This window comes from Streptomyces sp. AC558_RSS880, from assembly GCF_019049255.1.
Taxonomy (GTDB): domain Bacteria; phylum Actinomycetota; class Actinomycetes; order Streptomycetales; family Streptomycetaceae; genus Streptomyces.
Genome location: NZ_JAGMUJ010000053.1, coordinates 1 through 51,088 on the forward strand (window position 1 = coordinate 1; position 51,088 = coordinate 51,088).

A 51,088-nucleotide genomic window follows, 5' to 3' on the forward strand; every position below is an offset into this window, starting at 1 on the left:
CCGTCGCGTCCGGTGAGCGTTGCCGTCAGACGAGGGACTCCACGGCGGCCGTGGCGAAGGCATGGTCCTGCTCCGGGGCGCCACCGCCGACACCGATCGCGCCGATCAGCCGGCCGTCGCGCCGGACGGGTACGCCTCCGGCAATGAACAGCAGCGGCCGGTCAAGTGCGGTGGGCAGGGTGTGGAAGAGGCCTCCGGGCTGCACGGCGTCCACGAGGTCGGCGGTCGGCGCGTTCAGCTGGAGCGCGGTGTACGCCTTGCGGGTGCTGGTCTCCCCGGAGATCAGCACGGCACGGTCGTCCCGGCGGAAGGCGAGCAGATGCCCGCCCGCGTCGAGGACGGTGACGCTGACCGTGACGCCGGCCGCGTCCGCGGCCTGATACGCCGCGCTGACCAGGGCTTCGGCCTCCGCGGTGGTGAGCGGGGTGACGGCGGTGGTGGTGCTCATGAGGGGGGGTTCTCCTTGCGGTACTCGGTGATGTCGGTGGTTCCGGGTGGGGAACCGGCGGACGGAGGGACGGCCCTGGCCCCGCGTCTGCCGGTCCTGTGGGTCAGTGGGAGACGACGGTCCGCCGCTCGGTGAGCATCGGGTCGGCGAGCACGGTGCCGGGCGGGGTGTCGCGGCGCTCGAGAGCGGCCGAGACGAACGCCAGCACCAGGGCACTCGCGGCGAGAACGGCACCGACCCAGTTGGGTGCGGTGTAGCCGAGGCCGGCCCCGATCACGAGGCCGCCGAGCCAGGCGGACAGCGCGTTGCCGAGGTTGAAGGCGCCGATGTTCAGGGCCGAGGCCAGGGTGGGGGCGCCGTGCGCCTGGTCGAGGACCCGCTTCTGCAGGGGCGGCACCGTGGCGAATCCCAGGGCGCCGATGAGGGCGATGGTGACGGCGGCGGCGATCTTGTTGTGCGCGGTCAGGGTGAAGAGCGCGAGGACGACGGCGAGGGCGCCCAGGGAGAGGTACAGCATGGGCATCAGGGCACGGTCCGCGTACCTGCCGCCGATGAGGTTGCCGCCGACCATGCCGAGGCCGAAGAGGACCAGCAGCCAGGTCACGGAGCCGTCGGCGAAGCCGGCGACGCGCGTCATCATCGGCGCGATGTAGGTGATGGCCGCGAAGACGCCACCGAATCCCAGGACGGTCATCGCCATGGCGAGCAGGACCTGGACGTTCTTCAGGGCGGCCAGTTCGTGACGTAGCCGCACGCCCTCGGCCTTGGGCATGTCGGGGACGAGCCTGGCGATGCCGGCCAGGCCGACGACGCCGAGGGCGGCGACGATGCCGAAGGTGACCCGCCAGCCGATGGACTGGCCGACGAGCGTGCCCAGCGGAACGCCGACGACATTGGCGACGGTCAGTCCGGTGAACATCAGGGCGATGGCTCCGGCCTTCTTGTCCGGGGCGACCAGGTCGGCCGCGACCACCGAGCCGATACCGAAGAAGGCGCCGTGCGCCAGCGAGGCGACCACCCGCCCGGTCAGCATGAGGCCGAAGGACGGGGCCAGCGCGGAGAGCAGGTTCCCCGCGATGAACAGTCCCATCAGCAGCATCAGCATCCGCTTGCGGGAGACCCTGGTGCCGAGCACGGTCATCAGCGGGGCGCCGAACATGACGCCCAGCGCGTAGCCGGTCACCAGATAGCCGGCGGTGGGGATGGAGACACCGAAGTCACCCGCGACCTCGGGCAGCAAGCCCATGATCACGAACTCCGTGGTTCCGATCCCGAAGGCCCCGATCGCGAGGGCCAGAAGCGCGAGAGGCATGGGGGAGAGACCTTCCCAGACGATTGCAGGAGCGCTTTGCGTGCCTCGACAATAATTGCAGACGCTGGCTACTTGCAAGCGCCGTATATTGCGGCCTTGCTCTACCCTGGTGTCAGCAGCTCCTGGACGGAGGAAACGCCCATGACAGCCACGGACCCCGCGCTCACCGCCCTCGCTCAGGGCTGGTGCGCACTCTCCCTGCTGCACGGGAGGATCGAGGCCCACATCGAGCGCGTCCTTCAGGCCCGGCACGACCTGAGCGTGCGGGAGTACTCCCTGCTCGACGTACTGAGCCGGCAGCACGACGGCGACGGGGGCCATCTGCAGATGAAGCAGGTCGCCGACGCGGTCGTGCTCAGCCAGAGCGCCACCACGCGCCTGGTCACCCGTCTCGAGGACCGCGGACTGCTGGAGCGCTACCTGTGCCCCACCGACCGCCGGGGTATCTACACCAACGTCACCGAGGCCGGTCTCAAGCTGCTGGGTGAGGCACGGCCGACCAACGACACGGCCCTGCGCGAAGCCCTCGACACGGCGGCGGAGAACCCCGACCTCGCTCCCCTGGTCCGGGCCGTGGAGACACTGAAGGCGCCGGTGCCCGCGTAGGGTGCCGGCATGGAAGATCTGGAGATACGGGCCGCGGTCGCCGACGACGTTCCCGCGATCGTCGGCATGCTCGCGGACGACCCCCTGGGCGCGCAGCGCGAGTCGCCGGACGACCTCAGCCCGTACCTGTCCGCCCTGGAGCGGCTCAGCGCCGACCCGAACCAGCACCTGGTCGTCGCGGTCCGCGAAGGACGCGTCGTCGGCACGCTTCAGCTCACGGTCGTTCCCGGACTCTCCCGCCGCGGCGCCACCCGGTCGATCATCGAAGCGGTCCGCGTCCACGCGGACGAGCGCGGCAGCGGACTGGGAAGCCGGCTCGTCGAGTGGGCGATCGACGCGTCCCGCCGCGAGGGCTGCCAACTGGTCCAGCTGACCTCCGACAACACCCGGACCGCTGCCCACCGCTTCTACGAGCGACTCGGCTTCACGGCCTCCCACGTGGGCTTCAAACTGCCGCTGTGACGAAGGGGCCGGGTCCTGTTCCACGTGAAACAGGACCCGCGTCCACTCCCTGGCGGCCGGGAGCTAGCCGATACCCCGCCATCCCTCCGGATCCACGCCGCCCGGCACAGGAGCCCCCTCGTCGTACGGCTGACGCGTGAACACGAACGAGCCCAGGTCGAGATGGCTCAGCGCCCCGTCCGACCGCCGTACGGGCTTCAGGAGTTCTCCGGCGTAGTAGCCCTCCAGGCCCACCCAGGTGCCGTCCTCCGTCGGGCGGAAACGCGAGCGTCGGCCGTTGCCGGACAACGGCTCCAACGAGACGAGGCCGTCGGCCGAGAGCCGGAGCGCGAACGCGGACGTCCCCCAGTACCACTGCCCCACCAGCTCCAGTGCCGCCGGATCCGCCTCTCGCAGCGGCTGCCAGGGAGCCGGGATACGCGGTTCCGCCTCGGCGACGATCCGGACGAGGTCGGCCGCGACCGTGAACGGCGCTGGCCCGGACGTGCAGTTGGCCAGGACCACCGCGCCCACGTCGTCCGCCACGCTGATCGTGAGGCAGGCGAGGAAGCCCGGCAGCGAACCCGTGTGCCCGACGAGGGAGCGTCCGTGCTGGTGACGGATCTCCATGCCCAGGCAGTACGCGTAGCCGCTCGCCACGTCCGCCGCCTCGACCGGCGCGGCCGGTGTCCTCATCTCCCGCAACGACTCGGCGCTCAGCACCCGTTCGTCGCCCTCGACCAGGAAGGCGGCGAAGCGCGCCAGATCACCTGCGGTGGACCACAGTTGTCCGGCGGGCGCCATCACCCCGAGATCCTCCAAGGGCTCGGGCAGCATCACATCGGCCCACGGATGCACCGCCCAGCCACCCGCGTGCGGCGCTTCCGCGCGCACAGTCGTGCGACGCAGGCCCAGAGGTGCGAGTACTTCCCGCCGAAGCACCTCCTCCCACGGGGCACCGCGCAGCTTCTCGACCAGGGCGCCGAGCAACGCGTATCCGGGGTTCGAGTAGTGGAACCGCCGGCCGACGGGGTGCACCAGGGGCCGCTCGCCCAGCACGTCGGCGAGGCCTGGACGCAGGGACCCGGGGGTCCGTTCCCACCAGGGCCCGGGGGTCTCGGCGGCCAGCCCGCCGCTGTGGGCGAGCAGTTCGGCGACGGTCGCCCCGCCCACGCCCGTGTCCGGCAGGTGCTTCTCCAGCGGGTCGGCGAGATCGAGCGCTCCCTCGTCACGCAGCCGGAGCACCAGAACGGCGGTGAAGGTCTTGGTGATCGAACCGATCCGGTACTGCACGTGCTCGTCCGGAGCATGTCCTTCCACCGACGTCCGCGCTCCCGTCCACACGGCCTTCCCGCCCCGCACCACGGCCGCGACGAGTGACGGCGCGCGTCCTTCGCTCTGGGCGACGGCGATCCTGTGCAGCAGCGCCCGCCGCGTACCGGGCAGCAGTTCTTCCTGATGAGGTGTCGTCATGCCCTCAGTTCAGCAGGAACGGATCAGGTTTGTGCCATGTCCACGAAGCGCGAGTAGTGGCCCTGGAAGGCGACCGTGATCGTGGCCGTCGGACCGTTACGGTGCTTCGCCACGATCAGGTCCGCCTCACCCGCGCGCGGGGACTCCTTCTCGTAGGCGTCCTCGCGGTGCAGCAGGATGACCATGTCGGCGTCCTGCTCGATGGAACCGGACTCACGCAGGTCGGAGACCATCGGCTTCTTGTCCGTGCGCTGCTCGGGGCCACGGTTGAGCTGGGAGAGCGCGATGACCGGGATCTCCAGCTCCTTGGCGAGCAGCTTGAGGTTACGGGACATGTCCGAGACCTCCTGCTGACGGCTCTCGGACCGTTTACCGCCGGACTGCATCAGCTGGAGGTAGTCGATGACGACCAGCTTCAGGTCATTGCGCTGCTTGAGGCGACGGCACTTGGCGCGGATCTCCATCATCGACAGGTTCGGGGAGTCGTCGATGTAGAGCGGTGCCGCCGAGACGTCCGGCATCCGGCGCGCCAGGCGGGTCCAGTCCTCGTCGGTCATCGTGCCGGAGCGCATGTGGTGCAGGGCGACCCGGGCCTCGGCGGACAGCAGGCGCATCGCGATCTCGTTGCGCCCCATCTCGAGCGAGAAGATGACACTCGGCAGGTTGTTCTTGATGGAGGCGGCCCGCGCGAAGTCCAGGGCGAGCGTCGACTTGCCCATCGCGGGACGCGCGGCGATGACGATCATCTGTCCCGGGTGCAGGCCGTTGGTGAGCGAGTCGAAGTCGGTGAACCCGGTGGGCACCCCGGTCATCTCGCCGCTGCGCGATCCGATCGCCTCGATCTCGTCGAGCGCGCCCTCCATGATGTCGCCGAGCGGCAGGTAGTCCTCGCTGGTGCGCTGCTCGGTGACCGCGTAGATCTCCGCCTGCGCGCGGTTGACGATCTCGTCGACGTCGTCGTCGGCCGCGTATCCCATCTGCGTGATGCGCGTGCCGGCCTCGACCAGGCGGCGCAGCACGGCACGCTCGTGCACGATCTCCGCGTAGTAGGCCGCGTTGGCCGCCGTGGGCACCGTCTGGACGAGGTTGTGCAGATACGAGGCCCCGCCGACCTTGTTGATCTCACCGCGCTTGGTCAGCTCCGCGGCGATGGTGATGGGGTCGGCCGGCTCGCCCTTGGCGTAGACGTCGAGGATGGCCGTGTAGATGGTCTCGTGGGCCGGCTTGTAGAAGTCGTGGCCCTTGAGGACCTCGACGACGTCGGCGATGGCGTCCTTGGACAGCAGCATGCCGCCCAGCACGGACTGCTCGGCCTCGAGGTCCTGCGGCGGCACCCTTTCGAACGCGGAGCCTCCGCCGTCCCACACACCGTTGTCCCGGCCGCGGTCGTGCTGCTCGTCGCGGCCCCTGCCCCGGTCCTCGCGGCGCCGGGAAGCGGGCAGACGATCACTGGGTCCGCTCTCGGCCCACGGGTCGTCCAAGGGCTCGGAAATGCTCACCGAGCCACCTCCTCCCGTCCGCCGGAACGGACCTCGCCGTGCCTCTCTGTTCTACGGCACGGCACTGACAGATAAGAGGCCCAACTCCAGTTGTCGTGCGCCGGATTTGTGGCGTTTCTGAAACCGGTGGACGGAGCGAGCGCCGGACCACCGTAGGCCCGTCGGCACCGACAGCCAATCTGGTTATCCACAGGCCATGTGGACGACCGGCCCAATGCTGTGGAGAACTCGGCGAAACCTGTGCACGAGCCGGTGGACAGCCCTGTGAACAAGCCCGCACCTTTGACGCCGACAAGGCTTTGACCTGCGAGTTCATCGTCCACCGGCTGTGCAGAAGAAAAAGTTTCCCAGTCGGATCAAGATCGGTTCATGCGGTGTACGCAAGCCCACACCCAGAGCCACAAAGTAAGGGTCTCCAAAGCTTTGCATCTCTTACCTGTGGACGATTAGATTGGTGCACATGACACAGGCCCCCGCGCGGCCCGGAGCCGCTCGACGGCAGCATGACCGCGAGATCGTCATGCTGGCAGTCCCCGCCTTCGGCGCCCTCGTCGCCGAGCCGCTCTTCGTCATGGCGGACAGCGCCATCGTCGGCCATCTGGGCACGGCACAGCTCGCCGGTCTCGGCGTCGCCTCGGCCCTCCTGATGACCGCCGTCAGCGTCTTCGTCTTCCTGGCCTACGCCACCACGGCCGCCGTAGCCCGGCGCGTCGGAGCCGGCGACCTCCCGTCGGCCATCCGCCAGGGCATCGACGGAATCTGGCTGGCCCTGCTCCTCGGCGCCACCGTCATGGCCGTCGTCCTGCCCACGGCACCCGCCCTCGTGGACCTCTTCGGCGCCTCCGACACAGCGGCCCCCTACGCGACCACCTATCTGCGGATCTCCGCACTCGGCATACCGGCCATGCTGATCGTGCTCGCCGCGACCGGTGTCCTCCGCGGACTGCAGAACACCAGGACACCGCTCTACGTCGCCCTCGCCGGCTTCATCGCCAACGGTGTGCTCAATGTCGCGCTGGTCTACGGCGCCGGCCTCGGCATCGCGGGCTCCGCCTGGGGCACCGTCATCGCCCAGTGCGGCATGGCCGCGGTCTATCTGGCCGTGGTGCTGCGCGGGGCGCGCAGGCACGGGGCATCGCTGCGGCCGGACGCCGCGGGCATCAGGGCGTCCGCCCAAGCGGGCGTTCCGCTGCTGGTGCGCACCCTCTCACTCCGGGCGATCCTGATGATCACGACAGCCGTCGCCGCACGTCTCGGCGACTCCGACATCGCGGCCCACCAGATCATCCTCTCCCTGTGGAGCCTGCTCGCCTTCGCGCTGGACGCCATCGCCATCGCCGGGCAGGCCATCATCGGGCGTTATCTGGGTGCCGGCGACGTCCGGGGTGCCCGTGAGGCATGCCGCCGCATGGTCGAGTGGGGCATCGCGGTCGGTGTCGTCCTCGGCGTCCTGGTGGTGCTCGCCCGACCGGTCTTCCTGCCCCTGTTCACCAGTGACGCCACGGTCACGGACGCTGCCCTGCCCGCCCTGGTGCTGGTGGCGTTGTCCCAGCCGATCTGCGGCATCGTCTTCGTCCTGGACGGGGTCCTGATGGGCGCGGGCGACGGACCGTATCTGGCCTGGGCGATGCTGCTGACCCTCGCGGTGTTCACTCCCGCCGCCCTGCTGGTTCCCTCGCTCGGGGGCGGACTCACCGCGCTGTGGGCCACGATGACGCTCATGATGACCGTGCGGATGCTGACCCTGTGGCTCCGTACTCGCTCCGGCCGCTGGATCGTCACGGGTGCCGCACGCTGACCGTTTCACGTGGAACACGGCGATGGGGGCCGCACCCCGAAGGGTGCGGCCCCCATGCTCACTGCTTCAGCGAGCGCGGCACTCAGCCGGCGACGACCTCGATGCTGACCTTGGCGGCCACCTCGGGGTGCAGACGCACGGACGTCTCGTGGGCGCCCAGCGTCTTGATCGGCGAGCCCAGCTCGATGCGGCGCTTGTCGACCTCGGGACCACCGGCGGACTTGATCGCCGAAGCGATGTCGGCCGGGGTGACGGAACCGAAGAGACGACCGGCGTCGCCGGAGCGGACGGCCAGGCGGACCTTGACGCCCTCGAGCTGGGCCTTCACCTGGTTGGCCTGCTCGATGGTCTGGATCTCGTGGATCTTGCGAGCACGGCGGATCTGCTCGACGTCCTTCTCGCCACCCTTGGTCCAGCGGATCGCGAGCTTCCGCGGAACCAGGTAGTTGCGAGCGTAACCGTCCTTGACGTCGACGACGTCGCCCGCGGCACCGAGGCCGGAGACCTCGTGGGTGAGGATGATCTTCATGAGTCGGTCACCCTTCCCTTATCGCGCGGTGGAGGTGTAGGGCAGCAGCGCCATCTCACGGCTGTTCTTGACGGCCGTGGCGACGTCACGCTGGTGCTGCGTGCAGTTGCCGGTCACGCGGCGGGCACGGATCTTGCCGCGGTCGGAAATGAACTTCCGCAGCATGTTCGTGTCCTTGTAGTCCACGTACGTGACCTTGTCCTTGCAGAATGCGCAGACCTTCTTCTTAGGCTTGCGCACAGGCGGCTTCGCCATGATGTTTCTCCTGTGTGATCAAGAAGTGTGGGTACGGCCCGCCTAGAAGGGGGGCTCGTCCGAGTAGCCGCCGCCGCTGCCGCCGGAGCCACCGCCCCAGCCACCGCCGCCGCCACCCTGCTGGCCACCGGCGGGAGCGCCGGTCGCCCACGGGTCGTCGGCGGGAGCGCCGCCGCCCTGCTGGCCACCGCCGGGGCCGCCGCCCCAGCCGCCGCCACCCTGGCCGCCACCGCCGCCGTAGCCGCCGCCACCCTGGCCACCGCGACCGGTGGTCTTGGTGACCTTGGCCGTGGCGTTGCGCAGGCTGGCGCCGACTTCCTCGACGTCCAGCTCGTAGACCGTGCGCTTGACGCCCTCACGGTCCTCGTAGGACCGCTGCTTCAGCCGGCCCTGCACGATGACGCGCATGCCTCGCTGGAGCGACTCGGCGACGTTCTCCGCCGCCTGACGCCAGACCGAGCAGGTCAGGAACAGGCTCTCGCCGTCCTTCCACTCGTTCGTCTGACGGTCGAAGGTGCGGGGAGTCGACGCGACACGGAACTTCGCGACGGCCGCACCGGACGGGGTGAAGCGCAGCTCGGGGTCGTCGACAAGATTGCCGACGACCGTGATGACGGTCTCGCCTGCCATGGGGAACCTCTCGGCGGGTTTGCTGCTGGCTGCTTGTGCTGCTACTCGGGTCCCGGGACCAGCTGAGCGGAAGAGCTCAGTGGGTCTCGGGGCGGAGGACCTTGGTCCGGAGGACCGACTCGTTCAGGTTCATCTGGCGGTCGAGCTCCTTGACGACCGCAGGCTCGGCCTGCAGGTCGATGACCGAGTAGATGCCCTCGGGCTTCTTCTTGATCTCGTACGAGAGACGACGACGGCCCCAGGTGTCGACCTTCTCGACCTTTCCGCCGCCGTCACGGACGACAGAGAGGAAGTTCTCGATCAGCGGGGAGACAGCGCGCTCCTCGGTGTCGGGGTCGAGGATGACCATCACCTCGTAGTGACGCATGTGGAACCCACCTCCTTTGGACTCAGCGGCCACGGTCGTTCCGTGGCAGGAGGGTCGTGATGCGTTGCTGCAACGATGCCTGTCAGTAAAACAGCCGCCACTGACAATCGAGGCCGGGCGGCGATCTCCCAGGTCGGCCGGGACGGACCGTGGCCCTTCCTCGACTCGCCTGGCTCTGTCCGGACAGACACCGGTGCGGACGGTACAGAGTACCCGCACAGCAGCTTCCGGTTGAAATCCGGCCGCGGGGACAGTCAATCTGTACACATCGGGTGTGTACGGCGCTACGATCCGCCGCCTTTCGCAGGAGGTGCCCCATGGCACAGGCATTGCGACCCAACACCACCGGAGGCCTTTTCGCCACGGACGGCAAGTCCCACCCGCTCCAGGACACCCTCATGGCGGTGACCCTGGTGCTGGGCATCACGTCCTTCATCACGGCGATGTTCCACCATCTGCACCTGCTCAGCTCCTGGACCGGCCTGGTGGGGATCCTCATCGGCGCGTACGGCCAATGGATCTCGGTGACGACCCGCGAGCGCTTCGGCCTCGTCCTGGGCCTCGGTGCCGCGGCGGTCGGGTTCTTCCTGGGCATGGCGCACGGGGGCCTCTTCGGCGGGCTCTTCGACTGACGTCGGACACCACTCTTTTTCGAACACCACCGAACGCCCCGGCCGGCGACGGGCCGGGGCGAAGGTCCCGTGCGCCCAACCGGGGCGCCCCCGAGGCGCAGTAGGCTTCGCGCGAGAGCCGGAGCCCCTGAACCCATGGGGACACACCAGCCCGAGGAGCGCCCCGAATGAGCCTGACCCTGAGGACCATCAGCCGAGAGCAGCATCTGGCCTACATCCAGAGCCTGCCGTCGGCGAGTCACATGCAGGTCCCGGCCTGGGCCGATGTCAAGGCGGAATGGCGCTCGGAGAACCTCGGCTGGTTCGACGACCGGACCGGTGAGCTGGTCGGTGCCGGTCTCGTCCTCTACCGGCAGCTGCCCAAGATCAAGCGCTACCTCGCCTATCTGCCCGAGGGCCCGGTCATCAACTGGTTCGCGCCGAATCTTCAGGAGTGGATCGAGCCGATGCTCGCCCATCTGAAGCAGCAGGGCGCGTTCTCGGTGAAGATGGGCCCGCCGGTGATCATCCGGCGCTGGGAGGCCTCGACCATCAAGAAGGGCATCCAGGACCAGGACGTGAAGCGCCTGCGCGACCTGGAGGCCGACTTCATCGAGCCCCGCGCCTTCGAGGTCGCCGACAAGCTGCGCCGTATGGGCTGGCAGCAGGGTGAGGACGGCGGCGCCGGATTCGGAGACGTCCAGCCCCGCTACGTCTACCAGGTGCCGCTGGCCAACCGTGCCCTGGAAGAGGTCCACAAGAACTTCAACCAGCTGTGGCGCCGCAACATCAAGAAGGCGGAGAAGGCCGGCGTCGAGGTCGTCCAGGGCGGTTACAACGATCTGCCCGAGTGGCAGCGGCTGTACGAGATCACGGCCGTGCGCGACCACTTCCGGCCCCGCCCGCTGTCGTACTTCCAGCGCATGTGGACGGCCCTCAACACCGAGGACCCCAACCGCATGCGGCTGTACTTCGCCCGGCACAACGGCGTGAACCTGTCCGCGGCGACGATGCTGATCGTCGGCGGGCACGTCTGGTACTCCTACGGCGCCTCCGACAACATCGGCCGCGAGGTCCGGCCCTCGAACGCGATGCAGTGGCGGATGCTGCGCGACGCCTACGCGCTCGGCGCGACCGTCTACGACCTGCGCGGCATCTCCGACTCGCTGGACGAGACCGACCACCTCTTCGGTCTGATCCAGTTCAAGGTGGGCACCGGCGGCCAGGCCGCCGAGTACCTCGGCGAGTGGGACTTCCCGCTGAACAAGCTGCTCCACAAGGCGCTCGACATCTACATGTCGCGCCGCTGACCCCTGTTGCGCCGCTCCGACGGCTCCATAAGCTCCCATACCTCTGATACACCGCAGCCACGAGAAAGGTTCCAGGTCCGGCCATGGCGCTCACGCTCTACGTCGACACCGCGCGCTGGCGGGCGCATCACAAGCACGTGCAGGAGCAGTTCCCTGGGCTGGTCCCGGTCTGCAAGGGCAACGGCTACGGCTTCGGCCACGAGCGGCTGGCCGAGGAGGCCACCCGGCTGGGCTCGGACGTCCTCGCGGTCGGCACGACGTACGAGGCCGCCCGGATCAAGGACTGGTTCGGCGGTGACCTGCTGGTGCTGACGCCGTACCGGCGCGGCGAGGAGCCGGTGCCGCTGCCCGACCGGGTCATCCGCTCGGTGTCGTCCGTCGACGGCGTGTACGGCCTGGTCGGCGCCCGGGTGGTCATCGAGGTGATGTCCTCGATGAAGCGGCACGGCATCAGCGAGCAGGACCTGCCCCAGCTGCACTCGGCGATAGAGAACGTCCGGCTGGAGGGCTTCGCCATCCACCTGCCGCTGGACCGCACCGACGGCTCGGACGCCGTCGAGGAGGTCATCGGCTGGATGGACCGCCTGCGGGCGGCCCGTCTCCCGCTGCACACCATGTTCGTGAGCCATCTCAAGGCCGACGACCTCGCCCGGCTGCAGCAGCAGTTCCCGCAGACCCGCTTCCGCGCCCGGATCGGCACCCGGCTCTGGCTGGGGGACCACGAGGCCACCGAGTACCGGGGCGCGGTGCTGGACGTCACCCGCGTCGCCAAGGGGGACCGGTTCGGCTACCGGCAGCAGAAGGCCGCCTCCGACGGCTATCTGGTGGTCGTGGCGGGTGGTACGTCGCACGGGGTGGGCCTGGAGGCCCCCAAGGCCCTGCACGGCGTCATGCCGCGCGCCAAGGGCGTCGCCCGCGCCGGCCTCGCCACGGTCAACCGGAACCTTTCGCCGTTCGTCTGGGGCGGCAAGCAGCGCTGGTTCGCCGAACCGCCGCACATGCAGGTGTCGATCCTGTTCGTGCCCGCGGACGCGCCGGAACCGAAGGTGGGCGAGGAACTGGTGGCCCACCTCCGGCACACCACCACGCAGTTCGACCGGCTGCTCGACCGCTGACAGCGAGAAGGCCGTACACGGTTCTCCCGCGTACGGCCTTTCCTCTGCCCTGAGCGGGCGTCACCCTCTTGACTGTTCGCTCAGAGCGAACCTCCGGCGGCTTCCTTCCTGCCCCATTCGACCGGGGTCCCCTCGAAGTGGGCCGCGTGCCGCGCCGGGTGAGCCGCGGGTCCGAGCACGAACACGTCCTCCGCCCCGTCCAGCACCCCGCCCGAGGGGTCGTCGTCACCGGACCGGCGCACCGGGTCCCGCTCTGGCATCAGGATGTCGCGCAGGACCATGGCACACAGGTAGAGCGTCCCCAGCAGGTGCACGCCGATCGCCCAGTGGTAGCCGTCGGTGGGCAGTCCCTTGTGGGCGTCCCCGCTGGTCGTGTAGGCGAGGTACATCCAGATACCCAGGAAGTAGACCACCTCGCAGACCTGCCAGACGAGGAAGTCCCGCCACTTCGGCCGGGCTAGGGCCGCCAGCGGCACCAGCCACAGGACGTACTGCGGCGAGTAGACCTTGTTGGTGAGGATGAACGCCGCGACGATCAGGAAGGCGAGCTGGGCGAAACGCGGCCGGCGGGGAGCCATGAGCGCGAGCGCCGCGACACCCGCGCAGCACAGCAGCATCAGCGCCGTGGCGAGCGTGTTGACCGTGTCGGTGCTCAGCGGGTCGTCCGAGTTCTGCGCCAGGATCAGCCAGAAGGACCCGAAGTCGACGCCCCGCTCCTGGCTGAACGTGTAGAACTTCGACCAGCCGTCGAACGCGAAGAGCATCACGGGCCCGTTCACGACGAGCCAGGCGACGGCCGCGCCACCGAGGGCCGTGCCGTACTCCCGCCACCGTCCCGCGCGCCAGCACAGCACCAGCAGCGGCCCGAGCAGCAGCACGGGGTAGAGCTTGGCGGCCGTGGCGAGCCCGAGGAGGACGCCGAAGGCGAGGGAACGCCCGCGCGACCACATCAGCATCGCGGCGGCCGTCAGAGCGACCGCCAGCAGGTCCCAGTTAATGGTCGCGGTCAGCGCGAAGGCCGGTGCCAGCGCGACCAGCAGGCCGTCCCAGGGCCGCCGCCCGTGCGTACGGGTCACACAGACCGCGATGACGGACGCGCACGCCATCAACATCCCGGCGTTGACCATCCAGTACCACTGCTCCTGGTCCTGGATGCTGCCGCTGCCGGGGGTGAGCCAGGCGGCGACCTCCATGAACAGGCCGGTCAGCACCGGGTACTCGAGGTACTGCATGTCCCCGGGGAGCCTGTCGAAGTACGGCACCAGCCCGTCGGCGAAGCCGCGCCCCTGGTAGAGGTGCGGGATGTCCGAGTAGCACGCATGCGTGTACTGGGAACTGGCGCCGAAGAACCAGGCGCCGTTGTAGCAGGGCGCCTTCTGCACCAGGCCGAGGACGAACATGCCGATCGCCACGAGTGCGATCACCCGCACCGGGGTCCACCAGGAGGTCCCGGTCAGAGCGCGCCGCCCGAGCGGACCGCCGATCAGCTCGCTGCCGGCCGCGGCGACCCGGTCCTCCTCGGTCGGCCGCACCGGCTCCGGCTCCGGCTCGTGGACGCTCGCTTGCGTCGATTCTCCACTGGGCATGCCGCACATCCTGCCGCATATGGCTGGGGATACGCCGAGGGCCGCCGCACCCGGAGGTACGGCGGCCCATGTTTCACGTGAAACACCCAAGCCAGGCGATAAGCCGACTAACCGAAGAGACCGCCATCACTTCCGTTGCCGTTGCCTCTGCTGTTTCCGGTGTCGCTGCTGGTCGTGGGATCCGGCGAGCTGGTCGCACCCCCGTCGGTGCCGCCGCTGTCCGTGCCGCCCACATCGGTGCCGCCCGATTCATCGCCGTCGTCTTCGCAGTTGAAGCCGAACGGCCCACACGTGGCGGTATTGGTCGGTGACGGTGGCGTGACCTCGGTCTGCGTGGGCGACGGAGGCGCCGTCGGCGTCTCCTTCTCCTCTTCCTCGGTCTCCGTGGCGGTCGGAGTGGGAGACGGCGCTCCGATCCCGTCCGCGATCTCGCCGATCTTCTCGGCCTTGGGGAATCCGGGGTCGTCCTCGCCCTTCAGCGCGACCTTCATGTACTCGGTCCAGATCTGCGTGGGAACGTCACCACCGTGGATGGACTCATCACCCGCCGTGCCGTTCATGGAGAGCAGTTCGTGGTCCTTGGGGTCCTCGCGGAACATGGCGACCGCGGTCGCGAGCTGCTGGGTGTAGCCGACCCACCACGCGGACTTGTTCTTGTCGGTCGTACCCGTCTTGCCGGCTGCTGCACGCCCCAGCCCTTGCGCCCTGTAACCGGTACCGTTCTCGATCACGTTCTCGAGGACATTGGTGATGTTGTGCGCCACGTTCTCCGACATCGCCTGCTTGATGCGCGGCTTCTCGAAGTTGGGAAGCTCCGTCCCCTTGTGCTTGACGGCGGTCACCGAGTACGGGTCGGCCTGCTTGCCGGACGCCGCGAAGGTCGCGTAGGCGTCGGCCATGCGGATCGCGCTGGGAGTCGACGTGCCCAGGGCGAACGACGCGTTGAGGTCGGCGAAGCTGTCCTTCAGGATGCCGGACTTCTCGGCGACGTCCGCCACGTTCTTCATTCCCACGTCCATGCCGAGCTGCACGAAGGGGGTGTTGACGGACTGCTCCATCGCCTTGTGCAGGGTGATGTAACCCCACTTGTAGTCGGTCTCGTTCTCCTGGAAGAAGGGCGTGTTGTCCTTCTTGAGGACGAGGGAGCCGTCGTTGTTCCTGATCTGCAGGTGGTCGTTGCCGTTGTACTTGCTCTGCGGTGAGACGCCTTCACCATTGGTCTTGTACGTGCCGTGCTCCATCGCGGCGGCCAGCACGAACGGCTTCCACGTCGAGCCGACGGGGACACCCGAGGTGTCCGCGTTGTTGTTGAAGTGACCGTTCTCGAAGCCGGCACCACCGTAGAGAGCGACGATCGCACCGTCATTCGGCTTCACCGACGCCGCGCCGAACTGGACGTGCTGGTCCTTCTCGCGCTTCTCCGGGTCGAGCTTCTCCTTCTCGACCTTCTTCACGGCCTTGGCCAGCGCGTCGACCTTGTCCTTCTCGAAGGTCGTGTAGATCTGGTAGCCGCCCTGGTCGAACTGCGCCTCCGTGATGTCGGAGTTCTTCAGGACGTAGCGCTTCGCCGTGTCGACGAGGTAGCTGATCTGGCCGGTCATGCCCTTGACCGCCTTGCGGCCCTGGGGCTCGGGGTACTCCTTGGTCGCCTCCTGGTACTCGGCGTCCGAGAGGTGCTCGTCCGCGTGCATCTGCTCGAGGATCCAGCCCCAGCGCTCCTCGGACCGCTCACGGTTCTTCTCCGCGGTGGCGGAGGAGTCGAGGTTCGTGTTGCCCGCCGGGTCGTAGTACGTCGGCCCCTTGAGCAGGGCGGCGAGGAAGGCGCACTCGCTGGGCGTGAGATCGACCGCGTCCTTGCCGTAGTAGGTCTGGGCGGCGGCCTGGATGCCGTAGGCGCCACGTCCGTAGTACGAGGTGTTCAGGTAGCCCTGGAGGATCTCGGCCTTGGACATCTTGGTGCCCACCTTGATCGAGATGAACATCTCCTTGAACTTCCGGGAGATCGTCTGATCCTGGCTCAGGTAGGTGTTCTTCACGAACTGCTGGGTGATCGTCGAGCCACCCTGAGTGTCACCGCCCGTGGCCATGTTGCCGAGCGCCCGGGCGATACCCATGGGATCGATGCCCGAGTCGTCGTAGAAGCTCTTGTTCTCGGCCGAGATCACCGCCCACTGCATGGCCTCGGGGATGCGGTCGATCGTGACGTTCTGCCGGTTCTGGCCGCTGCCGGTGGCGACCATCTGGGTCTCGTCGGCCCAGTAGTAGACGTTGTTCTCGGACAACGCCATGGCGTTCTCCTCGCTGGGCACGCTCACCATCGCGTACCCGATCCCCGCCACGGCGACCAGGCTGCCGAAGAATGCGAGACACAGCCCGGACACGAGCTTCCAGGACGGCATCCAGCGGCGCCAGCCGTCCTTGTCCCAGCGCGGATAGTCGATGATCCGCTTCTTTCCGGGAGGGGCCGCACGCCCCCCGCCCCGGCCGGGGCCTGCGGTGCCGGCACGGCGGCCCCCGCCTCTCTGTGCCGCGCGTCGCGCCTCGGCACGGCTGCCGTACGTACGTTCCTCACCCCCCGAGCCGCGGGAGCCCGACCCATAGGAATCGGACGGAGACCCGGTGGCGCCTCGCGGTGCCGCGCGGCGGCCGGAGGACGAACCGGACTGGCCGCGTCGGGCCGCGGCACGTCCGCCTCCCTGCGGCTGCGGCGGTTTGCGACGGTGCTCGCTCATCGAACGACTACTCCTCGGGCAGGCGCACCTTTGCGCGCCTGGAAGCGGCGGCTGGTTTCCGGTCCCCCCGAAGTACGGATGCGGCGCTTCGCGCATTCACCCGTACTACACCGGGGACCAAGACGCCCCCGGGCGTCACTCGGTTCCCGGTGGTGTGCATGGCGCACAGACTACGCACCGCCAAAACCCGCCGAGCACAGAAGTTCACCTCAAATCAGGCAACTTGCTCTCGATGAATCGGTGATGTGATCCCGTTCACCTTTTTCCCCCTTGTCGCATCCGGGAGGCCGTTCTATCGTCGTGATGTATCGAGTCGATACATCAGCTCGGCATAAAGACGGCGACGAGCCGCACACGAGCCCGTCACGGCGTGACCGCGGCAGAGAGGAGGCGACGATGAGCCGGCGTTCCGGGATCCTCGAGTTCGCCGTACTCGGCCTGCTCCGCGAATCTCCGATGCACGGCTATGAGCTGCGCAAACGACTCAATACGTCACTGGGTGTGTTCCGTGCGTTCAGCTACGGGACGCTCTACCCCTGCCTCAAGACGCTGCTCGCCAACGGCTGGTTGATCGAGGAACCGGGGAACACCACCGAGGACGCCCTCGCAGCCCCGCTCGCGGGGCGCCGCGCCAAGATCGTCTACCGGTTGACGGCGGAGGGTAAGGAGCACTTCGAGCAGCTGCTCTCCCAGACGGGACCGGACGCGTACGAGGACGAGACCTTCGCCGCGCGGTTCGCCTTCTTCGGGCAGACGTCGCGCGACGTACGCATGCGCGTGCTCGAGGGCCGCCGCAGCCGGCTGGAGGAGCGCCTCGAGAAGATGCGCGCCTCCCTGGCCCGGACCCGGGAGCGCCTCGACGACTACACGCTCGAGCTCCAGCGCCACGGAATGGAGTCCGTGGAGCGCGAAGTGCGCTGGCTGAACGAGCTCATCGAGAGCGAGCGGGCCGGGCGGGACCTGAAGGGATCCGCCACCGGGGGGCCCGCTCAGCAGGACACCACATCTGGAGCGACGGGCGGCCTGCCCCGGACCGGGGACGACCCCCGGCCGGATACGCCCGACGACACCGCCACGTGAGACCCCTGAAGGGCCTCACTCGTACACACAGGGAGCAACCGGAATGGGTTCGGTTCGCGTAGCCATCGTCGGCGTGGGCAACTGCGCCGCATCGCTGGTGCAGGGCGTCGAGTACTACAAGGACGCCGACCCGGCGTCCAAGGTCCCGGGCCTGATGCACGTCCAGTTCGGCGACTATCACGTCCGTGACATCGAGTTCGTCGCCGCCTTCGACGTGGACGCCAAGAAGGTCGGCCTGGACCTCGCGGACGCCATCGGCGCCTCCGAGAACAACACCATCAAGATCTGCGACGTGCCGAACAGCGGCGTCCAGGTCCAGCGTGGCCACACCCTCGACGGTCTCGGCAAGTACTACCGGGAGACCATCGAGGAATCCGCCGAGGCCCCGGTCGACGTCGTCCAGGTCCTCAAGGACAAGCAGGTCGACGTCCTCGTCTGCTACCTGCCCGTCGGCTCCGAGGACGCGGCGAAGTTCTACGCCCAGTGCGCCATCGACGCCAAGGTCGCCTTCGTCAACGCCCTCCCGGTCTTCATCGCCGGCACCAAGGAGTGGGCGGACAAGTTCACCGAGGCGGGCGTCCCGATCGTCGGTGACGACATCAAGTCGCAGGTCGGCGCCACCATCACGCACCGCGTCATGGCGAAGCTGTTCGAGGACCGCGGTGTCGTCCTGGACCGCACGATGCAGCTGAACGTCGGCGGCAACATGGACTTCAAGAACATGCTCGAGCGCGACCGCCTCGAGTCCAAGAAGATCTCCAAGACGCAGGCCGTCACCTCGCAGATCCCCGACCGGGACCTCGGCGAGAAGAACGTCCACATCGGCCCGTCCGACTACGTCGCCTGGCTGGACGACCGCAAGTGGGCCTACGTCCGCCTCGAGGGCCGTGCCTTCGGTGACGTCCCGCTGAACCTGGAGTACAAGCTCGAGGTCTGGGACTCCCCGAACTCGGCCGGTGTCATCATCGACGCCCTGCGCGCCGCGAAGATCGCCAAGGACCGGGGCATCGGCGGCCCGATCCTCTCGGCGTCCTCGTACTTCATGAAGTCCCCGCCGGTGCAGTACTTCGACGACGAGGCCCGCGCGAACGTCGAGAAGTTCATCCAGGGCGAGGTCGAGCGCTAAGACCTCCCTCTTGTGGGCAGTTGAGGGTCTCCGGGTCGTACGACCCGGAGACCCTCTTCGTATGTGAGGCTGTGCCCCATGGCCGTCGTCCGTGACCTGCGCGTTCTGCTGTGCCTCCAGGGCTTCAGGCGCCTGCTCGCCGTCCGGCTGCTCTCCCAGGGCGCCGACGGCGTCTTCCAGGTCGCGCTCGCCGCCTACGTGGTCTTCTCCCCCGAGAAGCAGACGTCGGCCACGGCGATCGCCTCCGCGATGGCGGTCCTGCTCCTCCCGTACTCCGTGGTCGGCCCCTTCGCGGGAGTCCTCCTGGACCGCTGGCGCCGCCGCCAGGTCTTCCTCTACGGCAACCTGCTGCGCGCCCTGATGGCCTCGGTGACCGCCCTCCTGATCCTCGGCCGGGTGCCCGACTGGCTTCTCTTCGTCGCCGCCCTGTGCGTCACGGGCGTCAACCGCTTCGTCCTCGCCGGGCTGTCCGCCGCGCTGCCTCGCGTGGTGGACAGCGAGCGGCTGGTCGTCGCCAACTCCCTGTCCCCGACCGCCGGAACGCTCGCCGCGACCGCGGGCGGTGGTCTCGCCTTCGTCGTCCGCCTGGTCGTCGCCGACTCCGACGCGGCCGTGGTGCTCGTGGGCGCCGCGCTGTACCTGTGCGCGGCTGTGGCATCGCTCCGCATCGCGAAGGAACTGCTCGGTCCCGACCGCGCGTTGGTACACCCCCGGCTGGCCACGGCACTCACCGGGACCGCTCGGGACCTGGTGGCGGGCGTACGGCACCTCACCGCGCCCCGGCGCAGGGAGGCCGCCTGGGCGCTCACGGCTATGTCGCTCATGCGGTTCTGCTACGGCGCGATGCTCGTCATGCTGCTGATGCTCTGCCGGTACGCCCTGACGTCTACCACCGACGAGGGACTCGCCCTGCTGGGCCTGGCGTTGGGCGTGTCCGGCGCCGGCTTCTTCGCCGCTGCCGTCCTCACGCCCTGGGCCGCGGGACGGCTCGGTCCCGGCCGCTGGATCGTGGTGTGCGCCGCGGCGGCGGCCGTACTGGAGCCGGCGCTCGGTCTGCCCTTCGCCTCCGGCCCCTTGCTGGCCGGGGCGTTCGTCCTGGGCCTGACCACCCAGGGCGCGAAGATCGCCACGGACACCGTCGTCCAGGCCTGTGTCGACGACGACTTCCGCGGCCGGATCTTCTCCGTGTACGACGTCCTGTTCAACGTGGCCTTCGTCGGCGCCGCGGGAGTGGCTGCCCTGATGCTGCCGCCGGACGGCCGATCGGTTCCGCTGGTGGTAACGATCGCCGTTATCTACGGAGCAGTAGCTGTGGGTATGGCTCGTTTTGAGCGTCAGTAAGTGTCACATCAACGCCACAGAGCCTTATTGAGCTACGGAGTCGTCCGTGCTGGCCGGTAGCTTACGTGCGTCTTATCAACGCGTCTTTCGCGCCACGTACCCATGTTCTAGGGGGACCCCAAGTGACCACTCCGCCGCCTCAGGGCAATCCGTTCGCACAGGGCCAGCAGCAGCCCTACGGCCAGCCCCAGGGTCAGCCCCCCTTCCCGCAGCAGGCGGGTCAGCCCGGGTTCCCCCCGCCCGGTGCGCCGGTTCCCCCGCAGCAGGGGCGCAAGCTCAGCTTCAAGACGATCAAGAACATCGTCATCGTCCTGATCGTCGCCGGTGTGGCCATCGGCGGCTGGATCACCAGCCAGGACGACGCCAACACCGCCGCCGTCGGCGACTGCATGCACCGGGGCAGCACGAACGACAACAGCCCGGACCTCGAGGTCGTCGACTGCGGTGACGCGAAGGCGCAGTACACGGTGCTCGCCAAGATCGAGGGCGACTTCTCCGGTCTCACGGCTCAGAGCAAGTGCGACGCGGCGGCCAAGGACTTCGAGTACGTGTACACGGAGACCAACGGCAGCCAGAGCTTCCTCCTCTGCCTGAAGGACAAGTAGGGCAGACGATGAGGGGTGGCGTTTCACGTGAAACGCCACCCCTCACGCACATCCGCGGGGCGATGTTTCACGTGAAACATCGCCCCGTTTCACATCCTCAGGCCTGCCGACCGGCCCACCACTCCTTGAGCGCCGCCACCGCCGCGTCGTGCCCCATCGGACCGTTCTCCAGTCGGAGCTCCAGCAGGTGCTTGTACGCCTGGCCGACGGCCGGGCCCGGCTTGACGCCGAGGATCTCCATGATCTGGTTGCCGTCGAGGTCCGGGCGAATGGCGTCCAACTCCTCCTGCTCCTGAAGCTGGGCGATGCGCGCTTCCAGACCGTCGTACGCACGGGAGAGCGCGGCGGCCTTGCGCCGGTTACGCGTGGTGCAGTCCGAACGGGTCAGCTTGTGGAGCCGGCCGAGAAGCGGTCCGGCGTCACGGACATAGCGACGCACAGCGGAGTCCGTCCACTCTCCCATGCCGTAGCCGTGGAAGCGCAGATGGAGTTCGACGAGACGCGAGACGTCCTTCACCAGCTCGTTGGAGTACTTGAGCGCCGTCATGCGCTTCTTGGTCATCTTCGCTCCGACCACTTCGTGGTGGTGGAACGAGACGCGGCCGTCCTTCTCGAAACGCCGCGTGCGCGGCTTGCCGATGTCGTGCAGCAGGGCCGCAAGGCGAAGGGTCAGATCGGGGCCGTCCTCCTCCAGGGCCATCGCCTGCTCCAGGACGATCAACGTGTGGTCGTAGACGTCCTTGTGCCGGTGGTGCTCGTCCCGCTCCAGGTGCAGGGCCGGCAGCTCGGGCAGCACGTACTCGGCGATCCCGGTGTCCACGAGCAGGGAGAGCCCCTTGCGCGGGTGCGTGGAGAGGATCAGCTTGTTCAGCTCGTCCCGTACGCGCTCGGCGGAAACGATCTCGATGCGCCCGGCCATCTCCTTCATCGCCGTGACGACCTCGGGTGCCACCTCGAAGTCGAGCTGGGCGGCGAAACGGGCGGCCCGCATCATCCGCAGTGGATCGTCCGAGAAGGACTCCTCGGGCGTGCCCGGGGTGCGCAGCACCCGCGCGGCCAGGTCGGCGCGACCGCCGTGCGGATCGATGAACCGCTTCTCCGGCAGCGCGACGGCCATCGCGTTCACCGTGAAGTCACGGCGGACCAGATCTTCCTCGATCGAGTCGCCGTACGACACCTCCGGCTTGCGTGAGGTGCGGTCGTACGCTTCCGAACGATAGGTGGTCACCTCGATCTGGAAGCTCCGGTCGGCGTCTTCGACGCGGGTTTCCTTCTGTGCACCGACCGTGCCGAAGGCGATCCCGACGTCCCAGACGGCGTCCGCCCAGGGACGCATGATCTTCAGTACGTCCTGTGGGCGGGCGTCGGTCGTGAAGTCCAGATCGTTGCCGAGGCGGCCGAGCAGCGCGTCCCGCACCGAGCCGCCCACCAGGGCGAGTGAGAACCCGGCTTCCTGGAAGCGGCGGGCGAGGTCGTCGGCGACAGGGGCGACCCGCAGCAGTTCACTCACGGCGCGGTCCTGCGCCTGGCTCAGGGCACTGGTTTCTTCGTTGGCGTTCGGCACAACAGAAGAGGGTACGTGGCCCGAACCGCCGGGGGCTCCTCCATAAACGCGCGCGGACACCCTCGCCGATACACGGACAAGGCCCGCGTCTCCCGATCTTGTGGACCGGTCCGCGGCACTTCCTCCCGGCGCGCATCGTTACCATGCGTGGACGCACATTCCGACAACCACTGACGAAGACGAGGGACGGGCGAGCGCGTGGCCGAGGCGGCAGACTTCCAGGGAACCAGTCCCTCACCTGCCCGCCGCTGGCTGCGGCGTACCGGAGCCCTGCTCGCCGGAGCACCCCTGCTGACAGGGCTCGTCCAGCTGCCCGCCGCGCCCCCCGCGGACGCCGCGGGGGCGGACGCGTCACAGGCCGCCTCCGGTGCGGGCTCGGTCTCCGTCTCGGTCGACACCCTCACCCCCGGCGCCCCCGCCGAGGGCGACACCGTCACCGTGTCCGGAACGGTGACCAACAAGGGCAAGCAGACCGTCACCGACGCCCACGTGGGGCTGCATGTGGGTCCGCTGCTGAACACCCGCTCGAGTATCGACAGCGTCGCCAAGAGCAGCACCGACGTGCAGAGCGCCATCGGCCCCGAGGTCGGCGACAAGTACTCGGAGGAGTTCGCCAAACTCACTCCGGGTGTCTCGCAGCCCTTCACCATCGCGGTGCCGGTGGACAAGCTGAACCTCGGGCAGGACGGCGTCTACCAGCTGGCCGTGTCACTCTCCGGGGAGACCTCCGCCCAGTCGTGGGAGCAGACCCTCGGCGTCCAGCGCACGCTCCTGCCGTGGCAGCCCGACGAAGCCGGCACGAAGACGAAGACGACGTTCATGTGGCCGCTGATCTCCACCGTCCACATGACGGCGGAGACGGGTTCGGACGAACAGCAGACGCCGGTCTTCCACGACGACGACCTCGCCAAGGAGATCTCCCCGGGCGGCCGGCTGGACCGGATGGTGGCTCTGGGCAAGGACCTCGACGTCACCTGGGTGATCGATCCGGACCTGCTGGCGTCCGTCGAGGCGATGACCAAACGTTACGAGGTTCCCGGCGAGGGTGACGACACCGTCCTCGGCGGCCACCAGGCGGTCGCCAAGCGTTGGCTCACCGAGGTGCAGGAGGCCGTGGCGGACAAGGAGGTCGTCGCGCTGCCGTTCGGCGACCCCGACCTGGCCTCCCTCGCGCACAACGGCACGTCCGTCACCGGCTCGCTGAGCCACCTCAAGGAAGCCACCGACGTCGCCTCCAGCACCGTGGACGCGATCCTCCACGTCCAGCCCAGCACGGACTTCGCCTGGCCCGTCAACGGCGCCGTCGACCCCTCCATCGTCAAGGTCGCCACATCCGCCGGAGCCGACAAGGTGATCGCCCGCAGCGACACCTTCGAGGAGACCGACGGCCTGTCGTACACGCCCTCCGCGCCCCGGCCCATCGGCGGCGGCACCACGGCCGTCGTCGCGGACGCACGGCTGTCCACGGCGTTCCAGGGCGACATGACCAAGGCCTCCACCTCCACGCTCGCGGTGCAGCGGTTCCTGGCCCAGAGCCTGACCCTCGGCCTGCAGACGGGGCAGCAGCGCAGCGTCGTCGTCGCGCCGCAGCGCACGCCGTCCGCGAGCCAGGCCCAGACGATGGCCGAGGCGCTCACGATCCTCCAGGACGGAACCTGGTCCGAGTCGCAGGACCTCACGGCGGCCGCCGAGGCCGAACCGGACCCCGCCGCCACCACCAAGGTCCCCTCGGCCTCCGCGTACCCCTCCTCGTTGCGCAAGCACGAGCTGCCGCGTGCGACGTTCGAGCAGATCGGGAGGACGCAGGCCAAGCTCGACAAGTTCAAGGTGATCCTCTCCGACCAGTCCCGGGTGGTGACCCCGTTCGGACGTGCCCTGAACCGGTCGATGTCCGTGTCGTGGAGGGGCCGGCAGTCCGAGGCCGCGATCTACCGGAGCGGCATCGAGTCGTACCTCGACACGCTCATCGGGCAGGTCAGGCTGATCGACAAGTCGGAGACGAAACTCTCCGGCCGCAGTGCGACCATCCCCGTGACGGTCCAGAACAACCTGGTGCAGGGCGTCGAGCACCTGGTGCTGCGGCTCACCTCGACCAACCCGACCCGTCTCGAGATCGGTGGGGACTCCTACGAGGAACAGCCCGTCGCGGTCTCCGGCGGCCACAGCCAGTCGGTGAAGTTCACCACGTCCGCCAACGCCAACGGACGGGCGACGGTGGTCGCCCAGCTGTACACGCAGGACGGCCAGAGGTACGGCGAACCCGTCACGTTCGACGTGAAGGTCACCGAGATCACCGCCACGGTGATGCTGGTCATCGGCGGTGGCGTGTTGTTGCTCGTCCTCGCCGGCTTCCGGATGTACACCCAGCGCAAGCGGGCCGCGGCCCGCGAGGCGGACGAGGACGCCGACGACCCGCAGAACCCGGAAGCCGCCGGGGAGCGTCTCACCCGGGAGCCCGGCACGGACGCTCGGGCGGACGCCCCGGAGCAGCCGGGTGACCCGGCACCGGACACCGCACCGGAGAACGCCGACCCGTCCGGCACGGGTGAGAGAGTGGACCGTTGAGGATGTCGTGGCCGGTGGGCCCGGGACGATGAGGTGGGGTAACCATGAACGCGCCGTACGACGGTGACCGCGGCCATGCCGCGGGCAACTCGGGCCATCCCGAGTCGGACCCCCCGCAGGGTCCGCCGCCCGGGCACGACCAGGTGCCGCAGCCGCCCGCCGACCCGTACCTCCAGGACGCCTACGCCCAGGATCCCTACCGGGCACAGGACCTCACCGCCCAGGACCCGGTCGCCGAGGCGCTCTACGACCGCGCCGCGCACCCGCCGCCCCCTCCCGGCGCCTACCCCCCTCAGCAGCCGCTGTACGGGCAGCCGCCCCAGTCTCCGTACGCTCCCGACCCGCGGGTGTGGGCCCAGACCCCCGCGCCGGAGCCGGACGGACCGACGCAATACCTGCCGTACGGCGACGACCCGCGCACCACACAGTTCGTGGGCGTGGACGACCTGGTCGGCCAGGCCGGGGACCAGCGACATGAGCCGGACGCCTTCGCCCATCTGTTCCGCGACCAGCAGCAGAGCGGCGCCTTCCCCGACCAGCAGGGTGGCGGGTACCCCCAGCAGTACGGCGGCGGACACCCGGCCCATCCGCCGGTGAGCGGACCGCAGCCCTACGCCCCCGCACCGGTGCCGGGCCCGGCAGCCCCGACGCCCGGCCACTACGCGGGAGCCACGCCGCCTCCCGCCGCGGAGGCCCCCGTACCCGAACCGGCTCCCGCCCCCGCCCCGAAGAAGGGCGGCCGGGCCGGGGGACTGCTGAAGTCGAGCGCCGTGATGGCGGCGGGCACGATGGTGTCCCGTCTCACGGGGTTCATCCGGTCCGCGATGATCGTCTCGGCACTCGGTCTCGCCCTGCTGGGCGAGTCCTTCCAGATCGCGTACCAGCTACCGACGATGATCTACATCCTGACCGTCGGCGGCGGCCTCAACTCCGTCTTCGTGCCCCAGCTCGTGCGAGCGATGAAGGACGACGAGGACGGGGGCGAGGCCTACGCCAACCGTCTGCTGACGCTCGTGATGGTCGCCTTGGCCGCGCTCACCGCCCTCGCGTGGCTGGCCGCGCCCTTCCTGGTGCGCGCCCTGTCGGTCCCGGTCGCCGACGACCCCGCGGCCAATGACGTCGCTGTCACCTTCACCCGCTTCTTCCTGCCCTCGATCTTCTTCATGGGCATTCACGTGGTGATGGGTCAGATCCTCAACGCGCGCGGCCGGTTCGGCGCGATGATGTGGACCCCGGTCCTGAACAACATCGTCATCATCGTCACGCTCGGCACGTTCATCTGGGTCTACGGCACCGCCGCGGACTCACAGATGAAGGTCACGAACATCCCTCCGGAGGGACTGCGGCTGCTGGGTGTCGGCGTCCTGCTCGGACTCGTCGTCCAGGCCCTGGCGATGATTCCGTACCTGCGCGAGACCGGATTCCGTATCCGTCTGCGCTTCGACTGGAAGGGCCACGGGCTCGGCAAGGCAGCCATGCTCGCCAAGTGGACCATCCTGTTCGTCCTCGCCAACCAGGCGGGCGCACTGGTGGTCACCCAGTTGGCCACCGCGTCGGTCAAGGACACGAACATCGACGGCACCGGCTTCAGTGCCTACTCCAACGCCCAGCTGATCTGGGGTCTGCCCCAGGCCATCATCACCGTCTCCTTGATGGCCGCTCTCCTGCCGCGCATCTCACGCTCGGCGGCCGAGGGCGACGCCGGTGCCGTCCGGGACGACATCTCCCAGGGCCTGCGCACCACGGCCGTCGCCATCGTGCCGGTCGCCTTCGGCTTCGTCTCGCTCGGCATCCCGATGTGCACGCTGATGTTCGGTGCCTCGGGTACCGAAGCGGCCACCAACATGGGCTACATGCTGATGGCCTTCGGCCTCGGCCTGATCCCCTACTCCGTGCAGTACGTCGTCCTGCGGGCCTTCTACGCGTACGAGGACACCCGAACCCCCTTCTACAACACGGTCATCGTGGCCGCGGGCAACGCGATCGCCTCGGGCATCTGCTACTTCGTGCTCCCGGCCCGCTGGGCCGTGGTCGGCATGTCCGCCTCCTACGGCCTGGCCTACGTGATCGGTGTCGGCGTCGCCTGGCGCCGGCTGCGCAAGCGGCTGGGCGGGGACCTGGACGGCTCCAGGGTGCTGCGGACCTACGCACGGCTGTGCATCGCCTCCGTTCCCGCCGCACTGCTCAGCGGCGCGGCCTGCTACGGGATCGTGCGGACGCTCGGCCAGGGCGTCCTGGGCTCCTTCGCGGCACTGCTGGCCGGTGGGGCCGTACTGTTCGGAGTCTTCTTCGTGGCCGCCCGCCGGATGCGGATCGAGGAAGTCAACTCGCTGGTCGGTATGGTGCGCGGACGCCTTGGACGTTGAGCCAAGGGGTAGGCGCACAACCATCGTCAGCCACTGTGTGTCGTGCATAGCGGCGGACTGTGGGCACAATTGGTCTCGGCGTCGAACGGCGCGCGACGGACGCCGGCCGACGCGCATGGGATGGGGAGGCAGGGAACGACGGTGGCCGAACGGAGCACAGCTGCCGTCGACGTGGCAGACAACAGCGGTGAGCAGCCGCTGACCGCACAGGCGGACCAGTCCACGGCCGACGGGGTGGCCCAGAACCGGGAGCGGGACACGGACAACGACGAGGCACAGGAGAGCACCGGGGCCGACGGTTCCGCGATGACCTCGCCACCCGAACTGCACAGCGGTCACAAGCTCGCCAGGCGCTATCGCCTCGAGGAGTGCGTCACCCGTCTGGACGGGTTCAGCAGTTGGCGTGCCGTGGACGAGAAGCTCCGCCGTGCCGTCGGCGTGCACATCCTGCCCGCGGATCACGCGCGCGCCCGGTCGGTCCTGGCCGCGGCCCGCTCCTCCGCCCTGCTGGGCGATCCGCGCTTCGTCCAGGTCCTGGACGCCGTCGAGGAGAACGACGTCGTCTACGTCGTGCACGAGTGGCTCCCCGACGCCACCGAACTGACGACGCTCCTGGCGGCCGGCCCGCTGGAGGTGTACGACGCCTACCAGATGGTCAGTCAGGTCTCCGCCGCCATGGCCGCGGCCCACCGCGAGGGCCTCGCCCACCTGCGGCTGAACCCCAACGCGGTCCTGCGCACCTCGACCGGCCAGTGGCGCATCCGCGGCCTCGCGGTGAACGCGGCGCTGCGCGGCATCAGCTCCGACACCCCGCAGCGCACCGACACCGAGTCCATCGGCGCCCTGCTCTACGCGGCGCTCACCCAGCGCTGGCCGTACGAGAACGACGCCTATGGCATGTCCGGTCTACCGAAGGACATCGGGCTGATCCCGCCCGACCAGGTGCGCGCCGGTGTCCACCGCGGGCTGTCCGAGCTGGCCATGCGCGCGCTGGCCAACGACGGCGCCACGGCCTCGCGCCACGAGTCGGCGTGCACCACGCCCGAGGAACTGGTGAAGGCGATCGGCGAGATGCCCCGCATCCGCCCGCCGGAGCCCGCGTTCACGACCCCGCCCGAGTACCAGCGCACCACCTATCAGCAGGGCACCTACGGCCGGTCGGCACCGCACCCCGGCGTCACCCAGCCGGTGCCGGCTCCGCCTCCCCCGTTGCAGAGCCGCACGGGCAAGGCGCTGAAGTGGGCCGTCTCGGCCCTGCTGATCGCCGCGCTGGGCCTGGGCAGCTGGCAGCTCGCGGACGCGCTCCTGGAGCAGGACAAACAGTCCGACGACACCAACCAGACACAGACGACGGACGGCGACGACAAGAGCGACGACAATCCCAAGCCGGCCAAGCCGCTCGGCATCGAGGGCGCCCAGGAGTACGTGGCCGAGGGAGACGCCCAGCATCCGGAAGACGTGAACCTGACGTACGACGACAGCACATCGACGGGGTGGCGGACCAACAGCTACAGGGACGGTCCGAAAATAGTGATCAAGCCCGGAGTCGGCATCGTCTACGACCTCGGCTCCGACCAGGAGGTGTCGGCCGCGACGCTCTCCCTGCGGTACGGCGGTGATCACACCACCGTCAAGCTGTACGCCACCGACTCGCTGGACTCGTCCACACCCCTGAGCTCGATGAAGGAGCTGGGCGAGGCGACGACGAGCAGCACTTCCGCGAAGGTGACGGTCGACAAGCCGGTGAAGAGCCGCTACGTGTTGGTGTGGCTGACCGCGATGCCGTACTCCGGCCAGGATTCCGTCAACTACAGCCAGCCCGGCTACAAGCAGGCCATCACCGATATCGAAATCCTCGGCTGACAGCTCGCCGCATCCCAGGGGAGGGGGTCCGATGGCAGACGACAGCACCTACGGCAACGTCAGTGATCAGGACCTCCTCGCCCGCCATGTGGAGGGCGACCCCGAGGCCTTCGGTGAGCTCGTACGCCGGCACCGTGACCGGCTGTGGGCCGTGGCCCTCCGGACGCTCGGTGACCGCGAGGAGGCCGCTGACGCCGTCCAGGACGCCCTCGTCTCCGCCTACCGGGCCGCCCACACCTTCCGCGGCCAGTCGGCCGTCACGACATGGCTGCACCGGATCACGGTGAACGCCTGCCTCGACCGCGCCCGCAAGGCGGCCTCCCGCAAGACCGCTCCGGTCGACGACACGGAACGTCTGGAGCAGTTGCTCGAACCCCACGAGTCCGCCTCCGCGCCCGCGGAGCGCAACGATCTGCACCGCCAGCTCATCGAAGCCATGGGCACCCTCCCGCCCGATCAGCGGGCCGCGCTCGTCCTCGTGGACATGCAGGGCTATCCGGTCGCCGAAGCCGCCCGCGTCCTCGATGTACCCACCGGCACGGTGAAGAGCCGCTGTGCACGGGGCAGAGCCAGACTCCTGCCCCTGCTCGCTCATCTACGGCCGGACGGCCCCGGTGAGAGCAAGAAACAGGGTGAGGGACGGAACCGGACGCAGGGGACGCCCGTCCCATCCGCAGCGGACCCGCGGCAAGCGGATCCGCCGGACCCAGGATCGAACGACCCGGCTGCAGTGAAGGGCGGAGGTGGGCGAGCGTGACGTCGACGACAGACATGGCCGAGCACCCGGACGTCGCGGAGATCTCCGACCTGACCGAAGGGCTCCTCCCGTCCGCCCGGAGCGCCGACGTGCGCCGGCATCTGGACGAGTGTGCGCTCTGCGCGGACGTCCATGCCTCGCTCGAGGAGATCCGTGACCTGCTCGGCACGGCGCCGGGCCCGCCCCGTATGCCCGCCGAGGTGGCGGGCCGCATCGACGCCGCACTGGCCGCGGAAGCCCTGCTGCACGCCACGGCACCGGAGCCCGAGGCTGCCGGGGAACCCGACGCCTCCGACGACGAGACCGCGCATGTTTCACGTGAAACATCGACGTCCCAGGACCGGCCGGCCGGGCGCCCCCGCTCCACCACGACCGGACCGGGACGCAAGGGCCGCCTGCGCGGCGGGCGCCGCCGGATCGCCGTCCTGGGGACCGTCTTCACGGTCGCCGCTCTGGGACTCGGGTCGGCGGTGCTGTCCTCCATGGACGACGGCACCGGTCAGGACGAGGGGCCCCGGACGGCCGCCTCGGACACCTTCTCCGAGGGGAAGCTGGAGAAGCAGGTCACCGATCTCCTCGCACAGAGCCAAGGAGAGATGAAGGGCTCGAGCACCGCGCACACCTTCGGGTCGCAGTCGGAGTCCGACGCCGTCAGTCCCCGGGTCCTCAAGGATTCCGTGGTGCCGAAGTGCGTCAGTGACGGCATCGGCCGCAACGACACCGCACTCGCCACCAAGAAGGGCACGTACAAGGGGAAGGAAGCGATGCTCGTCGTGCTTCCCGACGCCTCGGACGACACCCGTGTGACCGCGTACGTCGTCGAGGCGACCTGTGTGGACAACCCGTCCGCGGCCGCCACGGCGAAGGTTCTGCTGAAGCACTCCTACACGCGCTCCTGACGACCGACACCCACGCTCCTGAAACCCGTCCGCACGCGCGCCTGACGACCGGCGCTTCGTCTTCCTCCTGAGTGGTATCCCGTACGGCGTGCGCTTCTCCCTGCCGGAAGCGGGCCGTGCCCGTGTGCCCGGGCACGGCGGGAATGCGCGCCCCTTAGGATCCGTTGGACGGGAGGAGAGTTCCGAAAGAAGCTCCCCCGGTCGACCGACGCAGTCCAGAGACGAGGAATCAAGCCGTGAGCGACGTCCGTAACGTGATCATCATCGGCTCGGGGCCCGCCGGCTACACGGCGGCGCTCTACACCGCCCGTGCGTCGTTGAAGCCCCTCGTGTTCGAGGGCGCTGTCACCGCCGGCGGCGCGCTGATGAACACCACCGAAGTCGAGAACTTCCCCGGCTTCCAGGACGGCATCATGGGCCCCGAGCTCATGGACAACATGCGGGCCCAGGCGGAGCGCTTCGGTGCCGAGCTCGTCCCGGACGACGTGGTCGCCGTCGATCTGACTGGTGAGATCAAGACCGTCACGGACACCGCCGGCACGGTCCACAAGGCGAAGGCCGTCATCGTCACCACCGGCTCGCAGCACCGCAAGCTCGGCCTGCCCAACGAGGACGCCCTCTCCGGCCGCGGTGTCTCGTGGTGTGCCACCTGTGACGGGTTCTTCTTCAAGGACCATGACATCGCCGTGATCGGCGGGGGCGATACCGCGATGGAGGAGGCCACCTTCCTCTCCCGCTTCGCCAAGTCCGTGACGATCGTCCACCGCCGTGACACCCTGCGCGCCTCCAAGGCGATGCAGGAGCGTGCCTTCGCCGACCCGAAGATCTCGTTCGTCTGGGACAGCGAGGTCGCCGAGGTCCAGGGCGACCAGAAGCTCTCGGGTCTGAAGCTGCGCAACGTCAAGACCGGCGAACTCTCCGACCTGGCGGTGACCGGCCTGTTCATCGCGATCGGCCACGACCCGCGCACCGAGCTCTTCAAGGGCCAGCTGGAGCTGGACGAGGAGGGTTACCTGAAGGTCGAGGCGCCCTCGACGCGCACGAACCTCACCGGTGTCTTCGGTGCCGGTGACGTGGTCGACCACACCTACCGCCAGGCGATCACCGCGGCCGGTACGGGCTGTTCCGCCGCCCTCGACGCCGAGCGCTTCCTCGCCGCTCTCGCGGACGAGGAGAAGGCCGAGCCCGAGAAGACCGCTGTCTGACCCCCACCCGCCCCACGCACCAACCAGTTAAGGAGCCCGCTGTGGCCGGCACCCTGAAGAACGTGACCGACGACTCCTTCGAGCAGGACGTCCTCAAGAGCGACAAGCCCGTCCTGGTGGACTTCTGGGCCGCCTGGTGCGGTCCGTGCCGTCAGATCGCTCCGTCCCTCGAGGCGATCGCCTCCGAGTACGGGGACAAGATCGAGATCGTCAAACTGAACATCGACGAGAACCCGGCCACGGCCGCCAAGTACGGCGTCATGTCCATCCCGACCCTGAACGTCTACCAGGATGGCGAGGTCGCCAAGACCATCGTCGGCGCCAAGCCGAAGGCCGCGATCGTCCGCGACCTCGAGGAGTTCATCACCGTCACCAAGGGATGACCGACCGCCTCACCGGCGGCGCGTGTTTCACGTGAAACACGAATGGGCCGACCCACCTGGGTCGGCCCATTCGTATGAGGACCATCAGAGAGGCCGCAGCGCCGGCTCCTTCTGCACCGCTCCGAGCAGCCGGTCCAGCGCCATCTCGACGTCTTCCCTCCAGGAGAGCGTCGTCCTCAGCTCCAGTCTCAGCCGAGGATAGGTGGGGTGCTGTCGAACCGTCTTGAAACCCACGGCCAGCAGATGGTCGGCGGGCAGGACACAGGCCGGTTCTTTCCAGCGGGCGTCGCCGAACGCCTCGATCGCTTTGAAGCCCCGGCGCAGCAAGTCCTTGGCCACCGTCTGCACCATCACCCGGCCCAGCCCTTGCCCCTGATACCCCGGCATGATGAACGCGGTCATCAACTGCACCGCATCGGGCGACACGGGGCTGGTGGGAAATGCCGCGGAGCGTGGCACATAGGCGGGTGGAGCGTAGAGCACGAAGCCCACGGGGACGTCATCGACGTAGACGATCCTTCCGCAGGATCCCCAGTCCAGGAGGACGGCCGAGATCCACGACTCCTTCTCGACCGCCGACGTGCCCGCCTTTACCGCTGCCTCGCCGCTGACGGGGTCGAGTTCCCAGAAGACGCACGAGCGGCAGCGCTGGGGGAGATCCGGAAGGTTGTCCAGCGTGAGCGGTACGAGCCGACGGCCCATGAAGGCTGTTCCTCGCTTCCTTCGCCCGCTGCCTCGCGGGCGGCTGTCAGAGCGCTCCGTTCCCTGAGCAGGCTACCGATGAAGCCGCTGACGGCTCCCACCCCCAGCCCCGCGCTCACCAGTCCGGTGCGGCTCGTCATTCGCATGGCCCCTGCCTTGCTCTCAGAGGTACTGCCGGGTGGATGCGCCCTGTCCGAACGCATCGTATCCATGAAGCGATTCCATCGATACCGCCAAAAAGCAAAGGGCGGGCCGTGTTCCGGTACACACCGGAACACGGCCCACCTCTGGTCACCCCATCAGCCGCTCAACCGAACCCGCCGAGGGGTCAGGACTCGCTCTCCACGGATTCGTCGTCCACCAGGCTCTTCTGCAGAACGGGTCCCTCACCCGGAGCAAGAGTTCCGAGGATGCGCTCGAGGTCCTCCATGGAGGCGAACTCGACGGTGATCTTGCCCTTCTTCTGCCCCAGGTCGACCTTCACCCGCGTCTCGAAGCGATCCGAGAGACGCGTCGCCAGATCCGTCAGCGCCGGGGAGACAAGAGCTCCGGCGCGCGGTCCCTTGGACCGCTGCACCTTCTCGGGGTGTGAACCCATCAGGGTCACGATCTCCTCGACCGCCCGCACCGAGAGCCCTTCGGCCACGATCCGGTGGGCCAGCCGGTCCTGCTCCTCGGCGTCCTCGACGGACAGCAGCGCGCGTGCGTGTCCGGCGGACAGCACACCGGCAGCCACCCTGCGCTGAACGGTCGGGGACAGCTTCAGCAGACGCAGCGTATTGGACACCTGCGGCCGGGATCGGCCGATGCGGTCCGCCAGCTGGTCGTGCGTGCAGTTGAAGTCCTTCAGCAACTGGTCGTAGGCGGCGGCCTCTTCCAGCGGGTTCAGCTGAGCACGGTGCAGGTTCTCCAGCAGTGCGTCCAGGAGGAGCTTCTCGTCCTCCGTGGCCCGCACGATCGCCGGGATCGCCTCGAGTCCCGCCTCATGGCAGGCCCGCCACCGGCGCTCACCCATGATGAGCTCATAGCTCGCGGGGCCCACCTGCCGTACGACGACCGGCTGGAGGAGACCGACCTCCTTGATGGAGGTGATGAGCTCGGACAGCGCATCCTCGTCGAAGACCTCACGCGGCTGCCGGGGGTTCGGCGTAATGGCATCGAGAGGGATTTCAGCGAAGTACGCGCCCATGGGAGGTGCGGGTACGGCTGCAGTGCCGTGAACCGAAGCCTCTTCCGTTTCACGTGAAACAGTCGGCAGCGTGGCTCCACGCTCGTTCGGCAGCATCGACACCACCGAAGGAGACGGGGAAGCAGCGCCGCTCACCGCGGGCGGTGTCGCCGCCTTCTCTGTCGGGGGAGCAGGGATCAGTGCGCCGAGACCACGGCCCAGCCCTCTCCGTCGCTCGCTCACTGGACGCCCTCCACCATGCTCGGATCATTCTGCTGTACGCCGAGGTGAGCCTGTGATGCGTCATAGCTGACGCCGACGCCCCTCAGCGCGATCTCTCGTGCCGCCTCGAAGTAGGAGAGGGCACCACTTGATCCAGGATCGTAAGTCAGCACCGTCTGCCCATAGCTCGGCGCCTCCGAGATACGGACGGAGCGGGGGATGCTCGTCCGTAGTACCTCGTCGCCGAAGTGGGTGCGCACCTCGTCCGCGACCTGCGACGCGAGGCGCGTCCGGCCGTCGTACATGGTGAGCAGGATCGTCGATACGTGCAGGGCGGGGTTGAGGTGCCCCCGCACCAGGTCGACATTGCGCAGCAGCTGCCCCAGCCCTTCCAGCGCGTAGTACTCGCACTGGATCGGGATCAGGACCTCCCGACCGGCCACCATCGCGTTGACCGTCAGCAGGCCGAGCGAGGGCGGGCAGTCGATGAGGATGTAGTCCAGCGGCTGCTCATACGCCTGGATCGCCCGCTGCAGCCGGCTTTCCCGCGCCACCAACGACACCAGCTCGATCTCCGCGCCGGCGAGATCGATCGTGGCGGGTGCGCAGAAGAGCCCTTCGACATCGGGGACCGGCTGGACGACCTCCGCGAGCGGCTTGCTCTCCACCAAGACGTCGTAGATGGAGGGGACTTCCGCGTGGTGATCGATGCCCAGGGCCGTGGACGCATTTCCCTGGGGGTCAAGGTCGATCACCAGGACGCGGCTGCCGTGCAGAGCGAGCGACGCGGCAAGATTGACGGTGGTCGTCGTCTTACCGACACCGCCCTTCTGGTTGGCGACCACGATGACGCGGGTCTGCTCGGGCCGTGGCAGGCCCTCACCGGCTCGCCCCAGAGCCTCCACCGCCAGTTGGGCAGCACGACCGATGGGAGTGTCGTCCATCGGAGGCGGTGTTTCACGTGAAACATCCGCTCCCGTCGACTCGGTACGGGGACCGGGGACCGGATCGGTCATCGGTCCCGCGATGTTGGCGTCGGACCGCAAGGATTCACTCTCCTCGACTTCAGGCTCGCTATGAACAGAGCCTCCCATGCCTTCGGGGTCGCGAACCAGTGAGCCCTGACCTTCTGTGGAGAAATCCACCTCTGTGGACAACTCCATACCCCTTGAGGAGGCCGGTGTCTCGTCGGGAACAGAAGCCTCTCCGAGCGAACCGAGAGGCTTCCGGTCACGGGGTTCGGCCGCAGCGCGGCCCCGACTGATGATGCCGTGCAGCAGTGAGCGATGTTTCACGTGAAACACGATGCACAGCGGCCGAGGCGGCACTGCCGCGACACTCCGGCCTGCATGGGTTCGGCAGCTTGTGTGGAGTACGTCCGGCTCTCAGGACGGACCCCGCTCCGTCGGACCGTACTCCGACGATTCGGTAATCGTCGGCTCAGCCCCGCTCGCTCTCAACGGCGGCGCCGAGCCCGTCCCGTACGAGCAGCCTTCGCGCGCTTCGCCGCGAACCGCACACCGCCCGGGCTCTCCCCTACCTCGACCCGCACCACCGTGGACATCGGATCCACGACGCCCTCGCCCACATGCACGATGGACGTCTCCACGGCACCGAGCTTGCTCAGTGCCGTCGCCGCGCTCTTCAGCTCCTCCTCGGCGGTGTCGCCCTTGAGCGCCAGCATCTCGCCGTAGGGCCGCAGCAGGGGAATGCCCCATGTGGCCAGGCGGTCGAGCGGGGCCACGGCACGAGCGGTCACCACATGCACCGGAGGGAGCTTCCCCATGACCTCCTCGGCCCGGCCACGCACGACCGTCACGTGGTCCAGTCCGAGCAGCTCGACGACCTCGGTCAGGAAATTGGTACGCCGGAGCAGCGGCTCCAGCAGAGTGATCTTGAGGTCCTCCCGGACCAGCGCCAGGGGGATACCCGGCAGGCCGGCACCCGAGCCCACATCGCACACCGTCACGCCCTCGGGTACGACCTCCGAGAGCACCGCGCAGTTCAACAGATGCCGCTCCCACAGGCGGGGCACCTCGCGCGGCCCGATCAAGCCGCGCTGCACGCCCGCCTCGGCGAGCAGCTCCGCGTACCGGACCGCGTCCTCGAAGCGATCGCCGAACACTTCACGTGCTTGCTCGGGCGCGGGGGGAAGCTCCGCTGCCTCCGTCACGGGGGACCGTCCTTCCGTACCGTGCCGGCACCGGGCGCCGACACCAGAACCACAGAACTATCAGGCTGACAAAGTTCGGCCCCGTCTGCGCAACAGACGGGGCCGGTGGAACGTAGAACCGATCAGGCGGGAAGCACGACGACGAAGCGCTGCGGCTCCTCGCCCTCGGACTCGCTGCGCAGGCCGGCCGCCTTGACCGCGTCGTGCACGACCTTGCGCTCGAACGGCGTCATCGGGTCCAGCTTCACGGCCTCACCGCTGCTCTTGGCCTCGGCCGCGGCCTTGGCACCCAGCTCGGACAGCTCGGTCCGCTTCTTGGACCGGTAGCCGGCGATGTCGAGCATGAGACGGCTGCGGTCCCCGGTCTCCCGGTGCACGGCCAGACGCGTGAGCTCCTGGAGCGCCTCCAGCACCTCACCGTCACGGCCCACCAGCTTCTGCAGGTCACGGCTGTCCGTGTCGCTGATGATCGAGACGGAGGCTCGGTCGGCCTCGACGTCCATGTCGATGTCGCCGTCGAGGTCGGCGATGTCGAGCAGACCCTCCAGATAGTCCGCCGCGATCTCGCCCTCCTGCTCCAGGCGGGTCAGGGTGTCTGTGCCCTCGGCAGCGGCGGAGGTGGTGCCTTCCGTCACGGGATGGTCTCCTTCTTACTTCTTGGACGGGGACTTGGGCCGCTGCGGACCCTTGCGCTGCCCGGACTGGGCCCTGCTGCGGGTACTGCCGGCAGGCTTGGCGTTGTCCTTCTTGGCAGGGCCGGCGGGCTTGGCGTCCTCAGGCTCCTCGGACTTGGTCAGCGAGGTGGGCTCACCGGCCGCCTTGGCCGTACCGGACTGGCGCTTGGCCTTGGTCTGCCGCTTGGGCTGCTGCCGCTTGGCGGCGGCGACCTCCTCGGCCTGGGCCGCGGCCGTGTTCTCGCTCTTGATCACCGTGCCGTCGGCCTGGGCCGCGAGGCCCGCCTTGTTCAGACCGTTGACGAACTTGCGCTCGTACTCGTTGCGGTCCCGGCCCTTCGCGACGATGGCCTTGACGATGGCCCGCTCACCGCGGCTGCGGGTCCTGCCGTGCTTGGCGACGTGGTGGGAGAGTCGCTCCAGGTACGCGGCCTGTGCCTTGGAACCCGGCGTGGGGTTGTTGCGGATGACGTACATCTGCTGGCCCATGGTCCACACGTTGGTGGTCAGCCAGTAGACGAGGACACCGACCGGGAAGTTGATGCCGAAGACGGCGAAGATGATGGGGAAGACGTACATCAGCATCTTCTGCTGCTGCATGAACGGCGTCTTCACCGTGGTGTCGACGTTCTTCGTCATCAGCTGGCGCTGCGTGTAGAACTGCGACAGCGACATCAGGACGATCATGATGGCCGTGACGACGCGGACATCGGTCAGCGAGGAGTTGAGCGCCTCGACCTTGTCCGAGCTGTCCGTGAACTTCGCCGCGAGCGGGGCACCGAAGATGTGGGCCTTCTGCGCGCTCTCCAGCAGCCGATCGTTGATCACACCGACGGTGTCGTTCGACGCGATGCTGTTGAGCACGTGGTAGAGGGCGAAGAAGAACGGCGACTGCGCCAGGATGGGAAGGCACGAGGAGAGCGGGTTGGTACCCGTCTCCTTGTACAGCTTCATCATCTCTTCGGACTGGCGCTGCCGGTCGTTCTTGTAGCGCTCCTGGATCTTCTTCATCTCCGGCTGGAGCGTCTGCATCGCGCGCGTCGCCTTGATCTGCTTCACGAAGAGCGGGATCAGGCAGATACGGATCAGAATCACCAGGGACACGATCGACAGGCCCCAGGCCCACCCGGTGTCAGGGCCGAAGACGGCGCCGTACACCTTGTGGAACTGGACGATGACCCAGGAGACAGGTGTCGTGATGAAGCTGAAGAGGCTGGCAATCGTGTCCACTAATCATGCTCCTTGGGCATGGGACGAGGTCTCTGCGGCCGGGCTCGAAGGACTCGTCGGACCTGCGGGAGAGATCCGTCCCTCGATGGCCGGTTCGGCGGCGGAGGTCCCGCCCCTACGTGCACGCCAGGCGTCACGCAGCATTTCGTGCCACCGCGGACGCTTGCGCGGAGGGACGTGGTCCACACCACCCAGCGACCACGGATTGCACCGGAGGATGCGCCAGGCCGTGAGCGCTGTGCCCTTGACGGCACCGTGCCGGTCGATGGCCGTGTAGCCGTAGTGGGAACACGACGGGTAGTACTTGCACACCGGCCCCAGCAGCGGACTGATCGTCCACTGGTAGATCTTGATCAGAGCCAGCAGCGGGTACTTCATCGCGCGCCCCCTCCCAGTAGCCGCCGCAGGGCGGTGTCCAGGTCTCGGGCCAGTTGTGCATGGTCGGCGTCACCCGCACCGGGCAGCGCTCGTACGACTACCAGGCTACCGGGGGGCAACTGGTCGACTCGCTCGCGCATCAGATGGCGAAGCCTGCGCTTCACCTTGTTGCGCACCACCGCGCCACCCACGGCCTTGCTCACGACGAAACCCGCACACGGCGGGGGAGCGCTCTCCCCAGGCGCATGCGGGTCCGTGGCACCGCTACGAAGATGGACGACGAGATGCCGGCTTCCTGCCCGGCGCCCTCGTCGTACCGCGGTCGCGAAGTCCTCGCGCCGCCTCAGCCGGTTCTCGGTGGGCAGCACGACGGCATGACCTGACCGGGATCAGGCGGACAGACGGGCGCGACCCTTGCTACGGCGGGACGCGAGAATCGCGCGGCCGGCACGGGTGCGCATACGCAGCCGGAAGCCGTGGGTCTTGGCGCGACGACGGTTGTTCGGCTGGAAGGTGCGCTTGCTCACTCGGGGGCTCCAGAAAGACTCGGTGTTTGCGGGGTGCCGTCCTGGCTGTCACCGTGCGCCCACGAGTAGCTCGCGTTACGCCCGAGTGCACCGCTGACCGATCACCTTGCGTGATCTGTGCCCATCGGAGGCAGGCGGCAGCAGCCATCGACAACTCGACCTGGTCACGGTACGCGCGACTGCGCCATTCGGTCAAACCGGCGACGACTGGGAGACACTTGTCCACAGCCTGGGGACAACAACTTGAACCGTACCGGCCGCGCTGACTACCGTGGCTTGACTCCGATTCGTTCCCTTGACGATTCCTTCTCTTGACCCTCCACCACCCGATTTACATCCCGACCCGTCCTTCGCATCACACGATCGAAGGACCTGTGAGAGAGCGTGCCCTGTGGCTGACGTACCTGCCGATCTTGCCGCAGTGTGGCCACGCGTACTGGAGCAGCTCCTCGGAGAGGGCCGCGGACAGGGGGTCGAGGTCAAGGACGAGCACTGGATCCGGCGCTGCCAGCCGCTGGCACTCGTCGCCGACACCGCGCTGCTCGCCGTGCCCAACGAGTTCGCGAAGGGCGTGCTCGAGGGCCGCCTCGCCCCCGTCGTCAGCGAGAGCCTGAGCCGCGAGTGCGGACGCCCGATCCGCATCGCGATCACCGTCGACGACACCGCCGGCGAGCCCTCGCCCCCACCGGCGCCCCGTCCCCAGCCGCGCTACGAGGAACCCGAGCTCCCGGCTGTCCGCCAGGACCGCCCCGAGCGCCTCGAGCGACCGGACCGGCAGGAGCGCGAGCCGTACGAGGGATACGACGGCTACGAGGGATACGGACGCCGCCGCACCGACCAGCAGCAGGGCCCCTCCGGTGACCAGCTGCCCACCGCCCGGCCCGCCTACCCCTCGGAGTACCAGCGTCCGGAGCCCGGTGCCTGGCCGCGGCCGGCGCAGGAGGAGTACGGCTGGCAGCAGCAGCGCCTCGGCTTCCCGGAGCGGGACCCGTACGCCACACCCCCGCAGGACGCCTACGGCCCGCAGGACGGCTACAGCGGCAACCCGCCCGTACAGGACTACCGTCCGCAGCCCGTGGACCGGCCGTCGTACGACCAGCAGCGCCCCGACTACGAGACGTCACGCGGCGACTACGACCAGCGCGACGCCATGCGCCGCGAACTGCCCGACACCCCCTCCGGCTCCGGACACGTCCACCGCGGCGGCCCCGTGGGCCCCAACCTGCCCACCACCGGCGCGCCCGGCCCGCTGGCGGCACAGCCGGCACCGGCGGCCGGCCCCGGTGAGCCGACCGCGCGGCTGAACCCGAAGTACCTCTTCGACACGTTCGTCATCGGCGCGTCCAACCGCTTCGCGCACGCGGCCGCGGTCGCCGTCGCCGAGGCGCCGGCGAAGGCCTACAACCCGCTGTTCATCTACGGGGAGTCCGGGCTCGGCAAGACCCACCTGCTGCACGCGATCGGGCACTACGCGCGGAGCCTGTATCCCGGCACGCGCGTGCGGTACGTGAGCTCGGAGGAGTTCACCAACGAGTTCATCAACTCCATCCGCGACGGCAAGGGCGACAGCTTCCGCAAGCGGTACCGCGAGATGGACATCCTGCTCGTCGACGACATCCAGTTCCTGGCGGACAAGGAGTCGACGCAGGAGGAGTTCTTCCACACCTTCAACACGCTCCACAACGCCAACAAGCAGATCGTGCTCTCCAGCGACCGGCCGCCCAAGCAGCTGGTCACGCTGGAGGACCGGCTGCGGAACCGTTTCGAGTGGGGTCTGATCACCGACGTCCAGCCGCCGGAGCTGGAGACGCGCATCGCGATCCTGCGCAAGAAGGCGGTGCAGGAGCAGCTCAACGCCCCGCCGGAGGTGCTGGAGTTCATCGCCTCCCGGATCTCGCGGAACATCCGCGAGCTGGAGGGCGCGCTGATCCGGGTGACGGCGTTCGCCTCGCTCAACCGGCAGCCGGTGGACCTGGGCCTGACGGAGATCGTCCTCAAGGACCTCATGCCCGGCGGTGACGACTCGACGCCGGAGATCACCTCGACGGCCATCATGAGCGCCACGGCCGACTACTTCGGCCTCACGGTCGAGGACCTGTGCGGCAGCTCCCGGGGCCGCCAGCTGGTGACGGCCCGGCAGATCGCCATGTACCTGTGCCGCGAGCTGACGGACCTGTCGCTGCCGAAGATCGGTGCGCTGTTCGGCGGCCGCGACCACACCACGGTGATGCACGCCGACCGGAAGATCCGCAATCTGATGGCCGAGCGGCGCTCCATCTACAACCAGGTCACCGAGCTCACCAACCGCATCAAGGCCGGCTGAACGGCCCGCACAGGCCCGGCCGACTTCGTCGAGGGCGTCCCCGGAGCGATCCGGGGACGCCCTTCTTCGTGTCCCGGGGCACCTCGCCTCTTCGTGGAGCCCCCGGCACTGTTCGATTCCGGAGCCGGGTTACGGCCTTCCTCCACAGATTCGGTGACTTTTTCCCGTCCACATCCTGGGGACCGGGAAGTTGTCCCGATCTTGTCCACAGGGCAGCCTGTCGAGAGGTCATCGGGCCAGGTCAGTGGGCTGTGGATACGTGGACGAACGATCTCCACAGGCTGTGGACAACTCGGAGACCCACAGCCTGGGCATCGAGTTGTCCACGGGTAGCCCACAGGCGGGAGGCCGTTGTCCCCAGTGATCGACCGGTTCTCCACATGACTGTCCACTGTTCGGCAACATGACGCGCCTTTTCACCGGGGCGAGTGAAAGGCGTCACATCGGGCTGCCGCAGGGGCCTGTGGGAAAGACCCGCAAACCTGGGGACGGAGCTGGGGAGAACTCGCCTCTCCCTGTGTACGGGATGTGCAGAACTTTCCGTTCTCCACAGAGACGCCCAGTTGTCCACGGCCTCCGCCCACAGGCCCCGTGGACAAAATATCCAGGCTGACCTGCGGAAACAGGGTTATCCACGGTATCCACAGGCCCTACTACTACTCCCAACTAGAGAGAGCGAGGAATTCGTTTCGAAGAGGGTCCTGTGCACAACTCGCTGTCTCGGCCCCGGCTGCCACTCGTCACGACTTGACCCCGAGGGGCACCTACTGTCAGTGCGGTGCGTCAGACTGGTCCCCGGTGTCCTTCCCCTCCCAGGGGCTGACGACACCGAGTCAGACGACGAAGCCAGGCAGGGCGAGAAGCGCCGGCAACAGCAGGAGGCGGCAACAGTGAAGATCCGGGTGGAACGCGACGTACTCGCGGAGGCAGTGGCCTGGGCGGCGCGCAGCCTCCCGGCCCGTCCGCCGGCCCCTGTCCTCGCCGGCCTGCTCCTGAAGGCCGAGGACGGCCAGCTGAGCCTGTCCAGCTTCGACTACGAGGTCTCCGCGCGGGTGTCGGTGGAGGCGGAGGTCGAGGAGGAGGGCACGGTCCTCGTCTCGGGCCGTCTGCTGGCCGACATCTCCCGCGCCCTCCCCAACCGGCCGGTGGAGATTTCCACAGACGGTGTACGGGCGACGGTGGTGTGCGGCTCCTCGCGGTTCACCCTCCACACACTGCCTGTGGAGGAGTACCCGGCCCTGCCGCAGATGCCGAACGCGACGGGCACGGTCCCCGGCGAGGTCTTCGCCTCCGCCGTGCAGCAGGTCGCCATCGCGGCCGGCCGCGACGACACGCTGCCCGTGCTCACCGGCGTGCGCATCGAGATCGAGGGCGACACCGTCACGCTGGCCTCCACCGACCGCTACCGCTTCGCGGTCCGCGAGTTCCTGTGGAAGCCGGAGAACCCGGAGGTCTCCGCGGTCGCCTTGGTGCCCGCCAAGACGCTCCAGGACACTGCCAAGGCGCTGACCAGCGGTGACCAGGTGATCCTGGCGCTGTCCGGCTCGGGCGCGGGCGAGGGCCTGATCGGCTTCGAGGGTGCCGGCCGCCGTACCACCACGCGCCTGCTGGAGGGCGACCTCCCGAAGTACCGCACGCTGTTCCCGACCGAGTTCAACAGCGTCGCCGTGATCGAGACCGCCCCCTTCGTGGAGGCCGTCAAGCGCGTGGCCCTGGTCGCCGAGCGCAACACCCCGGTGCGGCTGAGCTTCGAGCAGGGCGTGCTCATCCTGGAGGCCGGTTCCAGCGACGACGCACAGGCTGTGGAAAGGGTCGACGCCCAGCTGGAGGGCGACGACATCTCGATCGCCTTCAACCCGACGTTCCTGCTGGACGGTCTGAGCGCCATCGACTCCCCGGTGGCCCAGCTGTCCTTCACCACGTCCACCAAGCCGGCGCTGCTCAGCGGCCGTCCGGCGGTGGACGCGGAGGCGGACGATGCCTACAAGTACCTGATCATGCCGGTGCGGCTCAGCGGCTGAGACGCACCCGCCGCACCCGCCGCAGCGGCTGCAGCGGCTGCCGGGGGTGTGAGGGTTGCCCTCACACGATCGCAGCATGCCGGTGCGGCTCGGCGGCTCAGCGTCGTCCCGAGCAAAGCCGCAGGTGAGGGCTACGTGTGAGCGCGTATGCCCACAGATGTGCGCGGGCGTCCGGGTTTAGGCTCGGACGCCGGCACGTACGTGCCGTCACGCCACGTCGCATACCTAAGGATCACAACTGATGGAGCTCGGTCTCGTCGGCCTCGGCAAGATGGGCGGCAACATGCGCGAGCGGATTCGCCGCGCGGGTCACACCGTCCTCGGATACGACCGCAACCCGGACCTCGCCGATGTCCACAGCCTGCGGGAGCTTGTGGACAAGCTCAGCGGCCCCCGTGTGGTGTGGGTGATGGTTCCGGCGGGTGAGCCGACCCAGTCCACGATCGACGAGCTCGCCGAGCTGCTCGAGCCGGGTGACGTCGTCGTGGACGGCGGCAACTCCCGCTGGACGGACGACGAGAAGCACGCCGGCGAGCTGGCGGCCAAGGGCATAGGCTTCGTCGACTGCGGCGTCTCGGGCGGCGTCTGGGGCCTGGAGAACGGCTACGCGCTGATGTACGGCGGCGACAAGGAGAACGTCGCCAAGGTGCAGCCGGTGTTCGACGCCCTCAAGCCGGAGGGTGACTTCGGTTCGGTGCACGCGGGCAAGGTCGGCGCGGGCCACTTCGCGAAGATGGTCCACAACGGCATCGAGTACGCCATGATGCAGGCCTACGCCGAGGGCTGGGAGCTCCTGGAGAAGGTCGACTCGGTGACCGACGTCCGCGAGGTGTTCCGCTCCTGGCAGGAGGGCACCGTCATCCGCTCCTGGCTGCTCGACCTCGCGGTGAACGCCCTGGACGAGGACGAGCACCTGGACGGGCTCCGGGGTTTTGCACAGGACTCCGGTGAGGGACGCTGGACCGTGGAGGCCGCCATCGACAACGCGGTCCCGCTGCCGGCGATCACCGCCTCGCTGTTCGCGCGGTTCGCCTCGCGTCAGGAGGACTCGCCGCAGATGAAGATGATCGCGGCGCTGCGGAACCAGTTCGGCGGCCACGCGGTCGAGAAGAAGTAGTCCACAGGGCACGTCCCGTATCCACAGGACCGCGCGGCGGTCCACAACGCCGGGGGAGGTCGGCGGAACGACCATGCACGTCACGCATCTGTCGCTGGCCGACTTCCGGTCCTATCCCCGGGTCGAGGTCCCGCTCGACCCGGGGGTGACGGCCTTCGTCGGGCCCAACGGGCAGGGCAAGACGAATCTGGTCGAGGCGGTCGGCTATCTCGCCACCCTCGGCAGCCACCGGGTCTCCTCCGACGCCCCGCTGGTCCGGATGGGTGCCGACCGCGCGATCGTCCGGGCCCAGGTGCGTCAGGGCGAGCGGCAGCAGCTGATCGAGCTGGAGCTGAACCCGGGCCGCGCCAACCGCGCCCGTATCAACAGGTCCTCGCAGGTCAGGCCCCGGGACGTGCTGGGGATCGTCCGTACGGTGCTGTTCGCGCCCGAGGACCTGGCCCTGATCAAGGGCGACCCCGGTGAGCGGCGCCGCTTCCTGGACGAGCTGATCACCGCGCGCTCCCCGCGCATGGCCGGTGTCCGCTCCGACTACGACCGGGTGCTGAAGCAGCGCAACACGCTGCTGAAGTCGGCCGCGCTGGCGCGCCGGCACGGCGGCCGCACCCTGGACCTGTCCACGCTCGACGTGTGGGACCAGCACCTGGCGCGTGCGGGTGCCGAGCTCCTGGCGCAGCGGCTGGATCTGATCGGCGCGCTCCAGCCGCTGGCCGACAAGGCGTACGAGCAGCTCGCGCCCGGCGGCGGGCCGGTCGCCCTGGAGTACAGGCCGTCCGCGCCCGGCGAGGCGCATACGCGCGAGGACCTGTTCGAGCAGCTGATGGCCGCTCTCGCGGAGGCGCGCAAGCCGGAGATCGAGCGGGGCGTCACCCTGGTCGGTCCGCACCGCGACGATCTGCTGCTCAAGCTGGGCCAGCTGCCCGCCAAGGGCTATGCCTCCCACGGTGAGTCCTGGTCGTACGCGCTGGCGTTGCGGCTGGCCTCGTACGACCTGCTGCGGGCGGAGGGCAACGAGCCGGTGCTGGTGCTCGACGACGTCTTCGCCGAGCTGGACGCGCGGCGGCGCGAGCGGCTGGCCGAGCTGGTGGCGCCCGGCGAGCAGGTTCTGGTGACCGCGGCGGTCGACGACGACGTGCCCCATGTGCTGGCGGGCGCGCGGTTCGCCGTGGCCGAGGGGGCGGTGGAGCGCGTATGAGCGGGTCGGACACGCCTCCGGGCGGTGCCGGCAAGGCCCCGGAGCCGTCCGGTGTCGACCTGGCGCGTGTGGCGTTGCGCGCGGCCAGGGAGGCGGCACGCGCGCGGGGGGACGCGGCGCAGCAGCGGAAGCAGGCGCGGCGCGGTGGCCTGCGCTCCGGGGCGCGCGCCGACCGGCGTGATCCGATGGCGCTCGGCCCGGCGATCAACCGGTTGCTCGCCGAGCGCGGCTGGGAGGCCCCGGCCGCGGTGGGCGGGGTGATGGGGCGCTGGCCGGAGATGGTCGGGGAGGACGTGGCCAAGCACTGCGAGCCGGAGCGGTACGACGAGGACGAGCGGGTGCTGGTCGTGCGCTGTGACTCCACGGCGTGGGCGACGAATCTGCGGTTGCTCGCGCCGACTCTGGTCGCGCGTCTGAACGAGGACCTCGGACACGGCACCGTGCGGCTGATCAAGGTCGTCGGCCCCGGTGGTCCCGCCCGTCGCTTCGGGCCCCTGCGCGCTCCTGGAAGCACGGGTCCCGGGGACACGTACGGGTGACCCGGCGCCCGTTTCGGGCCCTTCGGTCACACGTGATGGACATCACAACACGGGTCTCGGTGGTGCCGTTCCGCCGTCGGTGCCCGTTTCGTCGTGGCACCGCACACGGTTGCGAATCACCACCTGACTCCTAAGTAGCCAAGGGTTGACGGCCCGAAGCGCTGAGTGCCCTCGTGGGGCTCCTGGAGCCCCCATCCGCATATCGGGAGTCGGACGAGACCGGTTGAGGGCGGCACATGCGGACTCAGGTGCCCGCAAACCCCCATCGATGTCAGTGCTACCGGTAGAATGGAAGACAATCCCGCCCCGCACGTGGGGACCGCCCGGGAAAAGCTGAGCAACGCTGATCAAGGCTTACCAACGCAACATGCCGCAGCCGCTCCGGCAACCTGCCGACGAGCCCGGCTCGTGCTGTGCCAGAAAGGGCGCTTCGTGGCCGATTCCGGCAACCCCAACGAGAACATCCCGTCCACCGACACCGGCGTGAACAGCGCGGCGAGCACCTCGGGCAACGAGGTCACCGCCTCGTACGACGCCAGTGCCATCACCGTCCTCGAGGGTCTGGACGCGGTCCGCAAGCGACCCGGTATGTACATCGGTTCCACCGGTGAGCGAGGACTGCACCACCTGGTGCAGGAGGTCGTCGACAACTCGGTCGACGAGGCGCTGGCCGGTCACGCGGACACCATCGACGTCACGATCCTCGCCGACGGCGGCGTGCGGGTCGTCGACAACGGACGTGGCATCCCGGTCGGCATCGTCCCCTCCGAGGGCAAGCCGGCCGTCGAGGTCGTGCTGACGGTCCTGCACGCGGGCGGCAAGTTCGGTGGCGGCGGCTACGCGGTCTCCGGCGGTCTGCACGGCGTGGGCGTCTCCGTCGTGAACGCCCTGTCGACCAGGGTGTCCGTCGAGATCAAGACCGACGGCCACCGCTGGACGCAGGACTACAAGTTGGGCGTCCCGACGGCCCCGCTCGCCAAGCACGAGGCCACGGACGAGCACGGCACCTCGGTCACCTTCTGGGCCGACCCGGACATCTTCGAGACCACCGACTACTCCTTCGAGACGCTGTCGCGGCGCTTCCAGGAGATGGCGTTCCTCAACAAGGGCCTGCGCATCAACCTCACCGACGAGCGCGAGTCGGCGAAGGCCACGGCCGGGGCGGACGAGGCGGGCGAGGACGAGAAGTACGAGGTCAAGAGCGTCTCGTACCACTACGAGGGTGGCATCGTCGACTTCGTGAAGTACCTCAACTCCCGCAAGGGGGAAGTGGTGCACCCCACCGTGATCGACCTCGAGGCGGAGGACAAGGACAGGAACCTGTCCCTCGAGCTCGCGATGCAGTGGAACGGCGGCTACAGCGAGGGCGTGTACTCCTTCGCCAACATCATCCACACCCACGAGGGCGGTACGCACGAAGAGGGCTTCCGCGCGGCGCTCACCTCGCTCATCAACAAGTACGCGCGGGACAAGAAGCTGCTGCGCGAAAAGGACGACAACCTCACGGGCGACGACATCCGCGAGGGTCTGACCGCGATCATCTCGGTCAAGCTGAGCGAGCCGCAGTTCGAGGGCCAGACCAAGACCAAGCTGGGCAACACCGAGGTGAAGACCTTCGTCCAGAAGGTCGTCTACGAGCACCTCAACGACTGGCTGGACCGCAACCCCAACGAGGCCGCGGACATCATCCGCAAGGGCATCGCGGCGGCCACCGCGCGGGTGGCGGCCCGCAAGGCGCGCGACCTGACCCGCCGCAAGGGCCTGCTGGAGTCGGCGTCGCTGCCGGGCAAGCTGTCCGACTGCCAGTCGAACGACCCCACCAAGTGCGAGATTTTCATCGTCGAGGGTGACTCCGCCGGCGGTTCGGCCAAGTCCGGCCGCAACCCGCAGTACCAGGCGATCCTCCCGATCCGCGGCAAGATCCTCAATGTCGAGAAGGCGCGCATCGACCGGATCCTGCAGAACCAGGAGATCCAGGCGATGATCTCCGCGTTCGGCACGGGTGTGCACGAGGACTTCGACATCGAGAAGCTCCGCTATCACAAGATCATTCTGATGGCGGACGCCGACGTCGACGGCCAGCACATCAACACCCTGCTGCTGACCTTCCTGTTCCGCTTCATGCGGCCGCTGGTCGAGGCCGGACACGTGTACCTGTCCCGTCCGCCGCTCTACAAGATCAAGTGGGGCCGGGACGACTTCGAGTACGCGTACTCCGACCGTGAGCGTGACGCGCTGATCGAGATGGGCCGTCAGGCCGGCAAGCGCATCCGCGAGGACTCCGTCCAGCGCTTCAAGGGTCTCGGCGAGATGAACGCCGAGGAGCTGCGCGTCACCACGATGGACCAGGAGCACCGGGTCCTCGGCCAGGTCACCCTGGACGACGCCGCCCAGGCCGACGACCTGTTCTCGGTCCTCATGGGCGAGGACGTCGAAGCCCGCCGCGCGTTCATCCAGCGCAACGCCAAGGACGTCCGCTTCCTCGACATCTGAGTCGGTCTCAGCTGACCGCACCAGGAAGGACCTTCACCAGCAATGACCGACGAGAACACTCCTGTGACGACGCCCGAGGGTGACGCCCTGGCGATGCGCGTCGAGCCCGTCGGGCTCGAGACGGAGATGCAGCGCTCCTACCTCGACTACGCGATGTCCGTCATCGTCTCGCGCGCGCTGCCGGACGTCCGTGACGGCCTCAAGCCCGTGCACCGCCGCGTGCTGTACGCCATGTACGACGGCGGCTACCGCCCCGAGCGCGGCTTCTACAAGTGCGCCCGCGTCGTCGGCGACGTCATGGGCAACTACCACCCGCACGGCGACACCTCCATCTACGACGCCCTGGTGCGCCTCGCCCAGCCCTGGTCGATGCGGATGCCGCTCGTCGACTCCAACGGCAACTTCGGCTCGCCGGGCAACGACCCGGCGGCGGCCATGCGGTACACCGAGTCGAAGATGGCGCCGCTGGCGATGGAGATGGTCCGTGACATCGACGAGGAGACCGTCGACTTCACGGACAACTACGACGGCCGCTCCCAGGAGCCGACCGTCCTGCCGGCCCGTTTCCCGAACCTGCTGATCAACGGCTCGGCCGGCATCGCGGTCGGCATGGCGACCAACATCCCGCCGCACAACCTGCGCGAGGTCGCGGCCGGCGCCCAGTGGTACCTGGAGAACTTCGAGTCCTCGCACGAGGAGCTGCTGGACGCGCTCATCGAGCGCATCAAGGGCCCCGACTTCCCGACCGGCGCCCTGGTGGTCGGCCGCAAGGGCATCGAGGAGGCGTACCGCACGGGCCGCGGCTCGATCACCATGCGCGCGGTGGTCGAGGTCGAGGAGATCCAGAACCGCCAGTGCCTGGTGGTCACGGAGCTGCCCTACCAGACCAACCCCGACAACCTCGCGCAGAAGATCGCCGACCTGGTGAAGGACGGCAAGATCGGCGGCATCGCCGACGTCCGCGACGAGACGTCGTCCCGGACCGGTCAGCGCCTGGTCATCGTGCTGAAGCGGGACGCGGTCGCCAAGGTCGTCCTGAACAACCTCTACAAGCACACCGACCTGCAGACCAACTTCGGCGCCAACATGCTGGCCCTGGTCGACGGCGTGCCGCGCACGCTCTCCCTGGACGCGTTCATCCGCCACTGGGTGACGCACCAGATCGAGGTCATCGTCCGCCGTACGCGTTTCAGGCTGCGCAAGGCCGAGGAGCGGGCGCACATCCTGCGCGGCCTGCTGAAGGCCCTGGACGCCATCGACGAGGTCATCGCGCTGATCCGGCGCAGTGACACCGTGGAGATCGCGCGCGGGGGCCTGATGGACCTCCTGGAGATCGACGACATCCAGGCCAACGCCATCCTCGAGATGCAGTTGCGCCGACTGGCCGCCCTGGAGCGCCAGAAGATCGTCCAGGAGCACGACGAACTCCAGGCGAAGATCAACGAGTACAACGAGATCCTCGCCTCCCCGGTCCGCCAGCGCGGCATCGTCAGCCAGGAGCTGGCCGCGATCGTCGAGAAGTACGGCGACGACCGCAAGACGAAGCTGATCCCCTACGAGGGCGACATGTCCATCGAGGACCTGATCGCCGAGGAGGACATCGTCGTCACGGTCACGCGCGGCGGCTACATCAAGCGCACCAAGACCGACGACTACCGGGCCCAGAAGCGCGGCGGCAAGGGGGTGCGCGGCGCGAAGCTCAAGGAAGACGACATCGTCAACCACTTCTTCGTGTCCACCACCCACCACTGGCTGCTGTTCTTCACCAACAAGGGCCGGGTCTACCGGGTGAAGGCCTACGAGCTGCCCGACGCCGGCCGGGACGCGCGCGGACAGCACGTGGCGAACCTGCTGGCCTTC

At 68.6% G+C, this 51,088-nt stretch carries 44 protein-coding genes; 24 read left to right on the forward strand and 20 right to left on the reverse strand.

Annotated features, from left to right (window positions below; all coding sequences use genetic code 11):
* Positions 1-25 precede the first annotated feature (25 nt).
* Together KUM38_RS19625 and KUM38_RS19630 are read right to left on the reverse strand one after the other, a co-directional pair.
* Positions 26-448: a heme-binding protein gene (locus KUM38_RS19625; RefSeq protein WP_217130706.1), complete on the reverse strand. Its 423-nt coding sequence runs from the start codon at positions 446-448 to the stop codon at positions 26-28.
* Between the two features lie 103 nt (positions 449-551).
* On the reverse strand, positions 552-1,760 hold the full coding sequence (locus tag KUM38_RS19630) for an MFS transporter (protein ID WP_217130707.1): 1,209 nt from the start codon (positions 1,758-1,760) through the stop codon (positions 552-554).
* 141 nt (positions 1,761-1,901) lie between these two features.
* Here KUM38_RS19630 and KUM38_RS19635 point away from each other — a divergent pair, with 141 nt between their 5' ends.
* Positions 1,902-2,366 (forward strand): MarR family winged helix-turn-helix transcriptional regulator, encoded by a 465-nt coding sequence (locus KUM38_RS19635; protein ID WP_217130708.1) that lies wholly within the window; start codon positions 1,902-1,904, stop codon positions 2,364-2,366.
* Between the two features lie 9 nt (positions 2,367-2,375).
* Entirely contained in the window at positions 2,376-2,828 is a 453-nt protein-coding gene (locus tag KUM38_RS19640; RefSeq protein ID WP_217130709.1) for a GNAT family N-acetyltransferase, read from the forward strand.
* 63 nt (positions 2,829-2,891) lie between these two features.
* On the opposite strand, the gene KUM38_RS19645 is transcribed toward KUM38_RS19640, so the two are convergent.
* Together KUM38_RS19645 and dnaB are read right to left on the reverse strand one after the other, a co-directional pair.
* The gene (locus tag KUM38_RS19645) at positions 2,892-4,280 is read right to left on the reverse strand and encodes a serine hydrolase (protein ID WP_217130710.1); all 1,389 of its coding nucleotides are present in this window, start codon (positions 4,278-4,280) and stop codon (positions 2,892-2,894) included.
* A 23-nt stretch (positions 4,281-4,303) separates the two neighbouring features.
* A complete protein-coding gene (gene dnaB / locus KUM38_RS19650) occupies positions 4,304-5,779 on the reverse strand; it encodes a replicative DNA helicase (RefSeq protein WP_217130711.1) in 1,476 nt (491 codons plus the stop codon).
* Positions 5,780-6,239: 460 nt separating this feature from the next.
* Here dnaB and KUM38_RS19655 point away from each other — a divergent pair, with 460 nt between their 5' ends.
* Positions 6,240-7,577, forward strand: a complete 1,338-nt coding sequence (locus KUM38_RS19655; protein ID WP_217130712.1) for an MATE family efflux transporter — start codon at positions 6,240-6,242, stop codon at positions 7,575-7,577.
* 82 nt (positions 7,578-7,659) lie between these two features.
* Here KUM38_RS19655 and rplI read toward each other — a convergent pair whose 3' ends face one another.
* From rplI to rpsF, 4 genes are all read right to left on the reverse strand, one after another.
* Positions 7,660-8,106 (reverse strand): 50S ribosomal protein L9, encoded by a 447-nt coding sequence (gene rplI, locus KUM38_RS19660; protein ID WP_217130713.1) that lies wholly within the window; start codon positions 8,104-8,106, stop codon positions 7,660-7,662.
* A gap of 18 nt (positions 8,107-8,124) precedes the next feature.
* Positions 8,125-8,361, reverse strand: a complete 237-nt coding sequence (rpsR, locus tag KUM38_RS19665; RefSeq protein WP_003949403.1) for a 30S ribosomal protein S18 — start codon at positions 8,359-8,361, stop codon at positions 8,125-8,127.
* Between the two features lie 42 nt (positions 8,362-8,403).
* Positions 8,404-8,991 (reverse strand): single-stranded DNA-binding protein, encoded by a 588-nt coding sequence (locus KUM38_RS19670; protein ID WP_217130714.1) that lies wholly within the window; start codon positions 8,989-8,991, stop codon positions 8,404-8,406.
* A gap of 76 nt (positions 8,992-9,067) precedes the next feature.
* Positions 9,068-9,358 carry a 30S ribosomal protein S6 gene (rpsF, locus tag KUM38_RS19675; protein WP_004929252.1) on the reverse strand — a complete coding sequence of 97 codons (291 nt, stop codon included), beginning with the start codon at positions 9,356-9,358 and terminating at the stop codon, positions 9,068-9,070.
* Positions 9,359-9,675: 317 nt separating this feature from the next.
* Between rpsF and KUM38_RS19680 the strand changes: the two genes are divergently transcribed.
* From KUM38_RS19680 to KUM38_RS19690, 3 genes are all read left to right on the forward strand, one after another.
* Positions 9,676-9,990: a hypothetical protein gene (locus KUM38_RS19680; RefSeq protein WP_217130715.1), complete on the forward strand. Its 315-nt coding sequence runs from the start codon at positions 9,676-9,678 to the stop codon at positions 9,988-9,990.
* Positions 9,991-10,157: 167 nt separating this feature from the next.
* Positions 10,158-11,279 carry a peptidoglycan bridge formation glycyltransferase FemX gene (gene femX, locus KUM38_RS19685; RefSeq protein WP_217130716.1) on the forward strand — a complete coding sequence of 374 codons (1,122 nt, stop codon included), beginning with the start codon at positions 10,158-10,160 and terminating at the stop codon, positions 11,277-11,279.
* A gap of 83 nt (positions 11,280-11,362) precedes the next feature.
* Complete coding sequence (locus KUM38_RS19690; protein ID WP_217130717.1) at positions 11,363-12,394, forward strand: alanine racemase; 1,032 nt, start codon at positions 11,363-11,365, stop codon at positions 12,392-12,394.
* A gap of 80 nt (positions 12,395-12,474) precedes the next feature.
* Here KUM38_RS19690 and KUM38_RS19695 read toward each other — a convergent pair whose 3' ends face one another.
* Positions 12,475-13,989, reverse strand: a complete 1,515-nt coding sequence (locus tag KUM38_RS19695) for a glycosyltransferase family 87 protein (RefSeq protein ID WP_217130718.1) — start codon at positions 13,987-13,989, stop codon at positions 12,475-12,477.
* A gap of 98 nt (positions 13,990-14,087) precedes the next feature.
* A complete protein-coding gene (locus KUM38_RS19700) occupies positions 14,088-16,712 on the reverse strand; it encodes a transglycosylase domain-containing protein (protein WP_254397457.1) in 2,625 nt (874 codons plus the stop codon).
* A 396-nt stretch (positions 16,713-17,108) separates the two neighbouring features.
* On the opposite strand from KUM38_RS19700, the gene KUM38_RS19705 reads away from it, so the two are divergent.
* From KUM38_RS19705 to KUM38_RS19720, 4 genes are all read left to right on the forward strand, one after another.
* On the forward strand, positions 17,109-17,792 hold the full coding sequence (locus tag KUM38_RS19705) for a PadR family transcriptional regulator (protein WP_030857073.1): 684 nt from the start codon (positions 17,109-17,111) through the stop codon (positions 17,790-17,792).
* Between the two features lie 43 nt (positions 17,793-17,835).
* Positions 17,836-18,918 (forward strand): inositol-3-phosphate synthase, encoded by a 1,083-nt coding sequence (locus tag KUM38_RS19710; RefSeq protein ID WP_073933338.1) that lies wholly within the window; start codon positions 17,836-17,838, stop codon positions 18,916-18,918.
* 78 nt (positions 18,919-18,996) lie between these two features.
* Positions 18,997-20,259 (forward strand): MFS transporter, encoded by a 1,263-nt coding sequence (locus KUM38_RS19715; protein WP_217130719.1) that lies wholly within the window; start codon positions 18,997-18,999, stop codon positions 20,257-20,259.
* Between the two features lie 122 nt (positions 20,260-20,381).
* Positions 20,382-20,864, forward strand: a complete 483-nt coding sequence (locus KUM38_RS19720; RefSeq protein ID WP_217130720.1) for a hypothetical protein — start codon at positions 20,382-20,384, stop codon at positions 20,862-20,864.
* Positions 20,865-20,961: 97 nt separating this feature from the next.
* Here KUM38_RS19720 and KUM38_RS19725 read toward each other — a convergent pair whose 3' ends face one another.
* Positions 20,962-22,428: a CCA tRNA nucleotidyltransferase gene (locus KUM38_RS19725; protein WP_217130721.1), complete on the reverse strand. Its 1,467-nt coding sequence runs from the start codon at positions 22,426-22,428 to the stop codon at positions 20,962-20,964.
* A 198-nt stretch (positions 22,429-22,626) separates the two neighbouring features.
* Between KUM38_RS19725 and KUM38_RS19730 the strand changes: the two genes are divergently transcribed.
* The 7 genes from KUM38_RS19730 (at position 22,627) to trxA (ending at position 32,466) form a co-directional block, all read left to right on the forward strand.
* On the forward strand, positions 22,627-24,993 hold the full coding sequence (locus KUM38_RS19730; protein WP_217130722.1) for a DUF6049 family protein: 2,367 nt from the start codon (positions 22,627-22,629) through the stop codon (positions 24,991-24,993).
* 44 nt (positions 24,994-25,037) lie between these two features.
* The gene (murJ, locus tag KUM38_RS19735) at positions 25,038-27,359 is read left to right on the forward strand and encodes a murein biosynthesis integral membrane protein MurJ (protein WP_217130723.1); all 2,322 of its coding nucleotides are present in this window, start codon (positions 25,038-25,040) and stop codon (positions 27,357-27,359) included.
* Positions 27,360-27,500: 141 nt separating this feature from the next.
* Complete coding sequence (locus KUM38_RS19740) at positions 27,501-29,222, forward strand: protein kinase family protein (protein WP_217130724.1); 1,722 nt, start codon at positions 27,501-27,503, stop codon at positions 29,220-29,222.
* Between the two features lie 31 nt (positions 29,223-29,253).
* Positions 29,254-29,979, forward strand: coding sequence for an RNA polymerase sigma factor SigM (sigM, locus tag KUM38_RS19745; protein WP_217130725.1), 726 nt, complete (start codon positions 29,254-29,256; stop codon positions 29,977-29,979).
* Positions 29,976-30,878, forward strand: a complete 903-nt coding sequence (locus tag KUM38_RS19750) for an anti-sigma factor (protein WP_217130726.1) — start codon at positions 29,976-29,978, stop codon at positions 30,876-30,878. The genes sigM and KUM38_RS19750 overlap by 4 nt, the downstream gene beginning before the upstream one ends.
* Before the next feature lie 236 nt (positions 30,879-31,114).
* Positions 31,115-32,083: a thioredoxin-disulfide reductase gene (trxB, locus tag KUM38_RS19755; protein WP_217130727.1), complete on the forward strand. Its 969-nt coding sequence runs from the start codon at positions 31,115-31,117 to the stop codon at positions 32,081-32,083.
* 41 nt (positions 32,084-32,124) lie between these two features.
* Positions 32,125-32,466: a thioredoxin gene (gene trxA / locus KUM38_RS19760; protein WP_217130728.1), complete on the forward strand. Its 342-nt coding sequence runs from the start codon at positions 32,125-32,127 to the stop codon at positions 32,464-32,466.
* 84 nt (positions 32,467-32,550) lie between these two features.
* Here trxA and KUM38_RS19765 read toward each other — a convergent pair whose 3' ends face one another.
* The 9 genes from KUM38_RS19765 to rpmH all read right to left on the reverse strand — a co-directional run bounded on the left by KUM38_RS19765 (position 32,551) and on the right by rpmH (position 39,540).
* Positions 32,551-33,168: a GNAT family N-acetyltransferase gene (locus KUM38_RS19765; RefSeq protein ID WP_217130729.1), complete on the reverse strand. Its 618-nt coding sequence runs from the start codon at positions 33,166-33,168 to the stop codon at positions 32,551-32,553.
* A gap of 328 nt (positions 33,169-33,496) precedes the next feature.
* A complete protein-coding gene (locus KUM38_RS19770) occupies positions 33,497-34,579 on the reverse strand; it encodes a ParB/RepB/Spo0J family partition protein (protein WP_217130730.1) in 1,083 nt (360 codons plus the stop codon).
* Positions 34,576-35,652, reverse strand: a complete 1,077-nt coding sequence (locus KUM38_RS19775; RefSeq protein ID WP_217130743.1) for a ParA family protein — start codon at positions 35,650-35,652, stop codon at positions 34,576-34,578. The genes KUM38_RS19770 and KUM38_RS19775 overlap by 4 nt, the downstream gene beginning before the upstream one ends.
* 362 nt (positions 35,653-36,014) lie before the next feature.
* Positions 36,015-36,731, reverse strand: coding sequence for a 16S rRNA (guanine(527)-N(7))-methyltransferase RsmG (rsmG, locus tag KUM38_RS19780; protein WP_217130731.1), 717 nt, complete (start codon positions 36,729-36,731; stop codon positions 36,015-36,017).
* Between the two features lie 122 nt (positions 36,732-36,853).
* Positions 36,854-37,366, reverse strand: coding sequence for a R3H domain-containing nucleic acid-binding protein (locus tag KUM38_RS19785; RefSeq protein WP_217130732.1), 513 nt, complete (start codon positions 37,364-37,366; stop codon positions 36,854-36,856).
* Between the two features lie 15 nt (positions 37,367-37,381).
* Entirely contained in the window at positions 37,382-38,635 is a 1,254-nt protein-coding gene (gene yidC / locus KUM38_RS19790) for a membrane protein insertase YidC (protein ID WP_217130733.1), read from the reverse strand.
* Positions 38,636-38,638: 3 nt separating this feature from the next.
* Positions 38,639-39,013, reverse strand: coding sequence for a membrane protein insertion efficiency factor YidD (yidD, locus tag KUM38_RS19795; protein WP_217130734.1), 375 nt, complete (start codon positions 39,011-39,013; stop codon positions 38,639-38,641).
* Positions 39,010-39,381 (reverse strand): ribonuclease P protein component, encoded by a 372-nt coding sequence (gene rnpA / locus KUM38_RS19800; RefSeq protein ID WP_217130735.1) that lies wholly within the window; start codon positions 39,379-39,381, stop codon positions 39,010-39,012. Before rnpA ends, yidD begins: the two co-directional genes overlap by 4 nt.
* 21 nt (positions 39,382-39,402) lie before the next feature.
* Positions 39,403-39,540, reverse strand: coding sequence for a 50S ribosomal protein L34 (rpmH, locus tag KUM38_RS19805; protein ID WP_003956500.1), 138 nt, complete (start codon positions 39,538-39,540; stop codon positions 39,403-39,405).
* Positions 39,541-39,931: 391 nt separating this feature from the next.
* Between rpmH and dnaA the strand changes: the two genes are divergently transcribed.
* The 7 genes from dnaA to gyrA form a co-directional block, all read left to right on the forward strand.
* Entirely contained in the window at positions 39,932-41,863 is a 1,932-nt protein-coding gene (gene dnaA, locus KUM38_RS19810) for a chromosomal replication initiator protein DnaA (protein ID WP_217130736.1), read from the forward strand.
* An 890-nt stretch (positions 41,864-42,753) separates the two neighbouring features.
* Entirely contained in the window at positions 42,754-43,884 is a 1,131-nt protein-coding gene (gene dnaN, locus KUM38_RS19815; RefSeq protein WP_030857039.1) for a DNA polymerase III subunit beta, read from the forward strand.
* 241 nt (positions 43,885-44,125) lie between these two features.
* On the forward strand, positions 44,126-45,001 hold the full coding sequence (gene gnd, locus KUM38_RS19820; RefSeq protein ID WP_217130737.1) for a phosphogluconate dehydrogenase (NAD(+)-dependent, decarboxylating): 876 nt from the start codon (positions 44,126-44,128) through the stop codon (positions 44,999-45,001).
* A 73-nt stretch (positions 45,002-45,074) separates the two neighbouring features.
* Positions 45,075-46,196, forward strand: a complete 1,122-nt coding sequence (gene recF / locus KUM38_RS19825; RefSeq protein ID WP_217130738.1) for a DNA replication/repair protein RecF — start codon at positions 45,075-45,077, stop codon at positions 46,194-46,196.
* The gene (locus tag KUM38_RS19830; RefSeq protein ID WP_217130739.1) at positions 46,193-46,735 is read left to right on the forward strand and encodes a DUF721 domain-containing protein; all 543 of its coding nucleotides are present in this window, start codon (positions 46,193-46,195) and stop codon (positions 46,733-46,735) included. The genes recF and KUM38_RS19830 overlap by 4 nt, the downstream gene beginning before the upstream one ends.
* Positions 46,736-47,167: 432 nt before the next feature.
* The gene (gyrB, locus tag KUM38_RS19835) at positions 47,168-49,228 is read left to right on the forward strand and encodes a DNA topoisomerase (ATP-hydrolyzing) subunit B (protein WP_217130740.1); all 2,061 of its coding nucleotides are present in this window, start codon (positions 47,168-47,170) and stop codon (positions 49,226-49,228) included.
* A gap of 42 nt (positions 49,229-49,270) precedes the next feature.
* Positions 49,271-51,088 (forward strand): DNA gyrase subunit A (gene gyrA, locus KUM38_RS19840; protein ID WP_217130741.1); only part of this gene is annotated, 1,818 nt, incomplete at its 3' end.

Bases quoted from the DNA above. Each gene is read 5' to 3' on its own strand.
- KUM38_RS19625 (WP_217130706.1), bottom strand. From the start codon at position 448: ATGAGCACCACCACCGCCGTCACCCCGCTCACCACCGCGGAGGCCGAA.
- KUM38_RS19630 (WP_217130707.1), bottom strand. From the start codon at position 1,760: ATGCCTCTCGCGCTTCTGGCCCTCGCGATCGGGGCCTTCGGGATCGGA.
- KUM38_RS19635 (WP_217130708.1), top strand. From the start codon at position 1,902: ATGACAGCCACGGACCCCGCGCTCACCGCCCTCGCTCAGGGCTGGTGC.
- KUM38_RS19640 (WP_217130709.1), top strand. From the start codon at position 2,376: ATGGAAGATCTGGAGATACGGGCCGCGGTCGCCGACGACGTTCCCGCG.
- KUM38_RS19645 (WP_217130710.1), bottom strand. From the start codon at position 4,280: ATGACGACACCTCATCAGGAAGAACTGCTGCCCGGTACGCGGCGGGCG.
- KUM38_RS19655 (WP_217130712.1), top strand. From the start codon at position 6,240: ATGACACAGGCCCCCGCGCGGCCCGGAGCCGCTCGACGGCAGCATGAC.
- rplI (WP_217130713.1), bottom strand. From the start codon at position 8,106: ATGAAGATCATCCTCACCCACGAGGTCTCCGGCCTCGGTGCCGCGGGC.
- rpsR (WP_003949403.1), bottom strand. From the start codon at position 8,361: ATGGCGAAGCCGCCTGTGCGCAAGCCTAAGAAGAAGGTCTGCGCATTC.
- KUM38_RS19670 (WP_217130714.1), bottom strand. From the start codon at position 8,991: ATGGCAGGCGAGACCGTCATCACGGTCGTCGGCAATCTTGTCGACGAC.
- rpsF (WP_004929252.1), bottom strand. From the start codon at position 9,358: ATGCGTCACTACGAGGTGATGGTCATCCTCGACCCCGACACCGAGGAG.
- KUM38_RS19680 (WP_217130715.1), top strand. From the start codon at position 9,676: ATGGCACAGGCATTGCGACCCAACACCACCGGAGGCCTTTTCGCCACG.
- femX (WP_217130716.1), top strand. From the start codon at position 10,158: ATGAGCCTGACCCTGAGGACCATCAGCCGAGAGCAGCATCTGGCCTAC.
- KUM38_RS19690 (WP_217130717.1), top strand. From the start codon at position 11,363: ATGGCGCTCACGCTCTACGTCGACACCGCGCGCTGGCGGGCGCATCAC.
- KUM38_RS19695 (WP_217130718.1), bottom strand. From the start codon at position 13,989: ATGTGCGGCATGCCCAGTGGAGAATCGACGCAAGCGAGCGTCCACGAG.
- KUM38_RS19700 (WP_254397457.1), bottom strand. From the start codon at position 16,712: ATGAGCGAGCACCGTCGCAAACCGCCGCAGCCGCAGGGAGGCGGACGT.
- KUM38_RS19705 (WP_030857073.1), top strand. From the start codon at position 17,109: ATGAGCCGGCGTTCCGGGATCCTCGAGTTCGCCGTACTCGGCCTGCTC.
- KUM38_RS19710 (WP_073933338.1), top strand. From the start codon at position 17,836: ATGGGTTCGGTTCGCGTAGCCATCGTCGGCGTGGGCAACTGCGCCGCA.
- KUM38_RS19715 (WP_217130719.1), top strand. From the start codon at position 18,997: ATGGCCGTCGTCCGTGACCTGCGCGTTCTGCTGTGCCTCCAGGGCTTC.
- murJ (WP_217130723.1), top strand. From the start codon at position 25,038: ATGAACGCGCCGTACGACGGTGACCGCGGCCATGCCGCGGGCAACTCG.
- sigM (WP_217130725.1), top strand. From the start codon at position 29,254: ATGGCAGACGACAGCACCTACGGCAACGTCAGTGATCAGGACCTCCTC.
- KUM38_RS19765 (WP_217130729.1), bottom strand. From the start codon at position 33,168: ATGGGCCGTCGGCTCGTACCGCTCACGCTGGACAACCTTCCGGATCTC.
- KUM38_RS19775 (WP_217130743.1), bottom strand. From the start codon at position 35,652: ATGGGAGGCTCTGTTCATAGCGAGCCTGAAGTCGAGGAGAGTGAATCC.
- yidD (WP_217130734.1), bottom strand. From the start codon at position 39,013: ATGAAGTACCCGCTGCTGGCTCTGATCAAGATCTACCAGTGGACGATC.
- gnd (WP_217130737.1), top strand. From the start codon at position 44,126: ATGGAGCTCGGTCTCGTCGGCCTCGGCAAGATGGGCGGCAACATGCGC.
- recF (WP_217130738.1), top strand. From the start codon at position 45,075: ATGCACGTCACGCATCTGTCGCTGGCCGACTTCCGGTCCTATCCCCGG.
- KUM38_RS19830 (WP_217130739.1), top strand. From the start codon at position 46,193: ATGAGCGGGTCGGACACGCCTCCGGGCGGTGCCGGCAAGGCCCCGGAG.